At 63.1% G+C, this 56,725-nt stretch carries 54 protein-coding genes and 3 pseudogenes (2 of these 57 only partly in view); 32 read left to right on the top strand and 25 right to left on the bottom strand.

What is annotated here, in order from left to right; translation table 11 throughout:
- Positions 1-250, top strand: the end of a protein-coding gene (locus QCE49_RS16690; protein ID WP_008346709.1) for a porin. The gene continues 953 nt to the left of window position 1, outside the view; only the last 250 of its 1,203 coding nucleotides appear in the window; the start codon falls outside the window, past its left edge; the stop codon is at positions 248-250.
- A gap of 181 nt (positions 251-431) precedes the next feature.
- A complete protein-coding gene (catA, locus tag QCE49_RS16685; protein WP_175981631.1) occupies positions 432-1,367 on the top strand; it encodes a catechol 1,2-dioxygenase in 936 nt (311 codons plus the stop codon).
- Positions 1,368-1,453: 86 nt separating this feature from the next.
- Here catA and QCE49_RS16680 read toward each other — a convergent pair whose 3' ends face one another.
- Positions 1,454-3,652: a hybrid sensor histidine kinase/response regulator gene (locus QCE49_RS16680; RefSeq protein ID WP_250456945.1), complete on the bottom strand. Its 2,199-nt coding sequence runs from the start codon at positions 3,650-3,652 to the stop codon at positions 1,454-1,456.
- Positions 3,653-4,238: 586 nt separating this feature from the next.
- On the opposite strand from QCE49_RS16680, the gene QCE49_RS16675 reads away from it, so the two are divergent.
- Positions 4,239-4,658, top strand: coding sequence for a hypothetical protein (locus QCE49_RS16675; protein WP_250456944.1), 420 nt, complete (start codon positions 4,239-4,241; stop codon positions 4,656-4,658).
- Here QCE49_RS16675 and QCE49_RS16670 read toward each other — a convergent pair.
- The 4 genes from QCE49_RS16670 to QCE49_RS16655 all read right to left on the bottom strand — a co-directional run bounded on the left by QCE49_RS16670 (position 4,647) and on the right by QCE49_RS16655 (position 6,224).
- The gene (locus QCE49_RS16670) at positions 4,647-4,844 is read right to left on the bottom strand and encodes a hypothetical protein (RefSeq protein WP_008346702.1); all 198 of its coding nucleotides are present in this window, start codon (positions 4,842-4,844) and stop codon (positions 4,647-4,649) included. The genes QCE49_RS16675 and QCE49_RS16670 overlap by 12 nt on opposite strands.
- Positions 4,841-5,059 carry a hypothetical protein gene (locus QCE49_RS16665; protein ID WP_250456943.1) on the bottom strand — a complete coding sequence of 73 codons (219 nt, stop codon included), beginning with the start codon at positions 5,057-5,059 and terminating at the stop codon, positions 4,841-4,843. Before QCE49_RS16665 ends, QCE49_RS16670 begins: the two co-directional genes overlap by 4 nt.
- 87 nt (positions 5,060-5,146) lie before the next feature.
- Positions 5,147-5,656: a hypothetical protein gene (locus QCE49_RS16660; protein ID WP_008346698.1), complete on the bottom strand. Its 510-nt coding sequence runs from the start codon at positions 5,654-5,656 to the stop codon at positions 5,147-5,149.
- Between the two features lie 61 nt (positions 5,657-5,717).
- Positions 5,718-6,224: a ferritin-like domain-containing protein gene (locus QCE49_RS16655; protein WP_008346696.1), complete on the bottom strand. Its 507-nt coding sequence runs from the start codon at positions 6,222-6,224 to the stop codon at positions 5,718-5,720.
- Positions 6,225-6,597: 373 nt separating this feature from the next.
- Here QCE49_RS16655 and QCE49_RS16650 point away from each other — a divergent pair, with 373 nt between their 5' ends.
- The 3 genes from QCE49_RS16650 (at position 6,598) to QCE49_RS16640 (ending at position 8,906) form a co-directional block, all read left to right on the top strand.
- Positions 6,598-6,969, top strand: coding sequence for a CidA/LrgA family protein (locus QCE49_RS16650; protein WP_008346694.1), 372 nt, complete (start codon positions 6,598-6,600; stop codon positions 6,967-6,969).
- The gene (locus tag QCE49_RS16645) at positions 6,966-7,700 is read left to right on the top strand and encodes an LrgB family protein (protein ID WP_008346692.1); all 735 of its coding nucleotides are present in this window, start codon (positions 6,966-6,968) and stop codon (positions 7,698-7,700) included. Before QCE49_RS16650 ends, QCE49_RS16645 begins: the two co-directional genes overlap by 4 nt.
- Before the next feature lie 99 nt (positions 7,701-7,799).
- Entirely contained in the window at positions 7,800-8,906 is a 1,107-nt protein-coding gene (locus tag QCE49_RS16640; RefSeq protein ID WP_250456942.1) for an NADH:flavin oxidoreductase/NADH oxidase, read from the top strand.
- Between the two features lie 51 nt (positions 8,907-8,957).
- Here the strand turns inward: QCE49_RS16640 and QCE49_RS16635 are convergent, their stop codons facing one another.
- The 4 genes from QCE49_RS16635 to QCE49_RS16620 all read right to left on the bottom strand — a co-directional run bounded on the left by QCE49_RS16635 (position 8,958) and on the right by QCE49_RS16620 (position 13,377).
- Positions 8,958-10,775, bottom strand: a complete 1,818-nt coding sequence (locus QCE49_RS16635; protein WP_250456941.1) for an HAD-IIB family hydrolase — start codon at positions 10,773-10,775, stop codon at positions 8,958-8,960.
- Positions 10,776-11,831 carry a glycosyltransferase family 4 protein gene (locus QCE49_RS16630; protein WP_250456940.1) on the bottom strand — a complete coding sequence of 352 codons (1,056 nt, stop codon included), beginning with the start codon at positions 11,829-11,831 and terminating at the stop codon, positions 10,776-10,778.
- Between the two features lie 40 nt (positions 11,832-11,871).
- The gene (locus QCE49_RS16625; RefSeq protein WP_250456939.1) at positions 11,872-12,951 is read right to left on the bottom strand and encodes a glycosyltransferase family 4 protein; all 1,080 of its coding nucleotides are present in this window, start codon (positions 12,949-12,951) and stop codon (positions 11,872-11,874) included.
- A 138-nt stretch (positions 12,952-13,089) separates the two neighbouring features.
- On the bottom strand, positions 13,090-13,377 hold the full coding sequence (locus QCE49_RS16620; RefSeq protein ID WP_008346683.1) for a DUF6566 family protein: 288 nt from the start codon (positions 13,375-13,377) through the stop codon (positions 13,090-13,092).
- Between the two features lie 145 nt (positions 13,378-13,522).
- Between QCE49_RS16620 and QCE49_RS16615 the strand changes: the two genes are divergently transcribed.
- From QCE49_RS16615 to QCE49_RS16565, 11 genes and pseudogenes are all read left to right on the top strand, one after another.
- Positions 13,523-14,365 carry a formate/nitrite transporter family protein gene (locus QCE49_RS16615; protein ID WP_008346682.1) on the top strand — a complete coding sequence of 281 codons (843 nt, stop codon included), beginning with the start codon at positions 13,523-13,525 and terminating at the stop codon, positions 14,363-14,365.
- 207 nt (positions 14,366-14,572) lie between these two features.
- Positions 14,573-16,405: an allophanate hydrolase gene (gene atzF / locus QCE49_RS16610; RefSeq protein ID WP_250456938.1), complete on the top strand. Its 1,833-nt coding sequence runs from the start codon at positions 14,573-14,575 to the stop codon at positions 16,403-16,405.
- Positions 16,402-17,499, top strand: a complete 1,098-nt coding sequence (locus tag QCE49_RS16605) for a BMP family ABC transporter substrate-binding protein (RefSeq protein WP_008346678.1) — start codon at positions 16,402-16,404, stop codon at positions 17,497-17,499. Before atzF ends, QCE49_RS16605 begins: the two co-directional genes overlap by 4 nt.
- 22 nt (positions 17,500-17,521) lie before the next feature.
- Positions 17,522-18,637 (top strand): ABC transporter permease, encoded by a 1,116-nt coding sequence (locus tag QCE49_RS16600; protein WP_250456937.1) that lies wholly within the window; start codon positions 17,522-17,524, stop codon positions 18,635-18,637.
- Positions 18,630-19,556 (top strand): annotated as a pseudogene (locus tag QCE49_RS16595) (ABC transporter permease). The gene QCE49_RS16600 and the pseudogene QCE49_RS16595 overlap by 8 nt, the downstream one beginning before the upstream one ends.
- Positions 19,557-19,581: 25 nt before the next feature.
- Positions 19,582-20,274: a cysteine hydrolase family protein gene (locus QCE49_RS16590; protein ID WP_008346673.1), complete on the top strand. Its 693-nt coding sequence runs from the start codon at positions 19,582-19,584 to the stop codon at positions 20,272-20,274.
- Between the two features lie 2 nt (positions 20,275-20,276).
- Positions 20,277-21,872 carry an ABC transporter ATP-binding protein gene (locus tag QCE49_RS16585; RefSeq protein WP_250456935.1) on the top strand — a complete coding sequence of 532 codons (1,596 nt, stop codon included), beginning with the start codon at positions 20,277-20,279 and terminating at the stop codon, positions 21,870-21,872.
- Between the two features lie 14 nt (positions 21,873-21,886).
- Positions 21,887-22,885 carry a formamidase gene (locus QCE49_RS16580; protein ID WP_250456934.1) on the top strand — a complete coding sequence of 333 codons (999 nt, stop codon included), beginning with the start codon at positions 21,887-21,889 and terminating at the stop codon, positions 22,883-22,885.
- 4 nt (positions 22,886-22,889) lie between these two features.
- Positions 22,890-23,549 (top strand): cysteine hydrolase family protein, encoded by a 660-nt coding sequence (locus QCE49_RS16575; protein ID WP_250456933.1) that lies wholly within the window; start codon positions 22,890-22,892, stop codon positions 23,547-23,549.
- Complete coding sequence (gene hpxZ / locus QCE49_RS16570) at positions 23,549-23,947, top strand: oxalurate catabolism protein HpxZ (RefSeq protein WP_250456932.1); 399 nt, start codon at positions 23,549-23,551, stop codon at positions 23,945-23,947. The genes QCE49_RS16575 and hpxZ overlap by 1 nt, the downstream gene beginning before the upstream one ends.
- Before the next feature lie 57 nt (positions 23,948-24,004).
- Complete coding sequence (locus QCE49_RS16565) at positions 24,005-24,700, top strand: GntR family transcriptional regulator (protein ID WP_008346667.1); 696 nt, start codon at positions 24,005-24,007, stop codon at positions 24,698-24,700.
- Between the two features lie 73 nt (positions 24,701-24,773).
- Here QCE49_RS16565 and QCE49_RS16560 read toward each other — a convergent pair whose 3' ends face one another.
- From QCE49_RS16560 to QCE49_RS16545, 4 genes are all read right to left on the bottom strand, one after another.
- Positions 24,774-25,628 carry a YsnF/AvaK domain-containing protein gene (locus QCE49_RS16560; RefSeq protein ID WP_250437263.1) on the bottom strand — a complete coding sequence of 285 codons (855 nt, stop codon included), beginning with the start codon at positions 25,626-25,628 and terminating at the stop codon, positions 24,774-24,776.
- A gap of 89 nt (positions 25,629-25,717) precedes the next feature.
- On the bottom strand, positions 25,718-26,179 hold the full coding sequence (locus QCE49_RS16555; protein ID WP_250456931.1) for a YsnF/AvaK domain-containing protein: 462 nt from the start codon (positions 26,177-26,179) through the stop codon (positions 25,718-25,720).
- Between the two features lie 44 nt (positions 26,180-26,223).
- Entirely contained in the window at positions 26,224-26,952 is a 729-nt protein-coding gene (locus QCE49_RS16550) for a YrzE family protein (RefSeq protein WP_250456930.1), read from the bottom strand.
- Positions 26,953-27,213: 261 nt separating this feature from the next.
- On the bottom strand, positions 27,214-27,936 hold the full coding sequence (locus tag QCE49_RS16545) for a sulfite exporter TauE/SafE family protein (protein WP_008346663.1): 723 nt from the start codon (positions 27,934-27,936) through the stop codon (positions 27,214-27,216).
- Positions 27,937-28,158: 222 nt separating this feature from the next.
- Between QCE49_RS16545 and QCE49_RS16540 the strand changes: the two genes are divergently transcribed.
- Positions 28,159-29,826 (top strand): Na/Pi cotransporter family protein, encoded by a 1,668-nt coding sequence (locus QCE49_RS16540; RefSeq protein WP_008346662.1) that lies wholly within the window; start codon positions 28,159-28,161, stop codon positions 29,824-29,826.
- 6 nt (positions 29,827-29,832) lie between these two features.
- Here QCE49_RS16540 and QCE49_RS16535 read toward each other — a convergent pair whose 3' ends face one another.
- On the bottom strand, positions 29,833-30,612 hold the full coding sequence (locus QCE49_RS16535) for a DeoR/GlpR family DNA-binding transcription regulator (RefSeq protein WP_008346661.1): 780 nt from the start codon (positions 30,610-30,612) through the stop codon (positions 29,833-29,835).
- A 182-nt stretch (positions 30,613-30,794) separates the two neighbouring features.
- On the opposite strand from QCE49_RS16535, the gene QCE49_RS16530 reads away from it, so the two are divergent.
- The 4 genes from QCE49_RS16530 to QCE49_RS16515 are packed head-to-tail and all read left to right on the top strand — an operon-like array spanning position 30,795 to position 34,770.
- On the top strand, positions 30,795-31,913 hold the full coding sequence (locus QCE49_RS16530) for an ABC transporter substrate-binding protein (RefSeq protein WP_175981664.1): 1,119 nt from the start codon (positions 30,795-30,797) through the stop codon (positions 31,911-31,913).
- A gap of 16 nt (positions 31,914-31,929) precedes the next feature.
- Positions 31,930-32,868 (top strand): ABC transporter permease subunit, encoded by a 939-nt coding sequence (locus QCE49_RS16525; RefSeq protein WP_175981666.1) that lies wholly within the window; start codon positions 31,930-31,932, stop codon positions 32,866-32,868.
- 20 nt (positions 32,869-32,888) lie between these two features.
- Entirely contained in the window at positions 32,889-33,680 is a 792-nt protein-coding gene (locus QCE49_RS16520; protein ID WP_250441451.1) for an ABC transporter permease, read from the top strand.
- Between the two features lie 19 nt (positions 33,681-33,699).
- The gene (locus tag QCE49_RS16515) at positions 33,700-34,770 is read left to right on the top strand and encodes an ABC transporter ATP-binding protein (RefSeq protein ID WP_008346656.1); all 1,071 of its coding nucleotides are present in this window, start codon (positions 33,700-33,702) and stop codon (positions 34,768-34,770) included.
- 102 nt (positions 34,771-34,872) lie between these two features.
- On the opposite strand, the gene QCE49_RS16510 is transcribed toward QCE49_RS16515, so the two are convergent.
- The 7 genes from QCE49_RS16510 to QCE49_RS16480 form a co-directional block, all read right to left on the bottom strand.
- On the bottom strand, positions 34,873-36,093 hold the full coding sequence (locus tag QCE49_RS16510) for a glycoside hydrolase family 88 protein (RefSeq protein WP_250456928.1): 1,221 nt from the start codon (positions 36,091-36,093) through the stop codon (positions 34,873-34,875).
- A 118-nt stretch (positions 36,094-36,211) separates the two neighbouring features.
- Positions 36,212-37,108 (bottom strand): helix-turn-helix domain-containing protein, encoded by an 897-nt coding sequence (locus QCE49_RS16505; protein ID WP_175981668.1) that lies wholly within the window; start codon positions 37,106-37,108, stop codon positions 36,212-36,214.
- Between the two features lie 134 nt (positions 37,109-37,242).
- Entirely contained in the window at positions 37,243-37,716 is a 474-nt protein-coding gene (locus QCE49_RS16500; protein WP_175981670.1) for a MaoC family dehydratase, read from the bottom strand.
- The gene (locus QCE49_RS16495) at positions 37,713-38,912 is read right to left on the bottom strand and encodes a CoA transferase (RefSeq protein WP_309806184.1); all 1,200 of its coding nucleotides are present in this window, start codon (positions 38,910-38,912) and stop codon (positions 37,713-37,715) included. Before QCE49_RS16495 ends, QCE49_RS16500 begins: the two co-directional genes overlap by 4 nt.
- 24 nt (positions 38,913-38,936) lie before the next feature.
- Complete coding sequence (locus QCE49_RS16490) at positions 38,937-40,100, bottom strand: acyl-CoA dehydrogenase family protein (protein WP_175981674.1); 1,164 nt, start codon at positions 40,098-40,100, stop codon at positions 38,937-38,939.
- Positions 40,097-40,909: an enoyl-CoA hydratase/isomerase family protein gene (locus QCE49_RS16485; protein WP_175981676.1), complete on the bottom strand. Its 813-nt coding sequence runs from the start codon at positions 40,907-40,909 to the stop codon at positions 40,097-40,099. Before QCE49_RS16485 ends, QCE49_RS16490 begins: the two co-directional genes overlap by 4 nt.
- A gap of 4 nt (positions 40,910-40,913) precedes the next feature.
- Positions 40,914-41,339 (bottom strand): MaoC family dehydratase, encoded by a 426-nt coding sequence (locus QCE49_RS16480; RefSeq protein ID WP_033535795.1) that lies wholly within the window; start codon positions 41,337-41,339, stop codon positions 40,914-40,916.
- A gap of 327 nt (positions 41,340-41,666) precedes the next feature.
- On the opposite strand from QCE49_RS16480, the gene QCE49_RS16475 reads away from it, so the two are divergent.
- The 5 genes from QCE49_RS16475 to QCE49_RS16455 all read left to right on the top strand — a co-directional run bounded on the left by QCE49_RS16475 (position 41,667) and on the right by QCE49_RS16455 (position 47,081).
- Complete coding sequence (locus tag QCE49_RS16475; RefSeq protein WP_008346643.1) at positions 41,667-42,701, top strand: TRAP transporter substrate-binding protein; 1,035 nt, start codon at positions 41,667-41,669, stop codon at positions 42,699-42,701.
- 53 nt (positions 42,702-42,754) lie between these two features.
- Positions 42,755-43,288 carry a TRAP transporter small permease gene (locus QCE49_RS16470; protein ID WP_008346641.1) on the top strand — a complete coding sequence of 178 codons (534 nt, stop codon included), beginning with the start codon at positions 42,755-42,757 and terminating at the stop codon, positions 43,286-43,288.
- Positions 43,289-43,298: 10 nt separating this feature from the next.
- Complete coding sequence (locus QCE49_RS16465) at positions 43,299-44,570, top strand: TRAP transporter large permease (protein ID WP_250456926.1); 1,272 nt, start codon at positions 43,299-43,301, stop codon at positions 44,568-44,570.
- Between the two features lie 221 nt (positions 44,571-44,791).
- Entirely contained in the window at positions 44,792-45,772 is a 981-nt protein-coding gene (locus QCE49_RS16460; protein ID WP_008346637.1) for a glycosyltransferase family 2 protein, read from the top strand.
- 352 nt (positions 45,773-46,124) lie between these two features.
- Positions 46,125-47,081 carry a LysR family transcriptional regulator gene (locus QCE49_RS16455; RefSeq protein WP_250456925.1) on the top strand — a complete coding sequence of 319 codons (957 nt, stop codon included), beginning with the start codon at positions 46,125-46,127 and terminating at the stop codon, positions 47,079-47,081.
- Here the strand turns inward: QCE49_RS16455 and QCE49_RS16450 are convergent.
- The 4 genes from QCE49_RS16450 to QCE49_RS16435 all read right to left on the bottom strand — a co-directional run bounded on the left by QCE49_RS16450 (position 47,078) and on the right by QCE49_RS16435 (position 51,537).
- Positions 47,078-49,231: an FUSC family protein gene (locus QCE49_RS16450; protein WP_250456924.1), complete on the bottom strand. Its 2,154-nt coding sequence runs from the start codon at positions 49,229-49,231 to the stop codon at positions 47,078-47,080. The two genes, QCE49_RS16455 and QCE49_RS16450, sit on opposite strands and share 4 nt — an antisense overlap.
- Entirely contained in the window at positions 49,231-50,154 is a 924-nt protein-coding gene (locus QCE49_RS16445) for an HlyD family secretion protein (RefSeq protein ID WP_250456923.1), read from the bottom strand. The genes QCE49_RS16450 and QCE49_RS16445 overlap by 1 nt, the downstream gene beginning before the upstream one ends.
- A 70-nt stretch (positions 50,155-50,224) precedes the next feature.
- Positions 50,225-50,704, bottom strand: coding sequence for a nuclear transport factor 2 family protein (locus QCE49_RS16440; protein ID WP_175980134.1), 480 nt, complete (start codon positions 50,702-50,704; stop codon positions 50,225-50,227).
- 11 nt (positions 50,705-50,715) lie between these two features.
- Positions 50,716-51,537: an alpha/beta fold hydrolase gene (locus QCE49_RS16435; RefSeq protein ID WP_250456922.1), complete on the bottom strand. Its 822-nt coding sequence runs from the start codon at positions 51,535-51,537 to the stop codon at positions 50,716-50,718.
- Between the two features lie 298 nt (positions 51,538-51,835).
- Here QCE49_RS16435 and QCE49_RS16430 point away from each other — a divergent pair, with 298 nt between their 5' ends.
- From QCE49_RS16430 to QCE49_RS16415, 5 genes and pseudogenes are all read left to right on the top strand, one after another.
- Complete coding sequence (locus tag QCE49_RS16430; protein WP_250456921.1) at positions 51,836-54,178, top strand: FdhF/YdeP family oxidoreductase; 2,343 nt, start codon at positions 51,836-51,838, stop codon at positions 54,176-54,178.
- Positions 54,171-55,209, top strand: a pseudogene (locus QCE49_RS16425) (cytochrome ubiquinol oxidase subunit I); the annotation flags it as partial. The gene QCE49_RS16430 and the pseudogene QCE49_RS16425, both read left to right, overlap by 8 nt.
- Positions 55,182-56,258: pseudogene (locus QCE49_RS16420) on the top strand (MFS transporter); the annotation flags it as partial. The pseudogenes QCE49_RS16425 and QCE49_RS16420, both read left to right, overlap by 28 nt.
- A 43-nt stretch (positions 56,259-56,301) precedes the next feature.
- Positions 56,302-56,520: a hypothetical protein gene (locus QCE49_RS34570; RefSeq protein WP_350029573.1), complete on the top strand. Its 219-nt coding sequence runs from the start codon at positions 56,302-56,304 to the stop codon at positions 56,518-56,520.
- Positions 56,521-56,562: 42 nt separating this feature from the next.
- Positions 56,563-56,725, top strand: partial view of a hypothetical protein gene (locus QCE49_RS16415; RefSeq protein ID WP_250437247.1) — the 5' portion only. 20 nt of this gene lie beyond the right edge of the window; only the first 163 of its 183 coding nucleotides appear in the window; its start codon is at positions 56,563-56,565; its stop codon lies off the right edge, out of view.

Below are 56,725 nucleotides of genomic sequence, written 5' to 3'. Positions count from 1 at the left end.
CGACTACACGAAGGGCGGTGACGTCGATTCGGCCACCGGCAACAATCCCGGCGCCAAGTATTACCAAGGCGCGCTCGGCGCCGATTACTTCCTGTCTAAGCGCACCGATGTCTATCTGATCGGCGTGTACCAGAAGGCATCCGGCATCGATTCCACCGGCACAGCGGCGGTTGCGGCGATCAACAACCTCACGCCGTCAACGAGCGATCGTCAAAGCACGGTCCGCGTGGGCATCCGCCACAAGTTTTGAAGCCAGCCGACATTCGCGCCGGGATGTCATCCATTTCACGGATGGCATCAACCACATTTGATCTATTTGACGGATATGCGGGTGCGGCCTAATTTGTCGTCGAGACGAAGCGTGAGTCCGCGCGTCGTACCGCGGAACGGAAGACCTGTGTCGTACCCCCCATACCTATGGAGACAACATCGTGAGCGTCAAAGTATTCGATACGAAGGAAGTTCAGGGCCTGCTTTCGGCCGCCGCCAATCTCGGCAGCGATAACGGCAATGCACGTGCGAAGCAGATCACGCATCGGCTGCTAAGCGACCTGTTCAAGGCCATCGACGACCTCGATATGACGCCCGATGAAATCTGGGCAGGCGTGAACTACTTCAACCGGCTCGGTCGCGACGGGGAAGCGGCCTTGCTCGCGGCGGGTCTCGGTCTCGAGAAGTTTCTCGACATTCGCATGGATGCGCAGGACCGTCACGCGGACATTCACGGCGGCACACCGCGTACCATCGAAGGTCCGCTGTATGTGGCGGGCGCACCGTTGCGCGATGGTGTGGCGAAGATCGACCTCAATCCGGACGATGACGCCGGGCCGCTTGTCATTCGCGGCACCGTAACCGGTCCCGACGGCAAGCCTGTCGCGGATGCCGTCGTGGAGTGCTGGCATGCAAACTCCAAAGGCTTCTACTCGCATTTCGATCCGACCGGCGCACAGAGTGACTTCAACTTGCGTGGCGCGGTGAGAACAGGACAAGACGGCAAGTACGAGTTCCGCACGCTCATGCCCGTAGGCTATGGATGCCCGCCTCACGGTTCGACGCAAGAATTGCTGAACGCGCTTGCACGGCATGGCAATCGTCCTGCACACGTTCATTTCTTCGTGACGAGCGATAACTTCCGCAAGCTGACCACGCAGATCAACATCGAGGGCGATCCGCTCATTTGGGATGACTTCGCGTATGCCACGCGCGAGGAATTGATTCCTCATGTCGTCGAAAAGAAGGGCGGCTTTGCGCTCGGTCTAAAGGCGGACGCTTACAAGGAAATTCAGTTCGATATCGCGCTGACTCGCCTCGTCGAAGGCAAGGACAATCAGCTTGTCAGTCGTCAGCGCACGGCGGTGACGGCTTAAGTCGGCGAAGCGGCTGACTCCGCTTCCATTTGCTGCGGCAGCGACGATGTTCATCGCGTTGGCGGCGATGGGGCGAGAGTGACGAATCACCTGATCGCGGGTGCTACGCTCTGCAGCAAAGCCTGAAGGTCGTCGATGTTGAAGGGCTTGGAAAGAATCGTTACACCGGCGTTTTTTGCTCGTTCGAACTCATCGGCATAGCCGGTCATCAGCGCAATAGCCTGCTTCGGCCATTTCCGCCGCACTTTTTCCGCAACATCGATTCCGTTGTTGAGCCCAGGCATTTGAATGTCGGAGAGAATGAGATCGAACTTCGCGCCGTCCTCCAGCAGACCTAACGCTGCATCTCCGGTGAGTTCGTGTCGGGATTGCCAGCCGAACACCTCCAGTACGGCCGAAAGTCCCGCGGCCACTTCCTCGTTGTCTTCGACCAGCAAAATGGAACCCTTGGTCGCCTCCGTCACGGTGACGGGTGGTGAGGGAGACACGGTCGTCGCTTTGGCTTTGGCTTCGGCCTGCCCGGAGCCACGGGGAAGAATGAGCGACACGGTCGTTCCTTTACCTTCCTCGCTCTCGATACGTGCTGTTCCGCGCGCCTGCTCGCACATCGCGATGACCTGCGCAAGGCCGAGCCCCGTGCCAGCGTTCGCGGCTTTGGTCGTAAAAAGCGGCTCGAATGCGCGTTGCATCACTGATGCCGGCATTCCGACGCCGGTATCGGAACAAGCGATGACAACATAGTCACCGGGCTTCAGGCTTCCTTTCGAAGTATCGAGCGTGATATTCCTGGTGCGAATGGTAAAGTCGCCGCCGCCGGGCATTGCATCCCTGGCATTCACCGCAAGGTTTATCAGCGCCGATTGAAGTTCGGTTTGGTCAACGTAGATTGGCCAGATTTCGTCAGAAGACCTGATGTGAAAGCGGATGCGCTCATTGAGCGACATCTGAATCAGAGAGGCTTCCCGTTCGAGCCAATCTTTGACATCCACGAACTCCTCACGCAGCGGTTGCTTGCGAGCGACGCTGAGTAGCCGCCTTGCCAGGACCTCCGCCGAAGCGGAAGCCCGTTCCACTGCGATGACTTCTTTCTCCAGTCCGTTGAAGTGCTTGCGACGGGCCAGTTCCATGTTCGCCTTGACCACCATGAGGAGATTGTTGAAGTCATGCGCGACGTTTGCCACGAGATTGCCGAGTGCGCCCATACGCTTCATCTGACGGCTTGTTGCTTCCGCGGAAACGCGCATCCCGAACTCGGCTTTCCATCTGTCCCACGCCGTTCGTTCACGTTTCAGACGGCTCAAACTGAACACGACCAGAAACCAGATGCCTACGCATGGAACCAGCGTCGCAATGGCAATCAGACCGTCGTGTCGCAACCATCTGTATGTAACCGTCGAGACCGGGATTCCGGAGGTCACGTAAAGCGGGTATGAGCCGACCTCTCGATACACCAGGAGCTTCTCGACGCCGTCGAGCGTCGAGAAACCCCTGAGACGTCCGCTTTGCCGATTAGCCTGAATAGCTTCCAGCAAGGGTTGACTGCTTGTCGGTGCGCGTCGCGCTTTTGGCTCGGGAAATCGAACGAGCGTAGTACCGTCGCTTCGGAAAAGCCCGACCGTCAAAGCCCGGTCATGTGCGGTCAGCCGGTCGTAGAACGACGAGAAATAATCGCGTCGAAGGGATATGGCCAAGACACCGAGATACTGGCCACTCGAGTCGTATCGAGGGAACGTCACATCGAAAACGTCCCGAGCCGGGTCGGATATTTGTTCGGGCCGCAGCATGCCAACTGCCGCAGAAGCGGCATGGCGTGCAGACCAGATATCCGAGCGGTCTCCAATCGATTGAAGGCCGACCGGATAGGTGCTGCTGCTGGCAAGCAAATTTCCTTTCCGGCCAAAGACAGCAATCGAGAAAACCGATGGCACCCGCTCGGCGGTTTGCCTCAGAAAGCGATGAACAGATTGCTGTCGCGCGCGAAGTGGGACATCCCCGTCGTCACCGAGAAAGGCCATGATTCGAAGCGATACCTCCTGATTCACGTCGAGGACTTTTACGGCCTGCTCCTCGGCAACTCGCGAGAGTCTGTCGATTCCTTCAGTCGAATCCGCGATTCTGGTTTGAAAACCGAAATAACCGTACGTGGCGAGAAAAAGCAATGGTGTGATGATTGATGCTGCAAGCACGGCGAGCAGCATGCGCCGGGTCACGCCAAAGTCGCGTGGCGGAACGGGGATATCGAGCGCAGTGCTGTCCGGGACAGATGTTTCCTGATGGGCAATCATGGGACTTCGGGGCGGGGCGCGAAGGCGAAGTCTATTCAGATGTTCGTACGACGTCAAACTTACCGTTGGCGCGGCGGTCGTCGACGTGTTTAAGGGCCGGATAGATACGGCGTCATGGATTCTTTTGTTTGCTCGCACGATTTTCTTGAAGCCGTGCGTCTGTGTTTGGCGAGCGTTCGTATTGACTGATACGTCGGTAGATTTGTGGCCGACGCCGTAAAACTTACTTGAATCTGAACAAGATTGGAGAACTCCCATGCTTCACCAACTCGATGTCCGTAGAACCCTTGCGTTGTCGGTTTCCATCGCGACGTTGTTAGTTGCAAGCTCGGCAGTTGCAGCTGGTAATGGCAACGGTGGAAATGGCAGCGGCGGATCTCACGGTGCCGCCACGTCGGGCATGACGTATCACAGTGAGCCGGTATCGAGCCCTTGGAATCGAGTTCCGGGGGACATGCCGAGAGAGGTAAATTCGACGGATGCCAAAGCGCGCTCGACGTCGGCGGGTACGCCCGATATGTCGATGGCACCGGGAGAATAGGGTATCGGGTAATCGACTGGAAGAGGGCGGCGACGTTCTCGCGATGTGAATATTTCGGATGCCGATGCAATTACCCAGCAATCGACGACTTACCCGCACCGCATCCGACCGACGGCGAAGCCGGTCAACCCCGGCGCGGGCGAAGCCGACCTGGCAATGCGCGGCGCGACGCCGCCTCGCCAGTCGTACCTGTTCGCTTACTGGCTCGCACCCGCGGGTGCGTCGCTGGCGGCGGTCGCCGGGAAGCTGGCGGCAGCCGGCGCGGATGACCCTGCGCTGTCGCTTGCCGCGGTGCTTCCGCCGCTCGTATTGCGGTTGCAGCCCGACGTCAAGCAGACGGACGCCGTCACTGCGGCGATCAACATGGCCCTGATCGTGATGGTTCGGTTCATGGCGTGCTCCTCATGGACTTATCGAGTCAAATGGCGCTGCGTTCGACCGGCAGCGCCGATGTCAGTCGGGTGACTTCAGGCGGTCGCCTTCGCTTTGCGTGCCCGGCGGTGTTCCCGGCTTGGTAGCGGGACCGGCGTCCGGCGCGCGATCCTCGTTGGGGCCGCGCGGCGCCGGCTCCTTCGGGTTCGCCGGGATGTTCTCGGTGTGTCCCGGCACCGGCTGCCCTTCGATATGCTGCGGCGTCTGTTCGTCGGTCATGATTGCCTCGTCGATGCCTGATGGTTGTCCGGCTTGGGATCGGGTTCCGCCGTGGTATCGGTGCCGCTCTTGCCATTGCTGCGGTTGGTGATCTCGCCGGTTTCGTCGAGGACGTCGTCGAGATCGTCGTCGGCATCCTCGTCGGGAGCCGACAACCATTGAAGCAGCGGCAGACGCGCTGTGTACTGCGATGCAGGCATGAAGAAGTGGGTCATGGTGATCGCTCGATTGGCTGAAGGTAGTGAGATCGAGCAAGCGTTATTCCATCAGCGTGACGAGCGCATGCATTGCCGACTCCGCACTCAGGCGCCGTTGCCATCGCTTCGCGCTGCGCCACGCATCTCGTCCGCCGGACGCGGAAAGCCCGTGCGGTCAAGATAAAGCTGGGCGTAATGCTCCGAGCGTTCGCTGCGCTGCCGCGCCCGGTCATCGGACAGCGAAGTCACCGCGCGCGCATCGAGCGCGGTGACGCCCGCGACGTTGAGCAAGGCGCCGAGCGCACGCGTGTGCGCGCCTTGCCGGCGTTCGCGTGGCGCCGTCGCCACGGTCATCAGATCGAGCGCGTCGCCGCCGATGCGCGCCATCAGATACGGAGACGGATCGCGCGACGAAAGTATGCCGATGCCGCAGGCAATCTCTCTCAGCCCATACAGCCTGACGAGGCCAGGGCTGACGCGCAGGCCGGACATGCGTGCGACGGTACGGGGCGCAAGCAGTTGGGCGGTTCCCAATGCGAGACTGAAGAATGCGAGTCCACGGGCAAGCGAGTGGCCCTTCGCTTGCTGGTTGTCGGTCGCGGGATACTGGCTCATGGTGTGTTCCGGCTAGGTATGACGACTGGATGAACGAACATGTCGAAGCCTTATGCAAGGCTTATTTCTTCGCTTCCTGACCGGATGCCGAGCGGTCGAGATATTCGGTCGAGATGGAAGGGATGTGTTCGAGCAGCCATTGCGCCATTGCCTGCTCCTGAGGCAGGATCCGTTCGCACGCGGCCCGGGTTTCGGCATCGCCGCAGCGCGTCGCTGCCGCAATCAGCGAGGTGTAGGACGCGATCTCCATGTTCTCGAATACATAGCTCATGATGGCGCCTTTCACGACTTCGTCGGTCATCGTCATGCCGCCCGCCGCTTGCGCGAAGGCCATCATCTTGGCGGCAAGATCCTTGACCGTCGATGTGCTGCCGCCGAGCCGCTCGATGCACGCGGCGACGATCTTCTGCTGGTCCAGCGTTTCTTCCAGATGCTGATCGATACGCGCCTTCAGTTGCGGATAGTGCTCGAGGCGCCCGGACTGCGCGCGCAGCATTTGCTCGGCTTGCTGTTCCATCGCGTGCGCGTCGCGAAGCCAGTCGAGCAGGTGTTCGGTCGGTTGAGCCATGGTGTCTCCCGGATCGATGTGAACGGATGAGCGAAGCAATCGCGCTTCGCGCTGCCCGATGACTCGCAATCGTCATGCCGCGCATGTTCGTGGCATGACGACGAATAGTTAGGATGCCCTTCGTACTGTTGCGACATGAAAATAAAGCGCGATACTTTAAGCGCGCCTTGAATGGCGCGTTATCTTCCGTGGCTTCAGCCCGCCGTTTTCAGGCGGGCCTTTTTTTTGCACAAAGTCGCATCAAGCGGGGCAGATGGATCGACCAGCCCGTGCCCGATGTGCGGGCGAGTCACGCGCTTCCCGAGCATCTCGGGTACGCTTCGTCCGCTGCCGAAAGAAGGCATGAACATCGCACGCACCAGGAGTTTTTCCCATGCTCGCCGCAATTGCTACATTGCTCGTTTTCCAGTGTCTCGGAGAAGGGCTTTCCTATCTCTTCAGCCTGCCGGTGCCCGGCCCGGTCATCGGCATGCTTCTGCTCGCCGGATACTGCGCATTGCGTCCGGCCGCCGCGGCCACGCTCGAACCCACGGCGCTCGAACTGCTCCGGCACCTGTCTCTGCTGTTCGTGCCGGCGGGCGTCGGCATCATGGTTTCGGCGCATGCGCTGCGCGGCGACGTGCTTGCCGTCGTGTTCTCCGTTGCAGTCAGTACCACACTCGCGATCGCCGTCACCGCGCTCGTCATGCGTGCGATGCTGCGCGGCCGCCGCCGCGTCGCCCATGAACACGGAGACCGCACATGATCCCGGTGCCGCACTTCGGAGCGATCTGGGTCTATCTGGCGGCCACGCCGCTGCTCGGCCTTACCATCACGCTGCTCGCGTACCTCATCGCGCAGCGCATCTACGCGGCGTGCCGCTTCAATCCGCTCGCCAATCCGGTGCTGATTTCGGTGGCCATCGTCGTCGTGGTGCTCAAGACGAGCGGCACGGCCTACGAAACGTATTTCGACGGCGCGCAGTTCGTGCATTTTCTGCTCGGGCCGGCCACGGTCGCGCTGGCGTTGCCGCTTTATCGGCAGTGGGCGAATCTGAAGCGGCTCGCGTGGCCGATTCTCGTGAGTCTCGCCGCCGGCTCGCTGACCGCGATCGTATCCGCCGTGTCCGTGGCGGCCTTGCTCGGGGCGTCGCGTCAGTCGATTGCCTCGCTCGCGCCGAAGTCCGCGACGACGCCCATCGCGATGGCCGTGGCGAAGGAGATCGGCGGCGTGCCTTCGCTGACGGCGGTGCTCGTCATCACGACGGGCGTGTTCGGCGCCGTCACCGCGCGGGGTATCCTCAATGTGCTGCGCGTTTCCGACGTCGAGGCGCGCGGCTTCGCGCTCGGCGTGGCGTCGCATGGCATCGGCACGGCGCGCGCCTTTCAGGTCAGCGAAGAGATGGGCGCGTTCGCCGGCCTCGGCATGGGGCTGAACGGCGTGTTTACCGCGTTCGTCGTGCCCGTTCTGCTGCCTGTGTTGTCGAAGCTGCTGTGATGTCCGCGCGCCCGGCTTGAATGTCGCACGGAATAGCCATTGCTGGCGACGGCATGGGTCGCGCCCCTCGCGACGTCACAACCGCCAAGGAACCTGTCCATGTCACAGCCTGCACTGTTCCAACCTGCGCGCTTGCGCAATCTGACCCTCGCCAATCGCATCGTGATCGCGCCGATGTGCCAGTACTCCGCCGAAGACGGCTGCATGAACGACTGGCATCTGATTCATCTCGGTCAGCTCGCGCTGTCCGGCGCGGCCTTGCTCACCATCGAAGCAACGGCCGTGCTGCCGGAGGGACGCATCACATATGCGGATGTCGGTCTCTGGAACGACGAAACCGAAGCGGCGCTGAAGCGCACGCTCAACGGCATCCGGCGATGGTCGGACATGCCGGTCGCGATCCAGTTGAGTCACGCGGGACGCAAGGCATCGACCGATGTGCCGTGGGAAGGCGGCGCCCAGATTTCAGCCGATCACGCGCATGGCTGGCAGACCGAAGCGCCTTCGAGCGTCGCCTATGAGGACGGTGAAGCGCCGCCGGTCGCGCTCGATGCGGCCGGACTCGCGCGCATCCGCGATGCGTTCACGGCGGCCGCCACGCGCGCGGCGCGTCTCGGCATCGATCTCATTCAGATCCACGCGGCGCATGGCTACTTGCTGCATCAGTTCTTGTCGCCGTTGTCGAACCGGCGCGACGATGAATACGGCGGTTCGCTCGAGAACCGCATGCGTTTTCCGCTCGAAGTGTTCGACGCCGTGCGCGCCGCATTTCCCGCCGAGCGGCCGGTGACGATCCGCGTGTCCGGCACCGATTGGGTCGAAGGCGGCTGGGACATCGAGCAGACCGTCGCATTCGCCAAAGCGCTCGAAGCGCGCGGCTGCGATGCCGTTCACGTATCGAGCGGCGGGCTTCATCCGGCGCAGAAGATTCCGGTCGGGCCGAGCTATCAGGTGCCGCTCGCGCGCGCCGTGAAGCAGGCGGTCGGGATGCCGGTCATCGCGGTCGGGCTGATCACGGGCATCGAACAGGCGGAGGCCATCGTCGGAACCGGCGATGCCGACATGATCGCGCTCGCGCGCACGGCCCTGTACGACCCGCGCTGGCCGTGGCACGCCGCGGCGGAGCTGGGCGCACAGGTGCGCGCGCCGAAGCAGTATCTGCGCTCGCAGCCGCATCAGTACCGGCATCTCTTCGAAGAAGACTGATCGTGCGATGCGGTCGCGCGCTCGAAGGGAGCGACGCTTGCAAGCCGGTTCTCATGGCGGCGTTCGTTCGCCGCCCTTCGCGCCAGGCGCGAGCACGTTCGGCAACACCGGATTCTCGGGCTGCGTATAGCGCACCTGCACGAGACGGGTGATCGCAGCGAGGCTCTCCTCGGCGGAATCCCGATGTTCGCGCTCGACGGCGGCGGTTTCGTCGGCGAGTTCGGCGTCGCCGATTACATCGCGGAACCACGTCGAATAGTCGCCGCGCCGCAGATGAAAGAGCCATGTGTCTTCATCGACGCCATCGGCCAGTTCGAGGAAAAGCGTGAGGTTGTGCGCGCGCAGCTTGAGCCGATTCTCCGGCCCGCGAAAGTAGAAACTGCGCTCGGGGATAAGCATGCCCGCCGCATATTTGCGCACATGACGGCGACGCTGCGTTTTGGCCGGCTCCACGCGAACGATGCGCGGATCGCCCCAGGCGTCGCCGCTGAGCGGCTCGCGCCGCCAGACGAGCGCCTGACCGACTTCGGGCGCGCCCGATAGCCGGCGCGGCATCGCGATGCCCGCGGCGCGCGCGAACTCCTCGAGCGCTTCCCAGGCGCCGGGACCTGCGCCGATGAACACGTTGACGCGTTCGAGCACGCGCTGCGAGATCGCGTTCGGATGCACCGTCGCGAAGATGGCCGGGCCGAGTTGCTCCGGCAGGGTTTCGTCGGCGGCGTTCGCGGCGTTCGGGAAAAGCTGATGCGCCTCGTCGAACAATATCCAGTGCGGCCGCCCGTTGAGCGCGCGCGTCGATTGCAGCTCGGCGAGCAGTTCGGCGCAGTACGAAGGCCGCTCGGCGAACGCAACGTGCATCAGATTCGCGACGACAGGCTGGCGCGGCTGACGCAGCAACTTCATGATGTCGTCGCCTTTGGGCGCGTGCTCCGCATTGCCGATGGCGAGCGTCTTTTCGAGGTTGTCGAAATCGCCTTCCGGATCGAGCGCGCAGAACTGATATCCCGCCGCGCACAGACGCTCCATGAGTCCGGTCAACAAGGTCGACTTGCCGCCGCCCGACTGCCCGGCGAGCAGCGCGACGGTGCCTTGCTGTTCGAGCGTTTCGGCGGTGTCTTCATCGTCACCATCGCCGCCATCGCCGCTTACGGTGCGATGCCCGATCAGCAGGTTGTGCCGCGCGTCGCGTCGGCTCAGGTGTGCGAGGTCGTCGGCCAGAATCTTGTCGATGAGTTCCGCGACGGCCGCCCCGGCGACGCCTTCGAGACAGATATCCGCGTGCGCCTTCAGCACATCGAGCGCGTTGCCGACCGCGGCGCCGAACTCGCACGCGTCCAGCAGCGGATGATCGTTCTGCGCATCGCCGACGCCGACGGCATTGCGCGGCGAGAACGCCATCGCATCGAGGGCGGCATCGAGCCCCGTCGCCTTGCTGATGCCGGGCGCGAGAATCATCACCGCGTCGCCGTTGAACACGACGTGCAGATCGAGGCCGAGTTCGCGGATCGCTTCGTGCGCCTGTTCGTCGTACGGGCGTGATGTGGCGACGAGCGTCTCGCTCACGCTCAGGTGCTTCACGCCGCGTTGCCGCATCGCTTCGACGAACGCGGCGGGCGGCGGCGGCGCGAGAAGCGTGCGTTCGCGCGTCGCCGGGTGATAGAGCACGCCGCCGTTCTCCGCGACCACATACGAAAACCGGTCGATGCCGTCGCACAGACTCAGCAGATCGTCGAGTTCGCGGCCGGTGACGAGCACCATATGGCGGCCGGATTCGCGCAGCCGGTCGACGGCGCGCCACGTCGCTTCATCGACGCGGCCATGCTGCGCCAGCGTGCCGTCGTAATCGCTTGCAAGCACCATGCAGCGCATTCAAACCTCCGTCAATGTGAGCCGCGCGGTGCGCTCGCGCACGAGCCGCTCGTAGACCTCGACATAAGCACGCGCCATGCGCTCCGCCGTGAAAAACTGCTCGAAGCGCGCGCGGCATGCGCGCCGGTCGATCTCCGGCAATCGCGCGACGGCTTCGACCGCCTCGTCCTCGTCGCGCACGATGAACCCGCTCACGCCATGCTCGATGATCTCCGGCACCGAACCGCGCCCGAACGCGATGACCGGCGTGCCGCACGCCAGCGCTTCGATCATCGCGATGCCGAAGGGCTCCGGCCAGGCGATCGGAAAGAGCATCGCGCGGGCATGGCCGAGCAGTCCGCGCTTGCCGTGATCGTCGAGTTCGCCGACGAATTCGACGTGCGGCGCCTCGATGAGCGGTTCGACATCGCGAATGAAGTAGGGGCGATCCGCTTCATCGATCTTCGCCGCGATCCTGAGCGGCACGTTCGCCCGCCGCGCGATGCGGATGGCCGCGTCCGGTCCCTTCGATGGCGCGATACGTCCGACGAACGCGAGATGCTGTTCCGCCCGCGCCTGAAACGGCAGCAACGCCGCGGGCATGCCGTGATGCACGGTCGCGGTCCAGCCGGCCCACGGCATCGGCTCGCGCTGCGCATCGGAGATGGACACGAGCGGCACATCGGCGAAACGCCGGTAAAGCGCGTCGAGGCCGGGCACGTCGAGCCGCCAGTGAAGCGTCGTAACGTGCGCGGCATCGAGCCGGCGCGCGTACGGAAAGCTCATGTAGTCCGTATGAAAATGCACGATGTCGAAATCGCCGGACGCGCGCACGACGTCCTCGAGCATCGCGAAGTGGAAGGCTTGCGGATCGGCGGTGTCTTCGAGCAGTCTCACGGCGCAGTCCGAACTCGCGACGAGCTTCGCGCGTGTGCGCGAGTCGGCGCTTGCAAAGAGCGTGACGTCGTGTCCCATCTTCACGAGTTCTTCCGTGAGCCAGGACACGACGCGCTCTATGCCGCCGTAACGTCGCGGCGGCACGCTCTCATAAAGAGTGGAAACCTGAGCGATGCGCATGGCCAATTACGCGAGTGAATGCAACCGGGGACGGCAATCGTCATGCCTGCATCGGGTCGCCGGGTGCCCATTCCTCGCCGCCTCGCGCTGGATCCGCGAGCAGCGTGCGATAAATCGCGAGGTAATCGCGCGTCATGCGCTCGGCGCTGAAGCGCCGCTCGAAGCTGCGCCGGCAATCGTTGCGACGAATGGTGCCGAGTTTCTGCACTGCACGCACGGCCTGTTCGACATCGTCGACGATGAAACCCGTCACGCCATGCTCGACGATCTCCGGCACCGCACCGCGCCGGAAAGCGATCGCGGGCGTGCCGGAAGCCATCGCCTCGATGAGCACGAGGCCGAAGGGCTCCTCCCAGCCGATCGGAAACATCAACGCACGCGCGTGGGAGAAGAGTTCGAGGCGCGTCTCGCCGCCCACTTCGCCGAGATATTCGACGAACGATTGCGAGGCCTCCAGCATCGGATAAATCTCTTCCCTGAACCACGCGCGTTCGCCGGGATGCACGGCCGCGGCGATCTTGAGTGGCAGCCCCGCGCGCCGCGCGATCTCGACGGCGCGCTCGATTCCCTTCTCGGGCATCATGCGGCCCACGAAAAGCAGATAGTCGCCGCCGTTCGGAGAGAAGCGCATGGCATCGAGCGGCAGGCCATGATGCACGGTGCCGATCCAGTTGGCGTGCGGTGTGTCCTTGCGCTGGCTGTCCGAGATGGAAACGAGCGGCGCATCGGGATAAGCCTCGTAGAGCGGACCGTGATCGGGCACGAGCAGGCGGCCGTGCACGGTCGTAAGCGACGGACACGACATATACCGCTGCAATGGCAGATGAAACGGCTCGCCGTGGAAGTGGACGAGGTCGAACTGCGCGGAGCGGCGCACGACGGCGTCGAGCTGACGCAGATGATGGCTCGTCGTATCCCACACGCGTTCGTCACGCCAGAGTCCCACCGGATGTGTCGCGCGAAGGCGCGCCTGGGTCTTCGAGTCGCCCGCAGCGAACAATGTGACGTCGTGACCCCACGCGACGAGTTGTTCCGTCAGCGCCGAAACGACGCGTTCGGTCGCGCCATAGGCTTTGGGGGGAACGCTTTCATAGAGCGGTGCAACTTGTGCGATCTTCATTTTGCGGTCCTTGCGGGCCGTTCGCTGCAAGCCCGATTGCTTGCGGATGACGGATAAGCTCGCCGAGCAATCGAAGGGCCACACGCGCGACGATCGCGGGTCGCGCTCGAAGCAGGCACGTCGCCGCCGCGATTCAGATCATTTGTCCTGGACGCCGGGCTTCGCCGGATGGCCGATTGCGCCGCCGGTGTGCTGATTGTCGTGGCCGGCGAGATATCGATCGATCAGCCGGCGCGCCTGTTCGACGCCGCCGCGCAGCGCTTCCGCGCTCGTCAGCCAGTTGGGTTCGACCGTCTCGACTCGAGGCAGAGCGACCGGCCGTCCGTTGCGGGTGACGCGCAGCTCGGGTGTCCAGTCGCCGGTTGGCGTTTGTTTCGTCGATACCTCGACGTCGTAGCCGCCAAGGGAAAAGGTCTCGGTTTTCATCGTCGGTCTTGTATCGGTTGGATCGGTTGTTTCGGGTGAACGAGGTCGCAGCAGCAGGCCCTATGCCCGACAGGCATCGAATCTGCTGTAAGCACGCATCGCATCGTGCACGACGCACGCAGCAGCGGCCTCAGGAGAAGAGTCAATGTCCGAATCGCAAGCAGGCGCCGAGTCGCCCCACCTCGACCACGATCAGCGCGAGCAAGCCGCGGATCATTCGACGCCGCATGCGCTCGTCATCCACGAAATCGTGCGCGAAGAGGGCGAAACCGCGATGGAGCGCACGGCCTCGGCGCTCATATGGTCCGGGCTCGCGGCCGGTCTTTCGATGGGTTTCTCCTTTCTCGTTCAGGCGATCTTGCAAAGCGAGCTGCCTGCATCCAAATCGCAGCATCTGATTGCAAGCCTGGGATATACGATCGGCTTCGTGTTCGTCATCCTCGGGCGTCAGCAGCTTTTCACCGAAAGCACGCTGACAGCGGTGCTGCCCGTGCTCACGCGGCGTGACTTGCGCACAGTGGGTAAAACGCTGCGCCTATGGTCTATCGTGTTGTTGTCCAATCTCGTCGGAACGGCCGTATTCGCCGCGCTTCTGCAGTTCAAGGACGTGTTCGATCCCGACGTCAACGCGGCGCTCGCGGAGGTCGCGCGTGCGCCTTTCAGCGCCGGCTTCGGCGTCACACTGGTACGCGCCGTCTTCGCCGGCTGGCTGATCGCGCTGATGGTCTGGCTCTTGCCGAGCGCGCGGTCCGCGCGCCTGCTCACCATCCTGCTCGTGACTTACACCGTCGGCGTGAGCAAGCTGACGCACGTCATCGCCAGTTCGGCCGAGGCCGCGTATGCCGTGATGACGCACGCCGCGAGCATCGGCGATTACTTCGGCGTGTTCCTGCTGCCGACGCTTCTCGGGAACATGATCGGCGGGATATCGATGGTCGCGATCGTCAACCATGCGGCCATCGCGCCGGAAATCGGCGACACGCAGTAATGCGGACTCTGTCGCCACCGGAGCCGTGGACCGCTGCACCGTCAGCGGGATTTATCGCACCACGGCTGGGTCATTGCTGAACCGGCGTGGATCACGCCCGGTCGCCGCAAGTCGCGACGCTGATGCCAAATCGTTGATTTAACGGCGGAATCTGTCACTGGCACGGACAGTGCATTGTGCGTTCAACTTGTATTCAAGATTGAACTCATGAACGCGACCGCATCTGCCGACGATCACGCACCGTTCACCGTTCGCGCACTTCTCGATGCATACGCGCGCGGCGATACCGACCCGCAGCGAATCGCCGTAGCGACGCTTGCTCATATCGAAGCGAGTGATCGCCCGGAAGCATGGACGCTCGTCGTTCCGGCAGCGGATCTGCAAACGACGGCAGCGTCGCTTGCACGCGAGCTCGCCGAAGCCGGACCCGCGATCTTCGAGCGCAAGCCTTTATTCGGCGTGCCGTTCGCGGTGAAGGACAACATCGACATTGCGGGCTTGCCGACGACCGCCGCATGTCCGGCGTTCGCCTATACGCCCGGCGAAACGGCGTTCGCCGTGCAGCGCTTGATCGATGCGGGCGCGATGCTCATCGGCAAGACGAATCTCGATCAGTTCGCGACCGGGCTCGTCGGCACGCGCTCGCCGCATGGCGCCGTGCGACAAGTTAGTCATCCGGAATATGTGTCGGGCGGATCGAGCTCCGGTTCGGCGGTGACGGTGGCGCAGGGCATCGTCGCGTTTTCGCTCGGCACCGATACCGCCGGTTCGGGCCGCGTGCCGGCGGGTTTCAACGGCATCGTCGGATTGAAGCCGTCGCTGGGGCTCGTCAGCAAGCGCGGGGTCGTGCCCGCGTGCAAGAGTCTCGATACGCTATCGATCTTCGCGCACGACGTCGCCGATGCCTGGATCGTGCTGCAGCAGATGGTCACTTTCGATGCGCTCGACGGTTATTCGCGCCGCGTCGCAGCGCTCGGCTTGCTGCCGGATGCGCCGCGCGTCGCAATTCCCGACACGCTGGAATTCTTCGGCGACACGCACGCGGCCGACGCCTTCGCGGCGACGCTGGATCGTCTGCAACTCGAACCCGCGACGTTTCCCTTCGCGCCGATGCAACGCGCGGCCGCGTTGCTGTACGACGGTCCGTGGGTCGCGGAACGCCGCGCGGCGCTGGGCGATTTCTTCGTCACGAACCGCGATGACATCGATCCGACCGTAGCGAAAGTGATCGGCAAGGCCGACGCATTCTCCGCCGCCGACGCATTCAACGCGCAATACGAACTCACGCTGCTGAAGCGGGAGGCGGAAGCGTTGTTCAAAACGTTCGACATCCTGATCGTTCCGACGACGCCGACGCATCCGACCATCGCGCAAGTGCAGGCGAACCCGGTCGAAGTGAACAGCCGTCTCGGCGTCTATACGAACTTCGTCAATCTGCTCGACCTGTGCGCGCTCGCCGTGCCGGGACCGCCGCGCGCCGATGGCTTGCCCGCGGGCATCACGCTCATCGGGCCAGCGGGCGCGGATCGGAGACTCGCGGCATTGGGCGCGAAGATTCAGGCACTTTCCGATGCCAGCATCGATCCGCTGCCGATCCAGGAGCCAAGCATCGAGCTCGCCGTAGTCGGCGCACATCTGCGCGGCATGCCGCTCGAATGGCAGATGAAGCAGGCGGGCGCGCGGTTCATCGAAGAAACGATGACGTCGCCGCACTACACGCTCTACGCATTAGCCGATACGCAGCCGCCGAAGCCCGGACTCGTGCGCACCGAAAACGAGGGTGCCGCGATCGCCATCGAGATATGGGAGATGCCTATGCGGACCTTCGGCGCATTCGTCGCGGCGATTCCCGCGCCGCTCGGTATCGGCACGGTCACGACCGCCGATGGCCGCATCGTCAAAGGCTTCATCTGCGAACCGGCCGCCGTCGCGCCGGACAGCGGCGCACGCGACATCACTTCCTTCGGCGGCTGGCGCGCGTATCGGCACAGCCTCGTCTCTTCATCCAGCGATCAACTCAAACAGGAAGCTACATCATGACCAATCGCCGCCAGTTCATCCAAGGCGCGGGCGCGCTCGCGCTCGGCAGCGCGCTGCCCTTCGATCTCGCCTTCGGCGCAAGCAATCTCACCGTCGGCGTGATCTATGTCGGCGCGAAGGGCGATTACGGCTATAACCAGGCGCAGGCTCAGGCCGCCGCGATCATCAAGAAGATGCCGGGCGTGAAGGTGGTGGAGGAAGAGAACGTGCCCGAGACCGTGGCCGTGCAAAAGACGATGGAAGCGATGATCGAACAGGACGGCGCGACGCTCATCTTCGCGACTTCGTTCGGCTATTTCGATCCGCATGTGCTGAAGATGGCCGCGAAGTATCCAAAGGTCCGCTTCGCGCATTGCGGCGGTTTGTGGAAGCAGGGCAATCCGCCGAATATCGCGAGCTACTTCGGCTATATCGATGAATGTCAGTACCTCAACGGCGTCGTCGCTGGACACGTGAGCAAGAGCAAGAAGCTCGGTTTCGTCGCCGCCAAGCCGATTCCACAAGTGCTGCGCAATATCAATGCGTTCACGCTCGGCGCGCAATCGGTGGATCCGTCTATCACCACGCACGTCATCTTCACCGGCGACTGGTCGATGCCGGTCAAGGAAGCCGAAGCGGCCAACAGTCTCGTCGATCAGGGATGCGATGTGCTGACCTGTCACGTCGACGGTCCGAAGGTCGTCATCGAAACGGCGGAGAAGCGCGGCGCGATGAGTTGCGGCTATCACGCGAGTCAGGCCGCGCTTGCGCCGAAGGGTTATCTGACGGGCGCGGAATGGGACTGGGCGACGCCTTTCAAGGAACTCGTCACGGATGCGCAGACCAGCAAGCCGCAGCCCAACATTCTGCGCGGCGGCCTGAAGGAAGGCTTCGTGAAGATGTCGCCCTACGGCGCGAAAGTCACGGCCGATGCGAAGTCCAATGCCGACGCCATCAAGACGAAGATGGCCGCGGGCGATTACGTGATCTTCAAAGGCCCGATGAAGGACAACAAGGGCGGCAGTGCCATCGCATCGGGCACGGCTTACGCGCAGACGGATATCAAGCTGGAAAGCATGAACTATCTCGTCGCGGGCGTCGTCGGGCAGATCTGATTCATTCCTTCGCGGAGCCGGCATGCGTTCCTATCCTCTGTTACCGCGCGTGGCGCTGGGCGCATTGCCCGCTTTGCCGACGTTGTGCGCGCTCATCGGCACGCTGGTGCTGTTCTCGCTATTCCTGCTCGTGCAGGGCCAGCCCGCCGACGATGCGCTCGTGCTGATCGCGCAAGGCGCATTCGGCTCGTCGTTCGCGTGGCAGAGCACGTTGCTGCGCGCCGCGCCGCTGATGCTCACCGCGTTGTGCGTCGCGTTGCCTGCGCAGGTCGGGCTGATCGTGATCGGTGGCGAAGGCGCGCTCGCGCTCGGCGGACTCGCATCGGCGGTCGTGGCGACGGTCGTGCCTGCCGCGATGCCGTGGTTCGTCGTCGCTCCGTTGATGGCGCTCACCGGCATGATCGCGGGCGGCGTGTGGATCGGCGCGGTCGGCGCAATGCGGCAACTGCGCGGCGTCAACGAGACGATCAGCAGTCTGTTGATGTCGTATATCGCGATTGCATTGTTCAAGCATCTCGTCGAAGGACCGTTGCGCGATCCCGCGAGTCTCAACAAGCCTTCGACGCCGCCCGTTCCCGACGCGTTCTCGATCGGTTCGTTGCCGGGTCTCGATGTGCATTGGGGCTTGTTCTGGGGGGCGCTCGCGTGCGTCGCGGCATGGGTCTTCGTGCGCCACAGCACCAAAGGCTTCGCGATGCGCATCGCGGGCGGCAACAACCATGCGGCGAAGCTCGTCGGGCTGCCGGTGAACAAGCTCGCGATCGCGGCCTGCGCGATGGGCGGCGCGGCGGCCGGTCTCGCGGGCATGTTCGAAGTCGCGGCGGTGCAGGGCAGCGCGAACGCATCGCTGCTGGCGGGTTACGGCTATGCGGGGATTCTCGTGGCGTTCGCGGCGCGTCAGAACCCGTTGGCGATCATTCTGTGCGCGGTGCTCGTCGGCGGTATCGAAGCGAGCGGTTCGCTTCTGCAACGCCGCCTGGGTCTGCCCGATGCCACCACGCTCGTCCTGCAAGGTCTGCTCTTTGCCAACCTGCTCGCGTGGGAAGCGATGGGCGGTCGTCTCGCGGCGTGGCGCATCAGGCTGCAGGCGATGACCGTCGCGCGCTCGTCGGTTCGACTGGAGGGCACTCATGTTTGACGCACATTCACCCGTCGCGGTGCTGCTGCTGTCGTTGTTCGCGGGCGCCATCCGCGTGAGCACGCCGTATTTGTTCGTGAGCATCGGCGAATGTCTGACGGAGAAGGGCGGGCGCGTCAATCTCGGCCTCGAAGGCATTCTCGTATCCGGCGCGATGACCGGTTATGCGGCCGCGTATCTGTCCGGCTCGCCGTGGCTCGGCGTGCTCGCGGCCGGCTGCGCGGGGTTGCTGCTCGGCTGCCTGCACGGTCTCGAGTGCTCGTAGCCGCGCGTGTCGGACATCTCGTTCGGCATCGCGCTGATGCTGGACGGCACCGGCCTCGCGTTCTATCTCGGCAAGCCGTTCATCGAGCCGCAAGCGCCGATGTTGTCATCGATCGATCTCGGTGCTTGGGCTTCGTCGCCGCAGTTGCATAACGCGTTGCATGTCAATCCGCTCTTCATCATCGGCGTCGCGCTGGCGTTCGCGTTGCAATGGGGCTTGCGACATACGCGTTGGGGCATGGCTTTGCGTCTCGTCGGCGAGAACGCGGAAAGCGCCCGCGCGATGGGTTATCCGATCACGCGCGTTCGCATTCTCGCGACGACGGTCGGCGGCTTCTTCGCGGGCGTAGGCGGCGCGTATCTGTCGCTGGTGTACCCCGGAAGCTGGAACGAAGGCTTGTCGAGCGGACAAGGCCTGATGGCCGTCGCGCTCGTCATCTTCGCGCGCTGGCAGCCGTTGCGATACCTGTGGGCCGCGCTGATCTTCGGCGCAGCGGGCGCGCTCGGACCCGCGTTGCAGGCCATCGGCGTGACGAGCGGTTACTACCTTTTCAATGCGGCGCCTTACGTCCTCACCCTCGTCATCATGATCGTCAATTGCCGTCCCGACCGCACGCTCGCGGGTGCGCCCGGCGAACTGAGTCTCACGCGTTGAACCCTATTTTCATGGAGTCGAACACATGAGCCGCTTCATCGAAGCACGTCCCTATCCGTGGCCCTACGACGGCAATCTGCGGCCGGAGAACACCGCGCTCGTCATCATCGACATGCAGACCGACTTTTGCGGCATCGGCGGTTATGTCGACAAGATGGGCTATGACCTCTCGATGACGCGCGCGCCCATCGAACCGATCAGGAACGTGCTCACGCTGATGCGCGAGCAAGGCTTCACGATCATTCATACGCGCGAAGGGCACCGTCCCGATCTGTCGGATTTGCCCGCCAACAAGCGATGGAGAAGCCGTCGCGCGGGCACGAACGGCATCGGCATCGGCGATGAAGGACCCTGCGGCAAGATACTCGTGCGCGGCGAACCGGGCTGGGAAATCATCGATGAACTGAAGCCGATCGAAGGCGAGATCGTCATCGACAAGCCAGGCAAAGGCTCGTTCTGCGCAACGGACCTCGAAATGGTATTGCGCACGCGCGGCATCGTGAATCTGGTGCTCACGGGCATCACGACCGATGTCTGCGTTCACACGACGATGCGCGAAGCGAACGATCGCGGCTTCGAATGCACCATTCTCGCGGATTGTTGCGGCGCGACCGATCAGGGCAACCACGACGCCGCGCTCAACATGGTGCTGATGCAGGGCGGCGTATTCGGCACGGTATCGGATTCGAAGGCTTTGCTCGCGACGCTGGGACGCTGACCATGAACGCACCGACCAAAGCGATGAGCGTGGAAGTGCTCGGCGCGACGAAGCGTTTCGGCGCTTTCACCGCGCTCGACGACGTGACGCTCAAAGTGCGCGCGGGCACCGTGCATGCGCTGCTCGGCGAAAACGGCGCGGGCAAGAGTACGCTCGTGAAAGGGCTCGTCGGTTATGGCGTGCTCGATCACGGCGAGATCATCGCGGATGCGCGGCAGGTGAGAATCGCGTCGCCGCGCGATGCACAGGCGCTCGGCATCGGCATGGTGTATCAGCATTTCACGCTGGCGGCGGGCTTGTCGGTCGAAGAGAATTTGCTGCTCGCGCGCGGGCGATTGCCGTGGAAGATCGACTGGCCGAAGGAACGTGCCGCGCTCGATGCATTCATGCGTTCGATGCCCTTTCGTCTGCCTCTCGATGCGCCCGTCGCCGGTCTCGCCGCAGGAGAAAAGCAGAAGCTCGAGATTCTGAAACAGCTTTATTTGCAGCAGCGTTTCCTCATTCTCGATGAACCCACGTCCGTGCTCACGCCGCAGGAAGCAGACGAAGTGCTCGGCCTGATGCGCGATCTCGCCACGCGCGGCGAGCTGACCGTGTTGATGATCACGCACAAGTTCCGTGAAGTGATGGCGTATGCCGACGACGTGACCGTGTTGCGCAAGGGCAGGCTCGTCGGGACGAGCGCGGTCGCGGATACGAGCCGCGACAAGCTCGCCGCGTGGATGATGGGCGGTGAATCCGCGAAGCAGGACGATCCCGAACTCGCCGGAATGCAGCCCGGACGCAAGCCGCTCGATGCGGCTTCGCCCGTGCGTCTCGCGCTGTCCAGTCTCAACGTCGTCGATGATCGTGGACATCGGGCGGTGCGCGATGTTTCGCTCAGCGTGAAGTCGGGCGAGATACTCGGCATCGCGGGCGTATCGGGCAACGGGCAGAAGGAACTGATCGAAGCGCTCGTCGGCCAGCGCCGCGTGCAAAGCGGTGAAATGCACATGCATGGCGAGCCATACCGCGCGACGCGTGAAGAGATGACGCGGCTGCGCGTATTTGCGCTCCCCGAAGAACCGCTGCGCAATGCGTGCGTCGCGAACATGAGCATCGCGGACAACCTCGCCTTGCGCGACTTCGACCGTGCGCCGATGAAGCGTCACGGCTGGCGTCTCGATCGCCGTGCGATGCGCGGACGCGCCGAACGTCTCATCGCCGAATTCAACGTGAAACCGCCGGTGCCGGCGCGCGCCATCGGCACGTTGTCGGGCGGCAACGTGCAGCGCGCCGTGCTCGCGCGCGAGCTCGGGCAAGCGGTGGATGTGCTGATCGTCGCGAATCCCGTATTCGGACTCGACTTCGCATCGGTCGCGGACATCCACGCGCGCATTCTCGCCGCACGCGATGCAGGCGCCGCAGTGCTGCTCGTCAGCGAAGACCTCGATGAACTGCTGGAACTGGCGGATCGCATCGCGGTGATCGCGGAAGGGCGGCTGGTACACGAAACGGCTGCGAGCGGCGCGGATCGCGTCGCGTTGGGAAGACACATGGCGGGTCATGTCGAAAGCGCCACGCGCGCTGCGTCAGAGCCGCTCGCCGTTCACGCATAAAGGAGCAAGGAAGAATGAGTTCGAGCGGTCTCGGTGGATTGAACAAGTCGCCGCAAGGCATCGTCGTGGGTCTCGTGCAGTTGCAGAATCCGGCTGTCGCCACCCCGGAGCAACTGGCCGCGCAGACACGGCGCATCGTCGAACTGATCGGCAAGGCGCGCCGCAACAATCCGTCGATGGATCTGGTCGTGTTTCCCGAATACATGCTGCACGGCCTGTCGATGGATACGAACGATGCCATCATGTGCTCGCTCGACGGTCCCGAAGTGGCCGCGTTCAAGGCGGCGTGCATCGAGCATCGCATCTGGGGATGCTTCTCCATCATGGAGCGCAATCCAGGCGGCAATCCCTATAACAGCGGGATCATCATCGACGATCGGGGCGAGGTGCAACTCTACTATCGCAAGATGCATCCGTGGGTGCCGGTCGAGCCGTGGGAGCCGGGCAATCTCGGCGTGCCGGTGTGCATCGGGCCGAAGGGCGCGAAGCTCTCGCTCATCATCTGTCATGACGGCATGTTTCCGGAGATGGCGCGCGAAGCCGCTTACAAGGGCGCGGAAATCATCTTGCGCACTGCGGGCTATACCGCGCCCATTCGCCATGCCTGGCAAATCACCAATCAGTCGAACGCATTCCAGAATCTCGCGCAGACCGCGAGCGTGTGTCTGTGCGGCAGCGACGGCACGTTCGACTCGATGGGCGAAGGCATGTTCTGCGATTTCGACGGCACGGTGTTGGTCGAAGGCAGTCATCGCCCGGATGAGATCATCACCTGTGAAATGCGCCCCGATCTCGTGCGCGAAGCCCGCATTCACTGGGGCGTCGAAAACAACATCTATCAGTTCGGACATCGCGGCTATGTCGCCGTGAAGGGCGGCGCGCAGGATTGTCCGTACACGTTCATGCAGGACATGGTGCGTGGCGAATATCGTCTGACGTGGGAGGACGAAGTCGTCGTGAAAGACGGGACGTCATGCGGTTTTTCGAAACCCGAACGCCGATACGAGGGCTGACGCCATGCCTACCCTGACCCGCGCCCGGCCGTCTCCGTTCACGTTCGAAGTAGCGCATACGGCGTTGATCGTCATCGACATGCAGCGCGACTTCGTGGAGCCGGGCGGCTTCGGCGAAGCGCTCGGCAACGATGTGTCGCTGCTGACGTCGATCGTGCCGACCGTCGCGCAGCTGATCGAACATGCGCGCGATCGCGGCTGGCTCGTCGTGCATACGCGCGAATCGCACGCGCCCGATCTCTCCGATTGTCCGGATGCGAAGCGGCTGCGCGGCGCGCCACGAGCGCGCATCGGCGATATGGGACCGATGGGCCGCATTCTCGTTCGCGGCGAACCGGGCAACGCCATCGTCGATGCGGTCGCGCCCATTACGGGCGAGATCGTCATCGACAAGCCCGGCAAAGGCGCCTTTTACGCAACGCGCCTCGGCGAAGAGCTTGCGCGATGCGGCATCACGCATCTCGTGTTCGCAGGCGTCACGACCGAAGTATGCGTGCAGACGAGCATGCGCGAAGCGAACGATCGCGGCTACGAATGCGTGCTGATAGAAGACGCGACGGCGAGCTACATACCGTCGTTCAAGACTGCGACCATCGAGATGATTCGCTCGCAGGGCGGCATCGTCGGATGGACGGCCACGCTCGCCGATGTGCTGGAGAATTGATGGAACTGAATCGTCCGGAAACGGTGGCTGAAGTCGAGCGCGCGTTCATCGCCTATGAGAAGGCGCTCGTCGATAACGATGTGGCTACCATGAACGCGCTCTTCTGGCACGCGCCGGAAACGGTACGATACGGCATCGCCGAAGTGCAGCATGGCGGCGATGAAATTCGCCGCTGGCGCGAGACGTGCGCGCCGGTGCCGCGTTCGCGGCGTTTGCATCGAACGGTGGTGACGACTTTCGGCACGGATTACGCTTCGGTCAGCACCGAATTCACGAGCGATGCCACGCCTTTGCTCGGACGTCAGATGCAGACGTGGGCGCGCATCGGCCATGCATCGAATGCGTTCGCGGAGTGGACCATCGTCGCGGCGCACGTGAGCCTGATCGAAACGCCCTGAAGAGGCATTACACGGAGACATCGAATCAACTCGCCCAAACTCACGGAGCGCAGTGCCGTGCGCGCCATTCAGAGCGCCAATCCGCTTGCCGAGCAGGTTTATCAGCAGTTGAAGCAGGACATCTTCAGCTTTCGCCTGTTTCCCGGCGACCGCTTCTCGGAGACCGACATCGCGCAATACTACGGGGTGTCGCGTACGCCGATGCGCGACGCGCTGTTCCGCCTGCTGCGCGAAGGCTATCTCGAAGTCGGTTTCAGGCGTGGCTGGAAGGTGTCGGAGATCAACTTCGCGCAGCTCGATCAGTTGTATGACTTGCGAATCGTGCTGGAGACCGCATCGCTCGACAAACTCGCGAGCAGCGCGCCACCGCATCCGGAAGTGGATGCGCTCAAGTCGGTGTGGTGCGTTTCGCCCGATGCGCAGGAAAGCGATCCCGTCGCGATGTTTCGCCTGGACGAGGACTTTCACCGCGGACTCGTGCGCGCAAGCGGCAACGGCGAGATGCTGCGCGTGCATAACGAAGTGACGGAGCGCATCCGCATCGTGCGGCGGCTGGATTTCTTGAAGCCGCATCGCACTAGCGCAACTTACGACGAGCACGCGAAAATGCTGCGCTTCATCGATCGCGGCAAGTGCGGCGAAGCGGCGATGCTGCTGCGCGCGCATATCACGCAAAGCAAGCTGGAAGTGCGCAAGATCACCGTTTCCATGCTGACGGAAGCGCGCGACCGCAAGCTGCCTTTCGTCGACTGAGCGAACGGGAATGTAGCGGACGCAGACGTGCGGAATCAGCCGCTCCACAGGGAGCGGCCGTTCTCACTACGCGTTACAGCGGCGTCTTTTTCGCCGGCGGAACCGCGCCGTCGGCTACGTCCCGGTTGCCTGCCGTCCGCTCGACTTCCACTTCGGTACCGCGCACCGTGTCGTGAATGGTTTCGGTGCGGTTCGTTTCTTCCTTGCCGACGACCACTTCCTCGACCACGCGCGCCGTCTTCGCCACGACGGGCTGCTCGGCCGTTTCCCTGATCTCGACGAAGCCCTCCTTCAGATCCGCCACCGTCGCCGGACGATCCACCGGCCGACGCTCGATGTTCGCGTGTTCTTCACGCAGATTCACCGATTCGCTCACCGGCGTTTCGGTCACCCGCGAATAGACGCGCACGCCGCCCGTCTGCACTTCGCGCTTGCCGACTTCGACGGATTCCTTCACGACGGGAAAGGCCTGCCGTTCAGCGGCGATCTCATCGGCCGTATAAGCCGGCGCATTGCGGTCATAGCCGCTATAGCCCGTGCTGCGCCATTGCTCGACGCGCGTGTCGATGTCGATGGCGCCGGCTGCATAGAGCGCGTCGCGCACGCGTTCGATCGACGATTCGTCGATCACATCCACCGTCAAGAGCGCGCCGCCGCGACGGACCGCTTCGTGATAGTGGCCGATTTCCTCGGGCTGATCGTGATCGCCGAACAGGTTCTTGAAGAAGTGCTCGATGCGCGCCATCGCGCCTTCGTGATGCTCGCCGGCGGGACGGTCGGTGGCATCGCCGGACACGGACGCGGACGCGCTCATATCGTTCGCATGCACGTTCATATTCGTGCGGGCGACGCCTTCCGTTTCGAGGCGCGTCTGAGCAAGTTCCGCGTCCTGAAGCGTATTGAATACACCGATGATGGTCTGGCTCATTGCATTATCTCCGTGAGAGTGATTCGGGTATCGAGAGGTGCGCCGGTCCATATGCGCAACGGCCGTTCCCGCCTCGGGTGCGGGTGAATCTAGCCGGCATCCGGATCGGGCTTCCACTTGCCGCTCGTGCCTTCGCGGCGTTCGACCACCAATTCTTCGGAGTTCAGAAGAACCTGGTGGACGACGTCCTGTTGCGTCTCTCGCGTCGTCACATGCACCTCTTCTTTCAACGTGAGCTGCATGCGAACGACCGGCACGTATTCGTACACAGGAATGATGAGCGTGTCGCCTTCGCGACGCGGCTCGGCACGTTCCTCGACCGGACGATTCACGGCCACGCGCCTGACTTCCACCTTTTCGGCGCTCAGGCGCATGGTGACCGGCTGCATCTCTTCATGCACCACCTTGCGAACGCGCACGGCGCCGGTCTCCGTCCGCTTCACGTCGACGGACAATTCTTCCTGCACGGCGGAAAGCCGGAGCGCGTCGGACGTGCCGGACGAGTCCGCGTTCGTCGCGTTCGGGGTCGTGGGCTTGTCATCGGCGCTCATCGGCGTCTCCGTTGAAGCGTGGTCAGGTCGTCGGCCGGGCGCGCTCAAAGGCGGGCGCCTGCCTGCACGGTGCGATTGCGAGGGGCCGCGTTCTTGCGATCCAGCGCGGAGCCGCCGCCTTCCTCGACCGGCGGCTGATGACGAAAGCCCGCGCCGCCCGAAACGATCGCGATGATCGCGCCGACGACGAGCGCCGCGAACGAGAACCAGCTTGCGCGAGCGACGCCACGCGCGGCGGTGTCGGCGGCCCGGCGCGCGTTCTGTTCGGCATCCGGAGAGGATGCAGCCGACGCCGCCGATGCCATCGCCGCCTGCACTTGCTGCTTCGCGGAGTCGATGAGCTGATTGTTCCCGCCCGCCTGATTCGCGGCGGTCGCGCCGGCTTGTGCGCCGACTTGCGCGGTGGTTGCGACGATGCTGCCGGCCGTGCTCACCGCGCCCGTAATCAGCGAGGTCATGCCGAACACGACGAGCAGCGTCATCACCGCCCATGACAGCAGACCGTGGAGCCATCCGAGGACGGGCGCGCAGCGTCCGGCGTAATAGGAGCCGACGAAAACCGCGAGCACGGTCGTGACGATTACCCATACGCCCGAGCCGAAACCGAAGCCGTGCAACGTATCGGGCTTCGACAACGGCGACAGGAGCGATGCGCCGATCGCCGTGCCGAGCACGCTCATGATGAGATAGACGATCATCGAAAGGATGACGCCCGCGATGATCGAACCCCACGACAGGCGCGGCAGGCCTTCTTGAGTAGTAAGCAGTTTCATGATGTCTCCAGGAAGAGTTGCGGCGTCGATGCGCGCGGCACTGATGCGCAAGCGCTGTGCCGCGCGCAAGTTTTGAATCGGCGCGTAAATGCGAGTGATTCAGACGCCGCCTGATCGATGGATCCGCCTGCTCGGGGCGTCACTTCGCGGCGGGAGGGAAGCGTGGGTCAGTGGAGCAGAGCACGAGAGACGTATGACTTGCGGGAATGCGATGGGATTTGCATCGGGCGCAGGCGCTGGTTCACCGCGACGCACTTCACTTCAGCGGACTGCGGCCCATAGCAATGACACACCCGACGACACCATCAGCGCATCGACGATGAACCGGAAGGTGTTAGCGGACATGCGCGCGACGATCCCGCGCGCGCAAAACGTGCCTGCCATGATCGCCGCGCCGGTAATCAACCCTTGAGCGACTACTTGAGCGGGCAGGGCGCCGAACTGCTGAAAGGCCGCGACTTTCGCACCGTAGACGATCAGCGAACCGGTAGCTTCGGTCGCGAGAAACGCGCCCTTCACAAGGCCGTAGTTCATGAAAACCGGCACGGTGATCGGTCCGGTCGAAACGACGATGCCCGTCAGGAAGCCGACCGGTGCGCCAATCAGCGCGAGCTGGAAGAGCGAGAGGCGCATGGCCCGGCGGGCGAGCCATCGGCGCGTGGGCACCATCGCGATAAAGAAGAGACCAAGCGCGAGCTCGACCGCGTGCGGCGGGAGCGCAAGCAGCGTGTGAACCCCTAATATCGCGCCGGGCGCGGCTGTCGCGCCATAGGCAATGGAAGCTTTCCAGTCGATCTCGCGCCACCAGGACAGGACCTTGCCGAGATTGCCCATGATCGCGGCGATGGCCATGATCGGAACGGCCTGCTGCGGGCCGTAGATGAGCACGAGCACGGGCATCAACAGCATCGACGAGCCGGTGCCGATCACGCCGCTCAAAACACCCGCCATCCAACCCACGCTCAATACGATCAGGTATCCCATCGAGGTCTCCATGCGCCAGCGCCGATTCTAGCCGCGGACGCGAAACCCGCGAGACGCTGGTTTCAAGCGGATGCGCGAGGTGCGGCATGCACGCAACGCCGCATTGCATGGAAGATTGACTTCACTCAATTGCCGTGGGAACTGTGTAACACTATTGTCACAATCCAATTTTCGACAGCCTGGCGTCAGCGTCACGTCCATTCAAAGGGAAATCGATTCGCCGTGCTGGTTCTTCTCAATCTGCTCTCTGGCGTCGCCCTCCTGGTTTGGGGCTCTCATATCGTTCGCACCGGCATTCTCCGCGTGCTCGGCGCCGATCTCCGCGCCATTTTGGGCCGTAGCACCGGCAGCAAGACGCGCGCATTTCTGGCGGGCATCGGCGTGACGAGCCTCGTGCAGAGTAGCAACGCCACAGCCGTCATCATTACATCGTTCGCCGCGCAGGGACTGGTGCCGCTCGCGGCCGGGCTAACGGTTCTGCTCGGCGCGGATGTCGGCACCGCGTTGATGGCGCGAGTGCTGACGCTCGACCTGTCATGGCTTTCGCCGATCCTGATCCTGTTCGGCGTGCCGCTTTTCCTGACCCGCAAGCAGACGCGGGCGGGGCAGGTGGGCCGAACCATCATCGGACTCGGATTGATTCTGCTGGCGCTGCATCTCATCGTCGAAGCGGCTCAGCCGATGATGCAGGGCGCCGGCGTCAGGGTCATGTTCGGCGCGCTCACAGGCGACACGATGCTCGACGCGCTCGTGGGCGCGGGCTTCGCGATGCTCTCGTATTCGAGCCTCGCCGCAGTCCTGTTGACGGCGACACTGGCGTCGTCGGGCGTCATCTCGCTGAAGGTCGCCTTGTGCCTCGTCGTCGGCGCGAATCTGGGCAGCGGGCTCCTGGCGCTCTTGAACGCGCTGCCGCAGAACGCGGCAGCACGGCGTCTTTCCGCTGGCAGCTTCGCATTCAAACTGGCCGGCGCGATCATCATTCTGCCTTTCGCATCGCTGCTCGCACGCGGATTGCCGGTTCTGATCGCCAATCCGCGCGAAGCCGTAGTCGGTTTCCATGTGATCTACAACACCGTGCGCTGCTGCGCGTGTCTCGCCCTCGTCGAACGGGTCGCTGCGATCAGCCGGCGTTTGCTGCCGGATCGCACGGTCGCGACCGGCGAGTTGCGCCCGCTGTACCTGGATCCGGCAGGCCTCGTGACGCCGAGCCTCGCGCTGGCGAATGCTTCGCGTGAAGTGCTTCGCATCGGCGACATCGTGCGCGTCATGCTCGATAACGTCGCCGATCTGCTGAGACGCAATGATCTCGCCGTCGCCCGCGAAACCATGCGCATGGACGACGACGTCGACCAGCTCTACGCGGAAGTGAAAAGCTATCTGACGCTGATCTCCCGCGAGCAGCTCGACGAGGCGGAAAGCCGTCGCTGGACGGACATCATTTCGCTGACGATCAATCTCGAGCATGCGGGAGACATCATCGAGCGAATCGTCAGTGATATCGAAGAGAAGAAAATCTCGCAACGGCTCGCGTTCTCGGAACAGGGCCTGGGCGAACTCGACGATCTGCATGCGCGGCTCATCAGTAACCTGCGGCTCGGATTGTCGGTGTTTCTCAACAACGATCTGCGATGCGCCGAGCAGTTGCTGGCCGAGAAGGAACGCTTTCGCGATCTGGAGCGCGCCTACTCGCACAAGCATCTGGACCGGCTGGCGGGACAAAGCTCGCGCAGCGTGGAAACCAGCGCGCTGCACCTGGATCTCATCGGCAATATGAAACGGCTGAACTCGCTCTTCTGTTCGACGGCGTATCCCGTGCTCGATGCGGCGGGCGCGCTGCATGACACGCGTCTGCGCAAGCGCTCGCTCGACACGCTGCACGTCAAGGAATGACGCAGCTCACGCAAGCACCAGGTCGCCCACTGTCTTCTTGAGCGCGCGCAAATCCGCGGCCTCGCCGGACTTGCGATCGGTCACGAGAACGTCGATGTCGCGAGGCGCGCAAAACGTGATGCGGCTGCGCTGGCCGATCTTGCTGTGATCGGCGAGGATCGCGACGCGGTCCGCATTCTCGACCATCGCCCGGGCAATCTCGGCTTCTGCACGATCGAAGTTGCTCGCCCCGTGCCGCTGATCGATGCCGACAGGCGAGAGCATCGCCAGATCGGCGCGGTATCGCCGGATGTCGAGCACGGTCGTCGCGCCCGTCGTGGCCGCCGCGCGCTCGCTGAGCATGCCGCCGAGCAGGATGACTTCGTTCATCGCGCGCACGCGCTCATGCGGTCCCGATGTGCCGCGCAACCGCAGCGCGACATCGACCGAATTCGTGACGATGGTGAGATTGGCGAGCTTCGCAAGCTCGTCCGCGAGGATGGCGGTCGTGGTTCCGGCATCGACGAATACGGTTTGCCCGGCGTGAACGATGCCGATTGCCGCCCGCGCGATGGCCGACTTCGCGCGCACGTTCGCGCGGGCGCGTTCGGCGATGGGCGCCTCGTCGCTCGACGGGACGGCGCCGCCATGCACGCGCCGTAGCGCACCCGCCTGCTCCAGATCGAGCAAGTCGCGGCGCACCGTTTCGCGCGACACGGAAAGCTCCGCCATGATCCTCTCGTTCGAGACACGGCCGAGCATCGACAGGAGCGCGCGTATGCGCTGATGACGGTCTTTCTGCCACATAGGGAATGCTCGATGGTGGAAGCAACAATGAGAATTGCGCTGGCACGCTGTTGTTCAGCTTACATCCGTCATAAGCGAAAGTTGTACTTTTTTGGCAGCTTGCAAATTTGAGGATTTGAAACTAGCCTGCATCAGCAATCGGCGGTTCTCTTCAACGCACTACCTTCCTTTCGGGAACAGCGATGACGATGAAGCGTATCTGGGCGGGCCGTCTCCTTTCGATCTCCACGGCAGCGGGACTCGCGGCGGGCGGCATCGACGCCGCATCGGCCGCGCCATCCGAGGCGCTCGTGGCCGCCGCGAAGCAGGAAGGACAGTTGACCACGATCGCGTTGCCGCACGACTGGTGCGGATACGGCGCGCTGATCGACACGTTCCAGAAGAAGTACGGCATCCACGTCAACGAGCTGAATCCGGATGCGGGCTCGGGCGACGAGATCGAAGCGATCAAGGCCAACAAGGGCAACAAGGGTCCGCAAGCGCCGGATGTGATCGATGTCGGCCTGTCGTTCGGTCCGTCCGCGAAGAAGGAAGGCTTGTTGCAGCCTTACAAGGTGTCGACGTGGGATTCGATCCCGGCTGCGTCGAAGGATGCGGAAGGCTACTGGTACGGCGACTACTACGGCGTGCTCGCGTTCGAAGTCAACGCGGACATGATCGACAAGCCGCCGTCCGATTGGGGCGATCTGCTCAAGTCCGACTATCGCAACGCGGTCTCGCTCGCGGGCGACCCGCGTTCGGCCAATCAGGCGATTCAGGCTGTCCATGCGGCGGGCCTTTCGCAGACGAAGGGTGACGCGTCGAAGGCCGACCAGGCGGGCCTCAAGTTCTTCGCCGATCTGAACAAGAGCGGCAACTTCGTGCCGGTGATCGGCAAGGCCGCGTCGCTCGCGCAGGGGACGACGCCGATCATCGTGCGCTGGGATTACAACGCGCTTGCCGATCGCGACACGCTCAAAGGCAATCCGAAAGTGCAGGTGATCGTGCCGAAGACGGGCGTCGTCGCGGGCGTCTATGTGCAGGCGATCAGCGCCTACGCACCGCATCCGAACGCCGCGAAATTGTGGATGGAATTCCTTTACTCCGACGAAGGGCAACTCGGCTGGCTGGCCGGATACTGCCATCCGATGCGCTATAACGAGCTGGTCGCGCAGAAGAAAGTGCCGCAGGCGCTGCTTGCCAAACTGCCGCCGGCATCGGCTTACAGCAACGCCGTGTTCCCGACGCTCGAACAGCAAAACGCCACGAAGGACGCCGTCACCAAAGGCTGGGATCAGGTCGTCGGCGCGAACGTGAAGTAGCCGCGAGTTCGCCGGAATGAGCGCATCTCCGCAGCCAGGCGCTTCGGGCCCGGATCTGCTGACGCCGGCCGCGCCCGCGCCGCAGTCCGGCCCCGCCCGCGCGAGCCGCGGCGCGGGCTGGCTCACGTATGCGGGCGTCGCGCCATTCTTTGCGTTCGCGCTGCTGTTTCTGTTGTTGCCCACCGCCTTTCTGATGATCGGCGCGTTTCAGGATGCGCAGGGACGCTTCACGCTGGCGAATCTTCGCGAACTGTTTCAGCCCGCCGTGCTCGATGCCTACTGGATCAGCGTGAAGGTGAGCGTGGCATCCGCCGCCGGCGGGACGCTGTTCGGCGCGTTGCTCGCCTGGGCAGCGGTGCATGGCCGGCTGCCGGCGTGGATCCGTCCGACGCTCATGACGTTCTCGGGCGTCGCGTCCAACTTCGCGGGCGTGCCGCTCGCGTTCGCATTCATCTGCACGTTGGGACGCGTGGGCCTCGTCACGGTGCTGGCGCGCAAATACCTCGGCGTCAATCTGTATTCGACCGGCTTCAGCATCCTCAGCTTCGTCGGGCTGACCATTACCTACCTGTACTTCCAGATTCCGTTGATGGTCCTCATCATCACGCCCGCGCTCGACGGTCTCAAACGCGAGTGGCGCGAAGCGTGCGACTGTCTCGGCGGCACGGCCGCGCAGTACTGGCGATACGTCGGTTTGCCGGTCCTGTGGCCGAGCGTGCTCGGCGCGGCGCTGCTGCTCTTCGCCAACGCGTTCGGCGCAGTGGCCACGGCCTATGCGCTGACGGGCAGCTCGCTCAACATCGTGCCGATTCTGCTGTATGCGCAGATTCGCGGCGACGTGCTGCATAACCAGAACCTCGGCTATGCGCTCGCGCTCGGCATGATCGTGGTCACCGGCTTGTCCAACGGCGGCTACATCTGGTTGCGCGCGAGGGCCGAAAGGGGACGCGCATGAAGACGCGCATGAAGACGCACATGAAGACGCAATCGCGCGCGGGCGCCTGGATCGCGATGATCGTCGGCACGATGTATTTTGTGATTCCGCTCGCCGCCACCTTCGAATTCAGCCTGCGGATGCGCCGCGACGCTTACAGCTTCGACGCGTATCGCGTCGTTCTCGGCGATCCGCGTTTTCAGGCTTCGTTCGGCTACTCGGTGCTCATGGGCCTGCTCACCATCGTGATCGGCGTGCTGCTCGTCGTGCCGACCGCGTACTGGGTGCAATTGCGTCTGCCGAAGCTGCGGCCCGTCGTCGAGTTCATCACTTTGCTGCCGCTCGTGATACCGGCCATCGTGATCGTGTTCGGTTATCTGCGCATCTATAACAGCAGTTCCATCCTGCCGCTCACCGGCAACGAGCGCGCGACCGATCTGCTGCTCGTCTTCGGCTACGTCACGCTGTCGTTACCGTACATGTACCGCGCCGTCGATGCGGGCATGCGCGCCGTCGACGTCCGCTCGCTGACCGAAGCCGCCGAATGTCTCGGCGCCGGCTGGACGACGATCCTTTTCCGCGTGATCTTTCCCAACGTGCGCTCGGGCATTCTGTCCGGCGCGTTCCTGACGTTCGCCGTCGTCATCGGCGAATTCACGATCGCGAGCCTGCTGGACCGTCCGGCGTTCGGACCTTATCTGCAACTGATCGGCGCGAATCGCGCATACGAGCCCTCGGCGCTGGCGATCATCGCGTTCGTCGTCACATGGGCATCGATGGGCCTGATCCAGGTGTTCGGATCGGCGCGCGCACTGGCCGGCCATAAAACCTGAGCCGACGAGGCCGCGACTTATGCCATTTCTCGAAATCGACGATCTTCACAAAACGTTCGGGCCGAACGTCGCGCTGCATCGGTTCGACATGACGATCGAGCAGGGCGAATTCATCACGTTTCTCGGTCCGTCGGGTTGCGGCAAGACGACGGTGCTGCGCATGATCGCCGGATTCGAAACGCCCACGCGCGGCACGATCCGTCTGAATGGACGCAACGTCACGCACATGCGTACGCGCGACCGCGCCGTCGGCATGGTGTTTCAGGCCTATGCGCTTTTCCCGAACATGACGGTGGCGCAGAACATCGGCTTCGCGTTGAAGGTCGCGAAGCGTTCGCAGAAGGAGATCGACGCGCGCGTCGCCGAGATGCTCGAACTCATCAAGCTGCCGCAACTCGCCGCGCGTTATCCGTGGCAATTGTCGGGCGGACAGCAACAGCGCGTGGCGCTGGCGCGCGCGCTCGCGAGCAAGCCGCAGGTGCTGTTGCTCGACGAACCGCTGTCCGCGCTCGACGCGAAAATCCGCGTGTCATTACGCGAGGACATTCGGGCGCTGCAGCGCGAGCTCGGCATTACATCGATTTTCGTGACGCACGATCAGGAAGAGGCGTTGTCGATCTCCGACCGCATCGTCGTGATGAACGACGGGCGCGTGGAACAGATCGGCTCGCCGCTCGACATCTACAATTTTCCGCGCACGCGCTTCGTCGCATCGTTCGTCGGGACGCTGAACATTCTCGCCGGGCGCGTGATCGATCCCGGAAGCGGGCGCATCGCGGTCGATGGTCAGGAGCTCGTGACGTCGCGCCCACTGCCGCCGGATGATGCCGGCAAGGAACGATTGCTGGCGCTGCGCCCCGAAGCGATCATCCTGGAGCCGCCGTCGAACGGACGGAATTCGCTCGCGGCCACCGTCGAGCAGATCAGCTTTCTCGGCGCCGTGGTGCGCATTCGTGCGCGGGTCAGCAACGCGGTCGTATCGCTCGATGTCTTCAACGATCCCAACAGGACCCTGCCGGAGCGCGGGCAGCCGGTAGCGCTCGGGTTTTCTCACGACAACCTTCTCGTGCTCGATGAAAATGCGCGCTAGCTTTGCAATGCGAGGAGCAGTTGCCCACGCAGATCGGCAATCCGGCGCGCGCGGGTTATCGATTGCGCGCGCCGCGTTGCCGGCGATGGCTTCGTGACACCCTCAGGCGAGCGCAATGCGCGTGTCGTCGAGCGGGCGCAGCTTGCCGGGATGCACGGCGCGGCATAGCGCCTCGACGAAGTAGAAGTCGCCGAACATGGTCGCACCGTCGACGCCGATATTGTGCGGCTTCGAGTAACACGAGTTATGCAGCAGCCCGTGCTGACCGTCGCGTGTGAATTCGTCGCGGCAGAGCGCTTCGAGCATCGCGAGGCCGTGGCCTTGCCATTTGCCCGCAGCGTGCGCATCGGGATGCACGCGTGCCATCTCCAGCAACGCCGACGCCACCACGGCGGCGGCGGCCGTGTCCTTGATCTCGGCGTCGCGGCCGGTCGCATCGAAGTCCCACGGCGGCACCTGACGCCCTTCGAGGCGGCGCAGGTAGTAATCGGCGAGACGCTCGGCGAGGTCCAGATAGCCGCGCTTGCCGGTTTCCCGCGCGGAGTTCACATATCCGTAGATCGCCCAGGCCTGGCCGCGGCTCCATGCGGATTCGTCGAACGCGCCCTGGAACGTGTAGCCGCGTTTGCGCGCGCCGCTCTCCACGTCGTATTCGACGGCGTGATAGGTCGAGTCGTCGGCGCGCACGAAGGCGCGCGCGGTCATCTCGGCGTGCGCGTCCGCGGCGTGCCGGTAGCTGCCGTCGTCGGCGTGATTGGCGGCCCAGTAGAGCAGCGACAGATTGGCCATCGTGTCGATCGCGGAGGCGCTGCGGCCGCGCGGATCGGAGATCGGCCCCCAGGACGCGAGATAGGCGCCGCCGCGCGTGGTCACGAGCCGGGCGCGCAGCTTGTCCGCGGCTTCGAGCGCGATATCGGCGAACCACGCGTCGCCGGTGATGTGATGCCCCGGCACCGCGCTGCTATCGAAGATAAAGCCGATGTCATGCGTGTTCGGATCCTGCGCGCGCTGGCGCACGAGCAGCATGCGGGCACGCGCCCATTCGAGAAAGCGCGCCTCGCCGGTGTGCAGATACGAACTCAGCAGCAAGCCGACCCAGAAGCCGCAGAACCAGTTGCCGTGGCTCCATGCGTCGCCGTCGTAGCCCGCAGAGAGCGACGCGGGCAGACGCACCCATTGACCATCGGGACCGGTGACTTGCGGGAATTCGACGCCGAAGGTCAGCTCGTCGGAAGCGACCTTCTGCGCGGTTTTATCGAGTGTTTCGCGAAACAGCTTTGCCTGGTTCTCGCTGAGTGACAGCGGGTTCATTGCGTTCGACACGGCGTCTCCTTGAGTTCGTCATTCGCAGGACGATTCTAAGAAGCGCCCGCGCGAGCGCGTTAGGATGAAACGCATGATCTGTTGGACATTTCCGCATCGAAGCGGCACATGACGACGCTCAGATGTGCAGCTTGTCGAGGCTGCGCCGATAGTCGATCGGCGAGCGGCCCGTGTGCTTGCGAAAGCATCGGCTGAAGTAGGCGGGATCGTCGAACGAGAGCATCGCGGCGATCTCCGCGACATTCACTTCGGAGTGCAGCAGCAGCCGTTTGGCCTCCAGCATCACGCGCTCGCGGATCAGCTTGGGCGCGGTGCTGCCGAGCGCCTGACGCGTCGCCTCGTTGAGCGCGCGCTCCGTGACGTTGAGCAGGCGCGCGTAATCGGCCGCCTCGTTGACCGAGCGAAAATGCTTTTCCAGCAGACTCTTGAAGCGGCGCGACAGCAGCACGCTGCGCGTCGCGGCGGCATCTCGCATGGCGGCGGCGTCGCACATGCGCGCGACCTTGATCAGGAAAACGTGCAAGTAGGCCCAGATCGCGTCGGTGTAGCCGACCTGTTCCTCCTGATACTCATGGCGAATGCCGTCCATCACGCGCGCCAGTTCGCGCACCTGCGCGTCGCTCAGATTGACGCACGGCGCGAGCTGCTCGAAGTTATAGACGGGCACTTCGGTTTCGGTATGGCGGTTCTGCACGCGGAACGCGAAAAACTCCGACGAAAAGCTGAGCGAATAGCCGAGCGTGTCGGCCGAAAGATCCAGATCGTGAATCTGTCCCGGCGCCATGAAGTAGAGCGTGTTGGGACGCACGTCGTAGCGCACCGAATCGATCACATGCGAGCCGCTGCCCGCGAGCACCCACATCATGTGATAGAAGTCGTGCCGATGCGGATAGACCAGCGTCGACTTGAGCGCCTCGATCGGCGCGAGATGAAAGTCCGGCGTCTTGACGTGTGCGCCGTATTCGTAGTCCTCGATCCGGATCACCGGAACGTGACAGCAACATGCGGTATCCAACTGTCTCCTCCGTCGGCGGCGAGTGTCTTCGCGCCCGCCTGCATGCCCGCGCTGCGCGGGCGACTGCACGAGTGTAGCCGTGCCCGCGCCCGCCGGTTAACTGGCATTTACACCATGCGGCCCGCGCGGCGATGTCACGCCGCCGCGCTGCGCGCCATCAGCGCATGATCGAAGCGCAGTTCCTTCAGCGCGGAAAGTCCGCTCAGCACGACGTGCCCTTGTTGATTGCGCACGGTCGTGTCCATCACGAGAATGTGTTTCGCGGGCTTCTTTTCGACGACGCATACGCCGATCGTCACCGTATCGCCGATATACACCGGCCCCAGAAAACGCAGCTCCTGTCCGACATACACGAAGCCTGGCCCTGTCAGTTCGGTGTGCGCCGCCGACACCAGCGCGGCCGTCAACAGGCCATGCACGACGCGCCGTCCGAACGGCGAGCATTCGGCGAAGGCGTGCTGCATGTGCAGCGGGTTCAGATCGCCGGACAGGTGCCCGAACGCGTCCACTTCGGCCTCGGTGACCGTGTGCACGTTCACCTGCGTACGGCCGATCTCGACGTCGTCGAAGCGCAAGAGCGCCGGCCAGTTGTTCGGTTGTGCGCTCATGCTTCTCTCCTCGATGTCAATGCGATGCCGCGTTCGACATAGCCGTCGATTTCCTGCGGCGTGTAGCCCAGTTCCGCGAGCACTTCGCGGGTATGTTGTCCCTGTTTCGGCGGATGCCGCCGCAAGGGCGGCGCCGCGCCGTCGTAGCGCACAGGATGCGCGAGCACGCGCACCGGTCCCGCTTCCTCGTGATCGAACGACAGGATCATTTCGTTGTGGGCGACTTGCGGGTCCTGCTCCACCTGCTCGTAGTCGTTGACGGGCGCGAACCAGATATCGTGTTCCTCGAAGGTGCGCATCCAGTCCTCGGTCGTGCGCGTTTTCAGCGTGTCATAGACAAGGCGATTGATCTCGTCGCGCCTTCGCACGTTGTCCTTCGGATGCGTGAATTCGGCGAGCGCGGGACACGACAGCGCATTCGCGAGCTTCTGCGTCGGCGTGAGCGACATCGCGATATAACCGTCACGCGTCCGGTACACGCCATACGGCGCGGGATGAAAACGGCTGCCCATCGGCGGATGCGTGCGTGCCCACAACGGCCCCTTGTTCATGTAATACGTGAACGGCTCGATTTGCAGATCGAGCGCGGCGTTGAGCAGATTGCTCTCGATGCGCGTGCCGACGCCCGTGCGCTCGCGCGCCTGCAACGCGGCCACCACGCCGAATGCGGCGAGCACGGCGGCATGCTGATCGACGATGGCGGAACCGACCGGCGTGGGCGGCGATTCGGCATCGCCGGACAGCATGGTCAGTCCGCTCATCGCCTGCAAGAGCAGATCCTGGCCCGGACGTTTCAGATAAGGCCCGGACGAACCGTAGCCGGTACACGAGCAATACACGAGACGCGGATTGACTTCGTGCACCTGCGCGTAGCCGAAGCCCATCTTGTCGAGCACGCCGGGACGATAGTTCTCGACGAGCACGTCGGCTTCGCGTATCAGACGCCACACGATCTCGCGCGCGGCTTCGTCGCGCAGATCGAGCGAGATGCTGCGCTGATTGCGGTTGCCGAGCAGAAAGAACACGCTCACGCCTTCGATGAACGCGTCCGCGCCGGTCCAGCTACGTTCGAACGCGCCGCCGGGCGGTTCGATCTTGATGACATCCGCGCCGACATCGGCGAGCATCTGCACGGCGGCGGGGCCTTGCAGGAAATGCGTGAAACTCAGCACCTTGATGCCTTCCAGCATGAACATTCTCCTCTCGGTTTCAGCGCGCGATCACGCGAGCAGCGTGCGCGCGATGATCATGCGTTGTATCTCCGACGTGCCTTCGACGATCTCCAGCACCTTCGCATCGCCGAATGCGCGCGCGACGGGAAACTCGGCCATGACGCCGTAGCCGCCGTGAATCTGCAATGCCTGATGCGCGGCTTTCATCGCGTGCTCGGTGGCGAACAGCTTGGCTTGCGACGCCTGCACATCGAAGGGCGCGCCGGCATCTTTCGACGCGGCGGCGTCGTAGAGCATCAGACGCGCGGCGTGCGCATCGGCCGCCATGTCGGCGATCTTGAATTGCAGCGCCTGGAACTCGGCGATCGCGCGTCCGAACGCGCGGCGCTCCTTCATGTACGCGACCGAGCGATCCAGCGAGCCCTGCAGGATGCCGAGCGCGAGCGCGCCGATCAGAATGCGCCCCGTGCTGATCTGCGCGAGCGTCTGACGCAAGCCCGCGCCGCGTTCGCCCAGCAGTTGATCGGCGGGAATCGCGCATTGCTCGAAGAACAGTTCGTGCGTGATCGATGCGCGCCAGCCGATCTTGCGCAGCTTTCTGCCCTTGCCATAGCCGGGCGTTCCTTGCGGCACGATGAAGTTGGAGATCTCCTTGCGGCCGTCGGGTCGCGTGCCGGTGACAGCCGCGATCACGGTCGGCCCGCCGATCTCCGTGCCCGAATTGCTGATGAACGTCTTCGCACCGTCGATGATCCACCGTTCGCCGTCGAAGACCGCGCGCGTGCCGATATTCGCCGCATCGGAACCGGCGTCGGGCTCGGACAATCCGATCGCGCCGATCTGCGTGCCGTCGAGAATGGGGCGCAAGAAACGCGCTTTCTGCTGCGGCGTGCCGTAGTTGTTCAACAGGCTCGCGACGGTCGAGTTCGCCATGAGCGCATTGGCGACGGCGCAGTCCACGCGCGCGAGTTCTTCGAGCACGATCACGAACGACAGCCAGTCACCGCCACCGCCGCCGAATTCGTCGGGATACGGCAAGCCCGTGAAGCCGAGTTCGCCGGCCTGCCGCCAGATCGCGTAGGGAAACGCTTCCTGCTCCCAGAGCGTCTCCGATTGCGGTGCGATTTCCTTCTCGGCGAAACGGCGCACGGCCTCGCGCATCATCGTGTGCTCTTCGCCGAGCCAGTGAGGTTGATTGAAGGTTGTCGTCATGGCGTGACCGGTGCGGTGTCGGCTTGCGCGGCGCGGCGTGCGCGTTTGCGTTCCACGAAGTGGCGCAGGCCCGCGCGCGCGCCTTCGCTCGAAAAATTCACCGCGTATTGCGCGGCCTCGAAGTCGAGTCCGGCGGACAAGGGCATGTCGCTCGCGCGATTCAGCGCGCGCTTCGCCATCTCGGCCGCGAACGGATCGTAGGAGGCGAGGGTGTCGGCCAGCGCGCGCACGGCGTCGAACAGCTTCGCGGGCGCGGCGATTTCGTGGATGAAGCCGAACGCCTCGCATTCGCGCGCGGAAAAGCGCCTGCCGCTCATCACGAAGCGTTTCGCGCACGCGAGCCCCATCTTGGCGACGGCGAGTTGCGTGCCGCCCCAGCCGGGCATGGTGTTCAGGGTGATCTCGGGAAATGCGAAGCTCGCCTCGCTCGATGCCACGATGAAGTCGCACGCGAGCGCCAGTTCGAAGCCGCCGCCGAGCGCGTAGCCGTTGACCATCGCGATGGTCGGCTTCGCGCTTTCATGCAGACGCAACAGCGCGCGCTGTCCGGCCACCATGTCGCGATAAGCCGAGACGCCGTCGAGCGACACGAGCCGCTCGATGTCGTTGCCCGCGGCGAACGCCTTTGCGCCGCTGCCGGTGAGCGCGATCACGCGCGTCGCGTCGTCGGCGAGCGCATCGGCGATTTCGGCTTCGAGCGCCGCGAGCATGTCGGGCGTGAACGCGTTGAGCTTGTCGGCGCGATTGAGCGTCAGGAGGCGCAGCGCGCCATGCTGCGACGCGAGAACGGGAAGCGTGTCGTTCGTCATGGCGTCACAGCACTTTCAGATAGGTCTTGCCCGATGCCACGACCACGCCGTCCTGGCGCGTCACGTCGGCGGCGAAGATGCACACGTTGCGCTCTTCATCCTTTTCTTCGAGCGTGAGACGCGCGCTCACCGTGTCGCCGATGAACACCGGCGCGTTAAAGGTGATGTCGTAGCGATACGATACGGCGCCGGGGCTCGGCGCTTTCGCCGCCATGTATCCCATCACCGTGGAAAGGAAGCCGACCGACAGGCAGCCCTGCGCGATGCGCTTTTCGAAGCGCGTGCCCTTCGCGTATTCCTCGTTGAGATGCACGGCGTAGAAATCGCCGACGATGCCGGCAAAGCCGTAGATATCGTATTCGGAGACCGTCTTGGCGAAATCGGCGGTGTCGCCGATTGCATAGCAATCCATATGAGGGCGTTTGGCCATGTCGATGTTTCTTCTCGGATGAGTTGGGGTTAACGCTGAACGATGCGTGCTGATGTTGCATCGCCGGCTTGGAAGTCACTTTAAAGACGCGTTACAGGCAACCGGTAGGACGGTTCGCGCGATCTTTTGGACTTTTTTGCATCGGACCCGGCGATGCGAAAGGGCAGCGTAAAAAAGTCCAAGAAATTCGACGACTGGTCCTAACGCACCCTCGCCGCGATCACAAATACTTGCGTCAACCCGCCGGTTCCGCATTCGCACCGGGCACTCGCACCGAACGATGCGGCGCACTCGCCGGGCGGTATCCATATCGAGCAAGGAGACAACATGAGTTCGCTTTTCAGAGCGCAGAGCATGCTGCGCATGGCGATGAGCGCGGCGCTCGCCGCGATGTGCGTGGCGGCGTCGTCTGGCGCGAGCGCGCAGGACAAGGTCGTGATGAAGCTCGGTCACACGCTGGCGCCGGACAATCACTATCAGTTGACCGCGCAGGTCTTCGCGAAGGAAGTCGCCGCCCGCACGCACGGTCACATCGAGATTCAACTGTTCCCGCAATCGCAGCTCGGCGGCGAAGTGCAGATGACGCAGGCGCTGCGCACCGGCACGCAGGAGTTGATGATCTCCGCGCAGGCGCCGATCGACAACACGATCAAGCAATGGCAGATCTTCGATATGCCGTATCTCTTCTCCAGCATGGACGAGGCGAACGGCGTGCTGCAAGGCCCGGTCGGGCGCAAGTATCTCGACATGATGAAGCCGGTGAACATGATCGGCCTGACGTGGCTCGCGGTCGGCGAACGCAACCTGTTCACGACCAAACGTCCGGTCACGTCGCTCGCGGACATGAAGGACCTCAAGGTGCGCGTGATGCAGAGCCCCGGCTATATCGCGGGCTACAAGGCACTCGGCGCGAATCCGACGCCGCTCGCCTACAACCAGTTGTTTCTCGCGCTGTCGCAAGGTCTCGTCGATGGCGCCGATACTTCGCCCGAGCAGTTCGTTCAGGACAAGTTCTCCGACGTCGCCAAGCACTTCTACGTGACGCATGTGAACTATCTGCCGGTCGTGCTGGCGATGAGCAAGAGCGCGTGGGACAAGCTTTCGCCCGCCGATCAGAAGGCGTTCCAGGACTCGGCGAAGATCGCGGCGGACTTCGATCTCAAGGAGTACAAGCGCGAATACGACGCCGCGATCGCCGCGATGAAAGCGAAGGGCATTCAGGTCACGACGGTCGATACCGCGCCGTGGGCGCAAGCGACCAAGACCGCGCGCGACGAACTGATCGGCAAGATTCCGGACGGCCCGGCGCTGTATCAGGAGATCAATTCGGCCAAGCAGGCGCCGGCGGTCGCATCGAAATGACGGATGCGAACGACGGCCACCGCACAACCCAGGCACCACGGGAGGCGACACGCATGGAAAAGCTCGCGCGCGGCTTGATGTTCGTTGACGGCATCGTGCTGAAGATCAATCTGTTCGTCTGTAGCTGCCTTTTGCTCGGGGCGGTGATCGTCGCGGGGCTCGGGGTGATCTTCCGCTTCGTGCTGCACGATTCGCTGTCGTGGTCCGACGAGGTGTCGGCGTATCTGTTCGTGTGGCTGACGTGCCTCGGCGCCGCGGCCGGCGTGAAGCTGCGCGCGCATCCGGAAGTGCGCGTGCTGGCCGATCGCGTGCCGGCTGCATTCGCGCCGCTGCTCAAGGACTTCACCGACTGCGCGATCCTGGCGCTCGGCGCGGTGTTCGTCCTGTACGGCACGGACATGCTCGCGCTGATGGGCACCGAAACCGCCGCGTCGATTCCGATCTCGATGGTCTATCCGTATCTCTCGATTCCGGTGTGCGGCGCGCTGCTCGCGTTTCATTCGCTGGTGCGGATCGCGGTCTCGCATCTCGCGCCGCAGACGCAGACCGACGCCACGCTCGTCGAGGGCGTGTCCGAACATCTCTAGGAAAAACATCATGTGGGCAATCGCATTTGGAGCAGGGCTGCTCGGGCTCGGCGTGCCGGTGGCCATCTGCATCGGCATTGCGGCGACGCTCGCGCTGTCGATCAACGGCACGTCGCTGCTCGTGATTCCGCAGCAGCTTTTTTCGAACCTCAACAACGTCGGCCTGCTCGCCATTCCGTTCTTCATGCTGACGGGCGCGATCATGGATTCGGGCGGCGTGTCGAAGCGCATCATCGAATTTTCGCAGGCACTGGTGGGCTTCATGCGCGGCGGCATCGGTCAGGTGACGATCGTTGCGAGCATGTTCTTCGCGGACCTTTCCGGCTCGGCGACGGCCGACACGGCAGCCATCGGCTCGGTGATGATTCCCGGCATGGTGAAGAAGGGCTATAACCGCGCGTTCGCGGTGGCGCTGCAATCGGCGGCGGGCTCGCTCGGGCTGCTCTCGCCCGTGTCGATGAGCATGCTCGTCTATGCCTATACGGCCAACGTGTCGGTCGGCACGATGTTCATCGCCGGCATCATTCCGATGCTGCTGGTGGTCGCGTCGTTCATGATCGTCAATTACGTGACCGCGGTGAAGAAGGGCTACAGCGCCGTCGAGCCGTTCGATGGGCGCAAGCTGTGGACGACCTTCCGCGAAGCGTTCTGGGCGCTGCTCACGCCGGTCATCATTCTGGGCGGCATCCTGGGCGGCATCTTCACGCCGGTGGAGGCGGGCGTGGTCGCGGCCGTCTATGTGACGCTGGTGAGCGCGTTTATCTTTCAGACGCTGAAGCTCTCGCATTTCAAGGACATTCTGGTGCGAACTTCAGTGAACACCACGCGTGTCTCGTTCCTGCTCGGGCTCGCGTTCGTGCTTGGGCGCTATCTGATCGAAGCGCAGATTCCGCTGCACGTCGCGAATAGTTTTCTCGCGATCACCACGAGCGCGATCGTGCTGCTGATCCTCATCAACCTGTTTCTCATCGCCGCGCATACCGTGCTGGAAACGATCTCGAGCATTGCCGTCGTGATTCCGGTGTTCCTGCCGCTCGTCGTGCAGATGCACATCGATCCGGTCGTGTTCGGCGTGATCGTGCTGATCAACTCGGCCATCGGCATCAATCTGCCGCCGATAGGTTTCTGTCTCTTCACGGCGGCTTCGATCGGCGGCGTGTCGGTAGAGAAGGCGACACGCGCGATTCTTCCCTTCATCTTTGCGCTGGTGATCGACCTGCTGCTGATCATCTTCTTCCCGCATATCCCGCAGTTTTTGCCGCATTTGCTGGGGGCGAAGTAAGCGAGCATTTGCCCTTCATCGGATAAGAAGGGCGCGAAAGCGCCCTTTTTCACATCATGCGCGCGCGTGGTGCAGGCGACTTCTCGGCACGTGAGACGTTCGAGCCTCCGATCTGTCTTCGCCCAAAGCCGCACATTCACGCCGCTCATCGGGTAAACTCCTCTGGCACTAGTCGTTTTCCTGAATAAAGCACTCACGTGCAGTTATAGGGACGAAACTTCATGTCAGAACCGCCGAAAATCAGTGTGCTGGTGCCCGTGTACAAAGTCGAGCCGTATATCGAAGAATGCCTCGACTCACTACTGTCGCAGACTTCCACCGATTTCGAAATCATCGCCGTCGACGACAGCAGTCCTGACCGCTCCGGGGAAATGACCTTACGCATCCTCGAACAGCAAAGCAGAATTCGCTGGAAGTTCATCAAAAACGCTGAAAACAAGGGGCTCGCAGAGACTCGCAGGATTGCGGCACTCGCCGCGAGCGGCGAATATGTGCTCTGCGTGGACAGCGATGACCACGTTCATCACGATCTCATACGCCGGGTCGCCGAAGAAGCGGAGAAGCTCAATGCGGATATCGTAATTTTTGCCGCCGAGAATATTAGCCCGGACGGCAAGATCAATTATCGCGTCGAAGCCGGCGATACCGTCATGAGCGGTGTTGAAGCCGTAGAGAAAATTCTCGACTTGACGTTGCAGGCGTATTGCTTCAACAAGTTAGTACGCCGCTCGATCTTCCTCGCGATCGAGCATCCGACGGGGCTGATCTACGAGGATATTTGTGTTTCGGTCCAGACGCTCGGTAAAGCCAGCGTCGTTCGTCTCATGCCCGATACCTTGTATTCGTACATGTATCGCGAATCGGGCATCTCGACACGATTCAATCCGAAGATCATTGACATCTTTGCGATCATGGATCGGGTAGAGAAGAGCACGGCGTCCATGCCGATAAGAAATTACCGGAAGCTTTTCTTCAGGCTGAAATATGTCTATGGCTTTCGGACCATCGCGTTTCAGGCAGCGATCAAGGCGCCGACGTATCGGTCAGCCGAGCCTATTCTGGATAGCGTCGCGCAGAGGCTTCGTCTCAGGCACTTGCTCGGCATGGTTTCGGACCATCGGCCGAAGCTGTCGCTGGTCATGGCGATGCTGAAGATTCATCCGTGGATCTTCTATCGTTTCGTGCGACGATTCGGGCACTAGGCGGCGGATCGATCTCGCAGGGCCGTGCGAGCGTCGCTGCTCATCCCGGTTTTCTTCATGGCGCCTCGGCGGTGTGTGCGGCAGCTTTCGTCTGCCGCCTTTCTAACTGACTTTACATAAGCTTTATTATCGTGCTTTGTATTGTAGGTCCCAAGTTCAAATGTCGTCCTTGAGCAAAGTACATATGCCACACCTGCAGCGTTTCGAGTTCAAGTTGATCCGTCTTCACCCTATACGCAAGGATGACCTGACTGTATCCACGACTGATGGCGTCGAGCGCGTTGCGAACGTATCGTGAGTCCATCGCGCGGCAGAAGCGCGCCTGAATCTTCAGCCCGGAGACAAAGCCGACATGGACAAGCTCTTCAGCATGCGTGTGTTCTCGCGCGTCGCCGAGACCGGCAGTTTCAGCGGCGTCGCGAAAAGCATGGATTGCAGCGTCGGAATCGTCTCACGCGCGGTCGTTTCGCTCGAAGACAGCTTGCGCACGCGGCTCTTGCAGCGCACCACCCGCCGCGTGTCCCTCACCGATAGCGGCGAACGTTACTACCAGAAGTGCAAGGAGATCCTCGCTCAGATCGACAGCGCCGAAGCCGAGGCAAGCGACGCCGCCACCGTCCCGCGTGGACGCCTGCGCGTGCATGCTTCGCCGGACCTGGGTCTCGCGCAGTTGATGTCGGCCGTGGTGGAATACCGGCGCGCGCATCCGCAGGTGAGTGTCGATCTGAAGTTGCTGCCGGGCATGCCGGATCTCGTGCACCAACAGTTCGACGTCTCGGTGCTGGCGGCGGCGGCGCTCCCCGATTCGGGCAACGCGTACAGGATCGTCGGGCGCTTCGAGCGTGTGCTCGTCGCCGCGCCCGGCTATCTCAGGCGTCACGCGGTGGAATCCCTTGGCGATTTGTCGACGCACGCGCGCACGCGCATCAGCGCGCCTTTCGGACACCCGTGCGACTGGCACTCGGAATTCGCCACGGACTCAGGCAGCAGAGCCGAAAACGACGGTCAGATCATGGTGAACGATGCACAAGCAATGCGCGCCGCCCTGCTCGCGGGCGCCGGCGTCGGTGCGATGCCGCACTACGTCGTCGCCGACGACATCGCGTCCGGGCGACTCGTGCGGGTCTTTCCCGATCACGCGCTGCGAACGGCGTGCGTATTTGCGGTCTATCCGTCGCGACAGCATATCGATGCGAAGACCAGAACCTTCGTCGAGTTGCTCGCATCCTCATTTCAGAACCGCTTCGACGCAGCGCCGCATTCCGCAGCGGGTCTCGCCTCGACCGTCGATCGCTTTGCTATTGCTTAGGCTTGCGTATAACTACGTAAAAAGGGCGAATCGACATCCATCAGCGCGCTACGCATGAAATGCAGCCGCGCGAGCAAGCTGCGCATGCGCAGGATCTCGTGGTCCGCGCCACGCATCGCTTCGATGCCGTGCATCGCGACTTCAATCTGGCTGTCGATCGCGCGAAGGCTCGCGTCGCGCGTGTTGTGCGACGGCGTATCGAGAAGTTGCATCAAACGCCGCATCGTCTCTTCCGTCGATGCGCGCCAGTCCGCAGCCACCATGCGAACCGCATCGACATCGCGACTATCGGTGCGAAATTCGATGGATGCGTGCCCCAGTTCCAGCACGACCAGAATCCACGAAAGCGCTTGACGATACTGTGCCGTTGGCTGCGGAAGCAGCGCGCGTATCTGAGCGATGAGATCGAACGTGCCCGACTGGAAGAGCTGCCTCGCGTCGTCGAGCGGCGCGGTGCATGCGACGTTCATCTGACGTCGCAGGTCGCGAGTCAACGCAGCGACGCGCCACGGCTTCTCGACAGGAAACACGAACGTCCATGCGACCGCACATGCAAGCATCGCGAGCGTAAGCGCGATGCCGCTATTCAACAGCGGCTCGGGTGCGTAACGGATGACGCGATCCGGTCCGCCGAGGATACAGAAGAAGATGCAGAAACTGAGGCCGAAGCCGGTGAACTTCGGTCTTGTCGCGAGGAATGCGCCGAGCCCGAGCAAGGGAGTGAGGACGAAGCACAGCAGTGGAAAGCCGTCGATCGCCGGATACACGTAGTCCAGCACCAGATACGCCGCGAGCGTCGATGCAGCCGCGCCCGATGCCATCTGCAACGAGAACCGGATGGGTGTCGGCGAATTCGATCCCAACGCCGACACGGCCGCCGCGCCGATGATCGCGTAGCCGCCGGCGGGCCAGTCGCTCGACAACCACCAGGCGCCGATCGTTCCGAGCGCCGCACACGTCATCAGGAACGTCACTGCGATCACGCTCGTGTTCGTGACAAAGACGCGCTTGATGTCCGACTCTTCGAAGACGTGCTTCTCGTAAACGAGCGATACATACGCGTCGGCATAGTACGTCCAAGACGACACGTAGTCAGACAGCAATTGAACGGCAGCATCGAAATCCATCAGTGCTTGCGCGCTCACGGTGCGCGCGAGTTCCTCGCGATCCGCTTCCGCCCGCGCATTCAGACGCACGCCAAAAGCCGAGACGAGCGCGGCTCTGCGGCTGATCGTATCCTCATCGATCATTCCGGCATCGCGCGCGACGTCCAGCAAAGTCGCGAGTTCCGCGCAATAGGCGGCAACCACGTCGACCGCATGGCCACGACGCGTCGCCAGGAAACGATGCAGCGCATGCAGCCTCGTGCACAGATCCATGAACGCAGCATTGAGGCGCGCGAGACGACGAGAGCGCGATCGCACTTCGGGGTCTTCGAAAGAAGCGAATGCGCGCGTGGCTTCGAAGCCAATGACGCTGTCGATAAACTCGCCGTACTTCGTCAGGAAGCGTTCGTTGTCGATCTCGCCGCGCAACGCTTGCGCCGCGAACTTCGAGAACGATACGAAGCGCTCGCGACGGATATGTTTCAGCCGCGCGGACGACCATTGCGGCAGCACGATCGCGCTGACCACCCCGCTACAGACGATGGCGAGCAACACGGCCGCCGAACGGTTCAGCGCGGCGATGAAGAGCCCGTTCGGATCGGTCACGCTGGGAATGCCGATAAGCGCGCTCGTATAGCCCGCCAACACGAACGCATACCAGCGGAAGGTGCGATAGCGCAGCGCGGCGGCGGTGCAGAGCGACACCCACAGCGTCAGCGCACCGATATGAAGCGGCGGTTGCTGCGGGAACAGCGCACCGAGCATGACCGCGACGATGGTTCCGATGATCGTTCCGACCATCCGGTAAAAGCTCTTCGACAGCACCATGCCGCTCTGCGGCTGCATCAGCACGAAAACCGTTGTCATCGCCGTGCGCGGCGTGGGGATGTCGAGCTTCATCGCGATGCCCATGGCGATGAACGCGGCAGTGAGTGTCTTTGCCAGATGCAGCCAGACGAGACCATCGGTCGCCGCCCAGTGAGCAAGCCCGAGGCGCAGCGTGCTGCGTTGCGTACGACGGGATTCGATCGCCGCGTTTCGCATTACAACGCACTCTCCACACGCGCGATGACTTCATTCGCATATCGAACGATATGCCCTTGTGATAGCCCACTGTCGACGACGACCGTGCATGTCGTCCCCGCCGTCAGCTCGACGCCCTCCGGCACGCTGTCGATGCCGATCCGCACCGGCACGCGCTGCGCGAGCCGCACCCAATTGAAGACGGGATCGACGTTCGCGGTGAGGTCCATGCTTTGCGGATTGTCGCGGTCATAGATGCCCCGTGCGATGCTTTGCACATGGCCTCGCAGCAGCGTTCCACTCATCAGGCGGATCTCCGCCGCCCGACCGACCTTCACTTCCGGCAGCTTCGTTTCCTCGAAGTAACCATAGACCCAGAACGAGTTTCGATCGACCACCGCGAGCTTCGGCGTCGAAATGCTCGCGTAGTCACCCTGCCATGTGTTCAGGTTCGTCACGTAGCCGTCGACCGGAGAAACGACGCGCGTTCGCGAAAGATTCAGCTTCGCAGCATCGAGCGCGGCTAGCGCCTGGTCGTAGGCAGCCTTCGCGGCATCGGCCTGAAGGCCGGAGTTCTGCTTGACTTCGTCGGAGACGACTTCATTGTCGAGAGCCGCGCGGCGCTTCGCATCGTCGCGACGCAGTGCCAGTTCCGCCCTGCTCGCGGCGACCTTCGCCTCGGCTTCGGCGACCGCGATGCGGTAATGCGACGGATCGATCTGCATCAGAAGATCCCCTCTTCTGACGAACTGATTGTCGTGCACCAGCACGCCGACGATCATGCCCGATACATCGGGCGCGATCGTGACGACATTGGCATGCACGCGGCCGTCGCGCGTCCACGGCGCATCCATGTAGTGATCCCACAAGGTCTTGCCGATGAACGCGGCTATCAGGAAGAGCGCCATTGTGGCAAGTACGCTCCAGACTCGCTCGATTCTCATTGCGCTCTCTCGTCGATCGCATAGGGAATGCGACCCCGCACCGCGTTGCCCGGCGCGCGGCCTCTTCTGCTCAGAGCCCCAACTCGCTGAGCCCCGGATGATCGTCCGGTCTTCGGCCAAGCGGCCAATGAAACTTGCGTTCGCTTTCAGCGATCGGCACGTCGTTGATGCTCGCATGACGATGTCTCATCAGACCATCGAAGCCGAACGCCCAGTTCTCGTTGCCATAAGAACGGAACCAGTTGCCCGCATCGTCGCGCCATTCATAAGCGAAGCGCACGGCGATGCGATTACCGCCGAACGCCCACAGCTCCTTGATGAGGCGGTAGTCCATTTCCTTGCGCCACTTTCTGTCGAGAAACGCGCGCACGTCCTCGCGGCCGTGAACGAACTCCGCCCGATTGCGCCATTGCGTGTCGAGCGAATAGACGTGCGATACGCGATCGGGGTCGCGCGAGTTCCATCCGTCTTCGGCCTGACGCACTTTCTCGAGAGCCGTCTCGCGCGAGAACGGTGGAAATGGAGGGTGAGATTCCGGAATGTCTTTCATGGCTCTCACCATCACTTGCGCATGAACGCGAGCAGTTGCTCGTTCACGATATCGGCATGCGTTGTGCAGATGCCGTGCGGCGCGCCGGGAACGACGACGAGCGTGCCGTCGGGGACGATCTTCGCGGAGAGCTTGCCGGAGTCGTCGAGCGGCACGATCTGATCGGCGTCGCCTTGCAGCACCAGAGTCGGCATCGTCATCTTCCTGAGGTCTTCGGTGAAGTCCGTTTCCGAGAATGCCTCGATGCAGTCGTAGGCGCTCTTGATCGAGCACTGCATGCCCGCGAGCCAGAACCAGTCGATCGTGCCTTGCGAAGCGTGCGCGCCTTCGCGATTGAAGCCGAAGAAGGGCGTCGCCAGATCCTTGAAGAACTGCGAGCGGTTCCCGATAACGCCCTTGCGGATATCGTCGAAAACGGAAAGCGGCAGGCCGCCGGGATTGGCCTCCGTCTTGCGCATCAAGGGCGGCACCGCCGAGATCAGCACGGCCTTCTTCACGCGCTTCGTGCCGTGACGGCCGATATAACGGGCGACTTCCCCACCGCCCGTCGAATGGCCGATGAACACGGCGTCTTGCACATCGAGGTGATCGATCAGCTCCGCGAGGTCGTCCGCATAGCGGCTCATGTCGTTGCCAGCCCACGTCTGGCCCGAGCGCCCGTGGCCGCGTCGATCGTGCGCGATCACTCGATAGCCACGCTCGGCGAGATACATCATTTGCGCGTCCCACGCGTCCGCGTTGAGCGGCCAGCCGTGCGACAGGACGACCGGCTGGCCCGAGCCCCAGTCCTTGTAAAACAGTTCGGTTCCGTCTTTCAGTGTGAATGTGGCCATTGCAATAGCTCCTTGAATGCTCGATCAGGCGCGCCGCTCATGCAGTCGATGTTCGGCACGGCGCGTAACGCGGCGGGTCCGTCGCGTAGGGAAGGAGTATTCACGGCCATCGAAACCCGGTCTTTTCGATGCAACCGGTGTTTTAGCGTATGCACGGCGATGGCGAAGCGGCAACGCCCGCTTTCGCAATTCGTGCGGATCGCAAACGGCCCGGCTTTTATGCAAAACCCCTCGTATGCGAACGACGATCATCACGTTTACCAAACCAACGAATGGCATTGTTTGCGAGGCGAAGGAAATGAGCGAGAAGAAAGCAATACGCATCTATAGCGAGCCTGCGGGCGGCTGGGGTGCATTGAAGGCCACCGGCGAGGCGCTGAAGATCCAGGGCATTGCCGTGTCGGGCGCGCAGACGCTGCTGCGCATGAACCAGCCGCAAGGCTTCGACTGCCCCGGCTGCGCATGGCCCGATCCGAAACATACTTCGTCGTTCGAGTTCTGCGAAAACGGCGCCAAGGCGGTTGCATGGGAGGCCACCGCGATGCGCTGCACGCCCGAGTTCTTCGCGCAGCACAGCGTCTCCGAGCTTGCGGCATGGAACGATTACGACCTCGAGATGGCGGGCCGTCTCACGCACCCGATGGTCTATGACCCGGAATCGGACCGCTACGTGCCGATCGAATGGAACGATGCGTTCGCCCTCGTCGGCCGTCATCTCGACGCGCTCGAACATCCGGATCAGGCGGACTTCTACACGTCCGGCCGCGCGTCGAACGAAGCGGCGTTTCTGTACCAGATGTTCGTACGCGAATTCGGCACCAACAACTTCCCCGACTGCTCGAACATGTGTCACGAGGCGACCAGCGTGGGCCTGCCGCAATCCATCGGCGTCGGTAAAGGCACTGTGCTGCTCGAAGACTTCGAGCATGCGGACGCGATCTTCATCTTCGGTCAGAATCCCGGCACCAACAGCCCGCGCATGATGAGCGACCTGCACGCCGCAGCCCGCCGCGGTGCGAAGATCGTGTCGTTCAATCCGTTTCGCGAGCGCGCACTGGAACGCTTCGCATCGCCGCAAAATCCGGTCGAGATGGCGACGCTCGGTTACACGAACATCAGCTCGTTTCTCTATCAGGTGCGCGTGGGTGGCGACGTGGCCGCGCTCAAGGGCATGATGAAGGCGATCGTCGAAGCCGACGATGCCGCCCTCGCCTGCGATCAGCCGCGCGTGCTCGATATCGAGTTCATCGAAGGCCATACGCACGGCATCGAAGCGCTGCTCGCCGATCTGCGCGCGACGCCGCTGGACGCGATCGAACGTCACGCAGGACTCACGCGCGACGAGATCACGAACGCGGCGAACATCTACATGCGCGCGAACAATGCGATCCTTGTTTACGGCATGGGCATCACGCAGCATCGCCGCGGCACGGAGGCAGTGCAGCAGATCGCGAACCTCGCGCTGTTGCGCGGCAATGTCGGGCGGCCGGGGGCGGGCATCTGTCCGGTGCGCGGACACTCGAACGTGCAAGGCAATCGCACGGTCGGCATCACGGAGAAGCCGAGCGCGCAACTGATCGCGGGCATCGAGCGCGCGTTCGGCTTCACGCCGCCGCCCACGCATGGCAACGATGTAGTGGCCACGCTCGAATCGATGATGCGCGGCGAAGCGAAGGTCTTCATCGCGCTGGGCGGCAATTTCGCGGCGGCGATTCCCGACTGGGAACGCATGCAAAGCGCGATTCGCAAGCTGAATCTGACGGTGCATATCGCGACCAAGCTCAATCGCAGTCATCTCGTACATGGCAAGGACGCGCTAATACTGCCCTGCCTCGGCCGAACTGAGATCGACATTCAGGCGGACGGGCCGCAGTCGGTCACCGTCGAGGATTCGATGTCGATGGTGCATGCGTCCGCCGGGCGCAACGAGCCCGCATCGCCGTATTTGATGAGCGAGCCGGCCATCGTGGCGGGCATGGCGCGCGCCACGCTCGGCGAGAAGTCACGCGTGCCCTGGGAGCATCTCGTCGCGAGCTATGACCGCATCCGCGACGCGATCGAAATCGTCTTTCCGATCTTTCAGGCGTACAACGCGCGCATTCGCGTGCCGGGCGGCTTCCATCTGAGCTCGCCGGCGCGCGAGCGCGTGTGGGACACGAACACCGGCCGCGCGAATTTCCTCGTGTTCGACGGTCTCGATGAAGATCCCGCGCAGGACGATCCCGAAGCGCTCTCGCTCACGACGATGCGCAGCCACGATCAGTACAACACGACGCTCTATTCGCATTCGGATCGCTATCGCGGCGTGTTCGGTCAGCGCGACGTGGTGTTCATGAACGCGCGCGAGCTGGCGAAACGCAAGCTGCGTGCGGGCGACCGCGTCGATATCCGGGCCATTGCGCAAGACGGTATCGAGCGCGTCATCCGCAACTTCAAGATCGTCGAGTACGCGCTTCCCGACGGGTGCTGCGGTGCGTACTACCCGGAAGTCAATCCGCTCGTGCCGCTTCATGCGTTCGACCCGCAAAGCCGCACGCCTGCCTACAAGTCGGTGCCTGTCAAGGTCGTGCGTAGCGGCGCTGTCGACGATTACGCCTCGAGCGCCACCGATCAACGACACGGAACCGGACATCATGCTTGATCACGTACTCGACCTGTCGCGCGCGCAGTTCGCGATGACCGCGATCTTCCACATACTCTGGCCGATTCTCACGATCAGCCTTTCCGCGTTTCTCGTGCTCGTCGAAGTGCTGTGGATCCGCACCGGCGACGTTGCGTATTACCGGCACGCGCGTTTCTGGAGCAAGCTGCTCGTGCTGAACTTCGCGGTCGGCGTCGTGAGCGGCATTCCGATGGAGTTCCAGTTCGGCACCAACTGGGCCGGCTTCTCGAAGTTCAGCGGCCAGTTCATCGGCAATATCTTGGGCTTCGAAGGCGCGATGGCCTTCATGCTCGAAGCAGGTTTCATCGGCGTGATGCTGCTCGGCTGGGGACGGGTGTCGCGCGGCGTGCACCTGTTCGCCACGTCGATGGTCGCGCTCGGCTCCAGCATCTCGGCGTTCTGGATCATGGTCGCCAACTCGTGGATGCAGACTCCGGCGGGCTATTCCATCGTCGACGGAAAGATCGTCGTGACGGATTTTCTCGCGGCGATCTTCAACCCCGACATGGTCTGGGGCGTGGGGCACATGTGGGTCGCGGCCATCGAGACGGGCATGTTCGTCATCGCCGGCATATCAGCGTGGAATCTCTACCGGCGGCGTCATCCGGAGTTCTTCGTGCGCTCGTTTCGTCTCGCGCTGCTGGTGCTGGTGTTCGTCGCGCCCTTGCAGATCTGGCTGGGCGATTCGAGCGGCGTGAGTGTGTTCGAGACACAACCTGCGAAGGGCGCGGCCATCGAAGGGCACTGGAAGACGAATGCGCCGGGCACAGGCGCGTCCTGGTCCCTGCTCGCCTGGCCGGACCGGGAGGCGCAACGCAACGACTGGTCCATCGAGGTGCCCGGCATGCTGAGCGTGCTCGGCACGCACTCGCTGCACGGACAGGTGAAAGGACTGACCGACTTCGCCCGCGACGATCAGCCGCCCGCACTGCCGCTGCTCTACTACGCGTTCCGCGTCATGGCGGGCATCGGCTTCGCGTTCATGCTGCTTGCGTTCTGGACCGCCGGACGACAGCGATGGATGGTCCTCGCCCTTCTCTGTCTGATCGCGCTCGTCAACAACATCGACCGCCTGACCTTGTCGATCGCGGCACCCGCCATGCAGCATGAACTCGGCTTCACGGCGACCGACATCGGCTTGCTGGGCAGCGCGTTCTCACTCTTTTATGCATTCGGACAGTTGCCGTCCGGATGGTTCGTCGATCGCTTCGGTCCGCGCAAATTGCTGGGCGTATCCGTCGTGGTATGGAGCGCCGCGACCGCGGCAATGGGCGCCGCGCATTCGTTCGGCGCGTTTCTCTTCGCGCGCGCATGGCTGGGCGCGGCCGAATCGCCCTCGCTGCCCTCGACGAACAAGATCGTCACGCAATGGTTTCCGAAAAAGGAGCAAGGCATCGCCAACGCCAGTTGGGATGCGGCGCTGAAGGTCGGCCCGGCGTTTCTGACCTTCGCGCTCGTCTTCGTCGTCGCCGAGTTCGGCTGGCGCACGATGTATATGGCGGCGGGCGTGGCCGGCGTCATCGTAGCCGTCGTGTTTTTGCTCTGCTATCGAGACGTCGATCGAAACACGCGTTTGAGCAAGGAAGAACGTGCCTATATCGCAAAGGACGGCGACGTTCGCGCTGCCGCCACCGCCGCCAACAACACGGTGCGCGTGCCCTGGACCGCCATGTTCAAGCGCCAGAGCATGTGGGGAATGATGGCGGGCTTCTTCTGCAATCTTTGGGTGTATCAGATCTTTCTGGTCTTCATTCCCATGTTTATCATCGAGCAGTTCGGTGTCAAGTTTTCTTCGTTGGGTCTTGCGGCCAGCGTGCCGTGGGTGGGCGCGATCATCGGCGATATCGTGAGCGGCATCATGTCCGGCAAACTGGCCGAACGTTCGGGATGGACGACACTCAAGGCGAAGAAGGTGACCATTGTTGCTGCGCTGCTGCTACAGGCCATCGTACTCCCACTGCTGCCGCTCAACGCGGTGTTCGGCCAGTCAGCGGGCCTGCCTGTCGCGGTCATCCTGATGGCATTCGCGCTGGGATTCAACGGCGCCGTGGTGGCGCACGCATGGTCGCTGCCCGCCGAAGTCACGACCGTCGGCAGGCGCCGTGCAGAACTTCGGCGGATTTCTGGGCGCGACGCTGTCGCCGCTGGTTGCTGGCATGATCGTCGATGCCATGCATTCTTTCACCTTCGTCTTCCTGTCGTCGGCGGTAGTGTCGGTGCTTGGCGCAATCGCCTATCATTTTTTCGTGCGACACCCGATTATCCAACGAGATACGCTGGATCCGGCTCATGTGGATGCCGGGCAGAAATCGGTCGCCTGAATGCCTAAGAGGCGGATAACTACCTCCAGGAGGTTATCAACGATGCACGACCTCATTCAATCGCGTGGCGATATCGTCGGAAATCATTTCATCTTCACAGGTGCAACGCAAACGCGTCGATTTTGCCAGGGATACCGCTATGGCAGCCGCCAAGTGCCCGCTGCCGTTCAGCCGCGCATGAAGAGTACGCTGATCAATCGACGAG

The sequence above is a fragment of the Caballeronia sp. LZ008 genome (assembly GCF_031451435.1).
GTDB classification, from domain to species: Bacteria; Pseudomonadota; Gammaproteobacteria; order Burkholderiales; family Burkholderiaceae; genus Caballeronia; species Caballeronia zhejiangensis.
Note: the sequence above shows the minus strand (reverse complement) of the source record. Positions and strands in the feature narration are given on the sequence as shown.

Coding starts and splice junctions, on each gene's coding strand:
- QCE49_RS16485 (WP_175981676.1), bottom strand. CDS start 40,909: ATGACGAACGACACGCTTCCCGTTCTCGCGTCGCAGCATGGCGCGCTG.
- QCE49_RS16665 (WP_250456943.1), bottom strand. CDS start 5,059: ATGACCCACTTCTTCATGCCTGCATCGCAGTACACAGCGCGTCTGCCG.
- QCE49_RS16680 (WP_250456945.1), bottom strand. CDS start 3,652: ATGATTGCCCATCAGGAAACATCTGTCCCGGACAGCACTGCGCTCGAT.
- QCE49_RS16530 (WP_175981664.1), top strand. CDS start 30,795: ATGACGATGAAGCGTATCTGGGCGGGCCGTCTCCTTTCGATCTCCACG.
- QCE49_RS16515 (WP_008346656.1), top strand. CDS start 33,700: ATGCCATTTCTCGAAATCGACGATCTTCACAAAACGTTCGGGCCGAAC.
- QCE49_RS16625 (WP_250456939.1), bottom strand. CDS start 12,951: ATGAAGATCGCACAAGTTGCACCGCTCTATGAAAGCGTTCCCCCCAAA.
- QCE49_RS16575 (WP_250456933.1), top strand. CDS start 22,890: ATGCCTACCCTGACCCGCGCCCGGCCGTCTCCGTTCACGTTCGAAGTA.
- QCE49_RS16555 (WP_250456931.1), bottom strand. CDS start 26,179: ATGAGCGCCGATGACAAGCCCACGACCCCGAACGCGACGAACGCGGAC.
- QCE49_RS16650 (WP_008346694.1), top strand. CDS start 6,598: ATGCTCGCCGCAATTGCTACATTGCTCGTTTTCCAGTGTCTCGGAGAA.
- QCE49_RS16430 (WP_250456921.1), top strand. CDS start 51,836: ATGAGCGAGAAGAAAGCAATACGCATCTATAGCGAGCCTGCGGGCGGC.
- QCE49_RS16525 (WP_175981666.1), top strand. CDS start 31,930: ATGAGCGCATCTCCGCAGCCAGGCGCTTCGGGCCCGGATCTGCTGACG.
- QCE49_RS16490 (WP_175981674.1), bottom strand. CDS start 40,100: ATGACGACAACCTTCAATCAACCTCACTGGCTCGGCGAAGAGCACACG.
- QCE49_RS16535 (WP_008346661.1), bottom strand. CDS start 30,612: ATGTGGCAGAAAGACCGTCATCAGCGCATACGCGCGCTCCTGTCGATG.
- QCE49_RS16455 (WP_250456925.1), top strand. CDS start 46,125: ATGGACAAGCTCTTCAGCATGCGTGTGTTCTCGCGCGTCGCCGAGACC.
- QCE49_RS16480 (WP_033535795.1), bottom strand. CDS start 41,339: ATGGCCAAACGCCCTCATATGGATTGCTATGCAATCGGCGACACCGCC.
- QCE49_RS16435 (WP_250456922.1), bottom strand. CDS start 51,537: ATGGCCACATTCACACTGAAAGACGGAACCGAACTGTTTTACAAGGAC.
- QCE49_RS16560 (WP_250437263.1), bottom strand. CDS start 25,628: ATGAGCCAGACCATCATCGGTGTATTCAATACGCTTCAGGACGCGGAA.
- QCE49_RS16605 (WP_008346678.1), top strand. CDS start 16,402: ATGACCAATCGCCGCCAGTTCATCCAAGGCGCGGGCGCGCTCGCGCTC.
- QCE49_RS16630 (WP_250456940.1), bottom strand. CDS start 11,831: ATGCGCATCGCTCAGGTTTCCACTCTTTATGAGAGCGTGCCGCCGCGA.
- QCE49_RS16440 (WP_175980134.1), bottom strand. CDS start 50,704: ATGAAAGACATTCCGGAATCTCACCCTCCATTTCCACCGTTCTCGCGC.
- QCE49_RS16670 (WP_008346702.1), bottom strand. CDS start 4,844: ATGACCGACGAACAGACGCCGCAGCATATCGAAGGGCAGCCGGTGCCG.
- QCE49_RS16495 (WP_309806184.1), bottom strand. CDS start 38,912: ATGTTCATGCTGGAAGGCATCAAGGTGCTGAGTTTCACGCATTTCCTG.
- QCE49_RS16450 (WP_250456924.1), bottom strand. CDS start 49,231: ATGCGAAACGCGGCGATCGAATCCCGTCGTACGCAACGCAGCACGCTG.
- QCE49_RS16465 (WP_250456926.1), top strand. CDS start 43,299: ATGTGGGCAATCGCATTTGGAGCAGGGCTGCTCGGGCTCGGCGTGCCG.
- QCE49_RS16470 (WP_008346641.1), top strand. CDS start 42,755: ATGGAAAAGCTCGCGCGCGGCTTGATGTTCGTTGACGGCATCGTGCTG.
- QCE49_RS16520 (WP_250441451.1), top strand. CDS start 32,889: ATGAAGACGCAATCGCGCGCGGGCGCCTGGATCGCGATGATCGTCGGC.
- hpxZ (WP_250456932.1), top strand. CDS start 23,549: ATGGAACTGAATCGTCCGGAAACGGTGGCTGAAGTCGAGCGCGCGTTC.
- QCE49_RS16500 (WP_175981670.1), bottom strand. CDS start 37,716: ATGAGCGCACAACCGAACAACTGGCCGGCGCTCTTGCGCTTCGACGAC.
- QCE49_RS16475 (WP_008346643.1), top strand. CDS start 41,667: ATGAGTTCGCTTTTCAGAGCGCAGAGCATGCTGCGCATGGCGATGAGC.
- QCE49_RS16590 (WP_008346673.1), top strand. CDS start 19,582: ATGAGCCGCTTCATCGAAGCACGTCCCTATCCGTGGCCCTACGACGGC.
- QCE49_RS16580 (WP_250456934.1), top strand. CDS start 21,887: ATGAGTTCGAGCGGTCTCGGTGGATTGAACAAGTCGCCGCAAGGCATC.
- QCE49_RS16445 (WP_250456923.1), bottom strand. CDS start 50,154: ATGAGAATCGAGCGAGTCTGGAGCGTACTTGCCACAATGGCGCTCTTC.
- QCE49_RS16640 (WP_250456942.1), top strand. CDS start 7,800: ATGTCACAGCCTGCACTGTTCCAACCTGCGCGCTTGCGCAATCTGACC.
- atzF (WP_250456938.1), top strand. CDS start 14,573: ATGAACGCGACCGCATCTGCCGACGATCACGCACCGTTCACCGTTCGC.
- QCE49_RS16620 (WP_008346683.1), bottom strand. CDS start 13,377: ATGAAAACCGAGACCTTTTCCCTTGGCGGCTACGACGTCGAGGTATCG.
- QCE49_RS16600 (WP_250456937.1), top strand. CDS start 17,522: ATGCGTTCCTATCCTCTGTTACCGCGCGTGGCGCTGGGCGCATTGCCC.
- QCE49_RS16660 (WP_008346698.1), bottom strand. CDS start 5,656: ATGAGCCAGTATCCCGCGACCGACAACCAGCAAGCGAAGGGCCACTCG.
- QCE49_RS16545 (WP_008346663.1), bottom strand. CDS start 27,936: ATGGGATACCTGATCGTATTGAGCGTGGGTTGGATGGCGGGTGTTTTG.
- QCE49_RS16550 (WP_250456930.1), bottom strand. CDS start 26,952: ATGAAACTGCTTACTACTCAAGAAGGCCTGCCGCGCCTGTCGTGGGGT.
- QCE49_RS16585 (WP_250456935.1), top strand. CDS start 20,277: ATGAACGCACCGACCAAAGCGATGAGCGTGGAAGTGCTCGGCGCGACG.
- QCE49_RS16460 (WP_008346637.1), top strand. CDS start 44,792: ATGTCAGAACCGCCGAAAATCAGTGTGCTGGTGCCCGTGTACAAAGTC.
- QCE49_RS16635 (WP_250456941.1), bottom strand. CDS start 10,775: ATGCGCTGCATGGTGCTTGCAAGCGATTACGACGGCACGCTGGCGCAG.
- QCE49_RS16645 (WP_008346692.1), top strand. CDS start 6,966: ATGATCCCGGTGCCGCACTTCGGAGCGATCTGGGTCTATCTGGCGGCC.
- QCE49_RS16615 (WP_008346682.1), top strand. CDS start 13,523: ATGTCCGAATCGCAAGCAGGCGCCGAGTCGCCCCACCTCGACCACGAT.
- QCE49_RS16655 (WP_008346696.1), bottom strand. CDS start 6,224: ATGGCTCAACCGACCGAACACCTGCTCGACTGGCTTCGCGACGCGCAC.